The organism is Longibaculum muris (assembly GCF_004343035.1).
GTDB lineage: Bacteria > Bacillota_I > Bacilli_A > Erysipelotrichales > Coprobacillaceae > Longibaculum > Longibaculum muris.
Genome location: NZ_SMCQ01000026.1, coordinates 1 through 42,722 on the forward strand (window position 1 = coordinate 1; position 42,722 = coordinate 42,722).

General features: G+C 29.8%; 39 protein-coding genes, 1 pseudogene and 2 other annotated features. Of the genes and pseudogenes, 4 read left to right on the forward strand and 36 right to left on the reverse strand.

Annotated features, from left to right (window positions below):
* Window positions 1–213 precede the first annotated feature (213 nt).
* From EDD60_RS13490 to EDD60_RS13510, 5 genes are all read right to left on the reverse strand, one after another.
* Complete coding sequence (locus EDD60_RS13490) at window positions 214–1,011, reverse strand: Cof-type HAD-IIB family hydrolase (RefSeq protein WP_066444532.1); 798 nt, start codon at window positions 1,009–1,011, stop codon at window positions 214–216.
* A gap of 12 nt (window positions 1,012–1,023) precedes the next feature.
* Window positions 1,024–1,755 carry an HAD family hydrolase gene (locus EDD60_RS13495; RefSeq protein ID WP_066444529.1) on the reverse strand — a complete coding sequence of 244 codons (732 nt, stop codon included), beginning with the start codon at window positions 1,753–1,755 and terminating at the stop codon, window positions 1,024–1,026.
* Entirely contained in the window at window positions 1,755–2,186 is a 432-nt protein-coding gene (locus EDD60_RS13500; RefSeq protein ID WP_257529307.1) for a VOC family protein, read from the reverse strand. Before EDD60_RS13500 ends, EDD60_RS13495 begins: the two co-directional genes overlap by 1 nt.
* Window positions 2,183–2,752: a GNAT family N-acetyltransferase gene (locus EDD60_RS13505; RefSeq protein ID WP_066444528.1), complete on the reverse strand. Its 570-nt coding sequence runs from the start codon at window positions 2,750–2,752 to the stop codon at window positions 2,183–2,185. The genes EDD60_RS13500 and EDD60_RS13505 overlap by 4 nt, the downstream gene beginning before the upstream one ends.
* A gap of 99 nt (window positions 2,753–2,851) precedes the next feature.
* Window positions 2,852–3,259 carry a hypothetical protein gene (locus EDD60_RS13510; protein ID WP_066444526.1) on the reverse strand — a complete coding sequence of 136 codons (408 nt, stop codon included), beginning with the start codon at window positions 3,257–3,259 and terminating at the stop codon, window positions 2,852–2,854.
* 166 nt (window positions 3,260–3,425) lie between these two features.
* On the opposite strand from EDD60_RS13510, the gene EDD60_RS13515 reads away from it, so the two are divergent.
* A complete protein-coding gene (locus tag EDD60_RS13515) occupies window positions 3,426–3,881 on the forward strand; it encodes a hypothetical protein (RefSeq protein ID WP_066444525.1) in 456 nt (151 codons plus the stop codon).
* A 170-nt stretch (window positions 3,882–4,051) separates the two neighbouring features.
* Here the strand turns inward: EDD60_RS13515 and EDD60_RS16125 are convergent, their stop codons facing one another.
* The 12 genes and pseudogenes from EDD60_RS16125 to EDD60_RS13570 form a co-directional block, all read right to left on the reverse strand.
* Entirely contained in the window at window positions 4,052–4,189 is a 138-nt protein-coding gene (locus EDD60_RS16125; protein ID WP_165973152.1) for a hypothetical protein, read from the reverse strand.
* A gap of 81 nt (window positions 4,190–4,270) precedes the next feature.
* The gene (gene rlmD, locus EDD60_RS13520; protein WP_066444522.1) at window positions 4,271–5,620 is read right to left on the reverse strand and encodes a 23S rRNA (uracil(1939)-C(5))-methyltransferase RlmD; all 1,350 of its coding nucleotides are present in this window, start codon (window positions 5,618–5,620) and stop codon (window positions 4,271–4,273) included.
* A gap of 32 nt (window positions 5,621–5,652) precedes the next feature.
* Complete coding sequence (locus EDD60_RS13525; protein ID WP_066444519.1) at window positions 5,653–6,387, reverse strand: hypothetical protein; 735 nt, start codon at window positions 6,385–6,387, stop codon at window positions 5,653–5,655.
* Window positions 6,388–6,441: 54 nt separating this feature from the next.
* Window positions 6,442–7,875: an Asp-tRNA(Asn)/Glu-tRNA(Gln) amidotransferase subunit GatB gene (gene gatB, locus EDD60_RS13530; RefSeq protein ID WP_066444517.1), complete on the reverse strand. Its 1,434-nt coding sequence runs from the start codon at window positions 7,873–7,875 to the stop codon at window positions 6,442–6,444.
* 3 nt (window positions 7,876–7,878) lie between these two features.
* Window positions 7,879–9,321 carry an Asp-tRNA(Asn)/Glu-tRNA(Gln) amidotransferase subunit GatA gene (gatA, locus tag EDD60_RS13535; protein ID WP_066444515.1) on the reverse strand — a complete coding sequence of 481 codons (1,443 nt, stop codon included), beginning with the start codon at window positions 9,319–9,321 and terminating at the stop codon, window positions 7,879–7,881.
* Window positions 9,322–9,612 (reverse strand): Asp-tRNA(Asn)/Glu-tRNA(Gln) amidotransferase subunit GatC, encoded by a 291-nt coding sequence (gene gatC / locus EDD60_RS13540; protein ID WP_066444510.1) that lies wholly within the window; start codon window positions 9,610–9,612, stop codon window positions 9,322–9,324.
* 11 nt (window positions 9,613–9,623) lie between these two features.
* On the reverse strand, window positions 9,624–10,694 hold the full coding sequence (locus EDD60_RS13545; RefSeq protein WP_066444508.1) for a CamS family sex pheromone protein: 1,071 nt from the start codon (window positions 10,692–10,694) through the stop codon (window positions 9,624–9,626).
* Window positions 10,691–12,679, reverse strand: coding sequence for an NAD-dependent DNA ligase LigA (gene ligA, locus EDD60_RS13550; RefSeq protein WP_066444506.1), 1,989 nt, complete (start codon window positions 12,677–12,679; stop codon window positions 10,691–10,693). The genes EDD60_RS13545 and ligA overlap by 4 nt, the downstream gene beginning before the upstream one ends.
* A gap of 156 nt (window positions 12,680–12,835) precedes the next feature.
* Window positions 12,836–14,983, reverse strand: a complete 2,148-nt coding sequence (locus EDD60_RS13555) for an ATP-dependent helicase (RefSeq protein WP_066444504.1) — start codon at window positions 14,981–14,983, stop codon at window positions 12,836–12,838.
* Window positions 14,984–15,102: 119 nt separating this feature from the next.
* Window positions 15,103–15,369: pseudogene (locus tag EDD60_RS13560) on the reverse strand (phosphoglycerate mutase family protein); the annotation flags it as partial.
* A 69-nt stretch (window positions 15,370–15,438) separates the two neighbouring features.
* Window positions 15,439–17,010 (reverse strand): hypothetical protein, encoded by a 1,572-nt coding sequence (locus tag EDD60_RS13565; RefSeq protein WP_066444502.1) that lies wholly within the window; start codon window positions 17,008–17,010, stop codon window positions 15,439–15,441.
* The gene (locus tag EDD60_RS13570; RefSeq protein ID WP_132226498.1) at window positions 17,007–17,711 is read right to left on the reverse strand and encodes an ABC transporter ATP-binding protein; all 705 of its coding nucleotides are present in this window, start codon (window positions 17,709–17,711) and stop codon (window positions 17,007–17,009) included. The genes EDD60_RS13565 and EDD60_RS13570 overlap by 4 nt, the downstream gene beginning before the upstream one ends.
* 162 nt (window positions 17,712–17,873) lie before the next feature.
* Here EDD60_RS13570 and EDD60_RS13575 point away from each other — a divergent pair, with 162 nt between their 5' ends.
* Window positions 17,874–18,749: an ROK family protein gene (locus tag EDD60_RS13575; protein ID WP_066444492.1), complete on the forward strand. Its 876-nt coding sequence runs from the start codon at window positions 17,874–17,876 to the stop codon at window positions 18,747–18,749.
* A gap of 22 nt (window positions 18,750–18,771) precedes the next feature.
* Here the strand turns inward: EDD60_RS13575 and EDD60_RS13580 are convergent, their stop codons facing one another.
* The 10 genes from EDD60_RS13580 to murC all read right to left on the reverse strand — a co-directional run bounded on the left by EDD60_RS13580 (window position 18,772) and on the right by murC (window position 29,325).
* Entirely contained in the window at window positions 18,772–20,475 is a 1,704-nt protein-coding gene (locus tag EDD60_RS13580) for a Na/Pi cotransporter family protein (protein WP_066444534.1), read from the reverse strand.
* A gap of 78 nt (window positions 20,476–20,553) precedes the next feature.
* Window positions 20,554–21,477 (reverse strand): bifunctional riboflavin kinase/FAD synthetase, encoded by a 924-nt coding sequence (locus EDD60_RS13585; RefSeq protein ID WP_132226499.1) that lies wholly within the window; start codon window positions 21,475–21,477, stop codon window positions 20,554–20,556.
* Complete coding sequence (truB, locus tag EDD60_RS13590) at window positions 21,477–22,313, reverse strand: tRNA pseudouridine(55) synthase TruB (RefSeq protein WP_066444488.1); 837 nt, start codon at window positions 22,311–22,313, stop codon at window positions 21,477–21,479. The genes EDD60_RS13585 and truB overlap by 1 nt, the downstream gene beginning before the upstream one ends.
* A 71-nt stretch (window positions 22,314–22,384) precedes the next feature.
* Window positions 22,385–23,026 carry an FKBP-type peptidyl-prolyl cis-trans isomerase gene (locus tag EDD60_RS13595; protein WP_066444483.1) on the reverse strand — a complete coding sequence of 214 codons (642 nt, stop codon included), beginning with the start codon at window positions 23,024–23,026 and terminating at the stop codon, window positions 22,385–22,387.
* Window positions 23,027–23,035: 9 nt separating this feature from the next.
* Window positions 23,036–24,262 carry a tyrosine--tRNA ligase gene (tyrS, locus tag EDD60_RS13600; RefSeq protein ID WP_066444480.1) on the reverse strand — a complete coding sequence of 409 codons (1,227 nt, stop codon included), beginning with the start codon at window positions 24,260–24,262 and terminating at the stop codon, window positions 23,036–23,038.
* 34 nt (window positions 24,263–24,296) lie between these two features.
* Window positions 24,297–24,492 (reverse strand) — a binding site (T-box leader).
* 47 nt (window positions 24,493–24,539) lie between these two features.
* Window positions 24,540–26,099, reverse strand: coding sequence for a ClC family H(+)/Cl(-) exchange transporter (locus EDD60_RS13605; protein ID WP_066444478.1), 1,560 nt, complete (start codon window positions 26,097–26,099; stop codon window positions 24,540–24,542).
* Window positions 26,100–26,143: 44 nt separating this feature from the next.
* Window positions 26,144–27,151, reverse strand: a complete 1,008-nt coding sequence (locus EDD60_RS13610; RefSeq protein ID WP_066444475.1) for a LacI family DNA-binding transcriptional regulator — start codon at window positions 27,149–27,151, stop codon at window positions 26,144–26,146.
* Window positions 27,152–27,153: 2 nt separating this feature from the next.
* Window positions 27,154–27,636, reverse strand: coding sequence for a YtxH domain-containing protein (locus EDD60_RS13615; RefSeq protein ID WP_066444474.1), 483 nt, complete (start codon window positions 27,634–27,636; stop codon window positions 27,154–27,156).
* An 18-nt stretch (window positions 27,637–27,654) separates the two neighbouring features.
* Window positions 27,655–27,954 carry a DUF948 domain-containing protein gene (locus tag EDD60_RS13620; protein ID WP_066444473.1) on the reverse strand — a complete coding sequence of 100 codons (300 nt, stop codon included), beginning with the start codon at window positions 27,952–27,954 and terminating at the stop codon, window positions 27,655–27,657.
* Between the two features lie 63 nt (window positions 27,955–28,017).
* Complete coding sequence (gene murC / locus EDD60_RS13625) at window positions 28,018–29,325, reverse strand: UDP-N-acetylmuramate--L-alanine ligase (protein ID WP_066444472.1); 1,308 nt, start codon at window positions 29,323–29,325, stop codon at window positions 28,018–28,020.
* 175 nt (window positions 29,326–29,500) lie between these two features.
* On the opposite strand from murC, the gene EDD60_RS16130 reads away from it, so the two are divergent.
* The gene (locus EDD60_RS16130; RefSeq protein WP_165973153.1) at window positions 29,501–29,647 is read left to right on the forward strand and encodes a hypothetical protein; all 147 of its coding nucleotides are present in this window, start codon (window positions 29,501–29,503) and stop codon (window positions 29,645–29,647) included.
* 80 nt (window positions 29,648–29,727) lie between these two features.
* On the opposite strand, the gene EDD60_RS13630 is transcribed toward EDD60_RS16130, so the two are convergent.
* From EDD60_RS13630 to EDD60_RS16760, 7 genes are all read right to left on the reverse strand, one after another.
* A complete protein-coding gene (locus tag EDD60_RS13630) occupies window positions 29,728–30,810 on the reverse strand; it encodes a M24 family metallopeptidase (RefSeq protein ID WP_066444470.1) in 1,083 nt (360 codons plus the stop codon).
* Window positions 30,788–32,554 carry an aspartate--tRNA ligase gene (gene aspS / locus EDD60_RS13635; protein WP_066444467.1) on the reverse strand — a complete coding sequence of 589 codons (1,767 nt, stop codon included), beginning with the start codon at window positions 32,552–32,554 and terminating at the stop codon, window positions 30,788–30,790. The genes EDD60_RS13630 and aspS overlap by 23 nt, the downstream gene beginning before the upstream one ends.
* Window positions 32,547–33,827, reverse strand: coding sequence for a histidine--tRNA ligase (hisS, locus tag EDD60_RS13640; RefSeq protein ID WP_132226500.1), 1,281 nt, complete (start codon window positions 33,825–33,827; stop codon window positions 32,547–32,549). The genes aspS and hisS overlap by 8 nt, the downstream gene beginning before the upstream one ends.
* 36 nt (window positions 33,828–33,863) lie before the next feature.
* Window positions 33,864–34,046, reverse strand: a binding site (T-box leader).
* 98 nt (window positions 34,047–34,144) lie between these two features.
* Window positions 34,145–35,920: an ATP-binding cassette domain-containing protein gene (locus EDD60_RS13645; protein ID WP_132226501.1), complete on the reverse strand. Its 1,776-nt coding sequence runs from the start codon at window positions 35,918–35,920 to the stop codon at window positions 34,145–34,147.
* Window positions 35,913–37,892, reverse strand: coding sequence for an ATP-binding cassette domain-containing protein (locus EDD60_RS13650; protein ID WP_066444460.1), 1,980 nt, complete (start codon window positions 37,890–37,892; stop codon window positions 35,913–35,915). Before EDD60_RS13650 ends, EDD60_RS13645 begins: the two co-directional genes overlap by 8 nt.
* A 753-nt stretch (window positions 37,893–38,645) precedes the next feature.
* Complete coding sequence (locus tag EDD60_RS13655) at window positions 38,646–39,128, reverse strand: nucleoside-diphosphate kinase (protein WP_066444458.1); 483 nt, start codon at window positions 39,126–39,128, stop codon at window positions 38,646–38,648.
* A gap of 111 nt (window positions 39,129–39,239) precedes the next feature.
* Window positions 39,240–39,551, reverse strand: coding sequence for a transposase (locus tag EDD60_RS16760; RefSeq protein WP_066444456.1), 312 nt, complete (start codon window positions 39,549–39,551; stop codon window positions 39,240–39,242).
* A 129-nt stretch (window positions 39,552–39,680) separates the two neighbouring features.
* Between EDD60_RS16760 and EDD60_RS13665 the strand changes: the two genes are divergently transcribed.
* A complete protein-coding gene (locus EDD60_RS13665) occupies window positions 39,681–40,325 on the forward strand; it encodes a DDE-type integrase/transposase/recombinase (RefSeq protein ID WP_066444449.1) in 645 nt (214 codons plus the stop codon).
* Window positions 40,326–40,342: 17 nt separating this feature from the next.
* Here the strand turns inward: EDD60_RS13665 and EDD60_RS13670 are convergent, their stop codons facing one another.
* Together EDD60_RS13670 and EDD60_RS13675 are read right to left on the reverse strand one after the other, a co-directional pair.
* Window positions 40,343–41,599 (reverse strand): GHKL domain-containing protein, encoded by a 1,257-nt coding sequence (locus EDD60_RS13670; protein ID WP_066444448.1) that lies wholly within the window; start codon window positions 41,597–41,599, stop codon window positions 40,343–40,345.
* Complete coding sequence (locus EDD60_RS13675) at window positions 41,583–42,272, reverse strand: LytR/AlgR family response regulator transcription factor (RefSeq protein ID WP_066444445.1); 690 nt, start codon at window positions 42,270–42,272, stop codon at window positions 41,583–41,585. The genes EDD60_RS13670 and EDD60_RS13675 overlap by 17 nt, the downstream gene beginning before the upstream one ends.
* Window positions 42,273–42,722: the final 450 nt, after the last annotated feature.

The window sequence follows — 42,722 nt, forward strand, 5'->3', positions numbered from 1 at the left end:
TACTTATATATACGCTTGCAAAGTCTGATTTTTCTTCTTTTTTCTTAAAAAAAGTTAAAAAACTTTTCATTCACCCATATTATAGCACAAAGCAAACTTTTATCAATTACTTAAAGCAAATAAAAAAAGAGCATTCACTCTTTTTAAATCGTATATGATAATAAATTATTTGAATTAAGTAAATCTTATCAAAAGAACAGATCATTTTATAATTTAAAATAATATTTTTAATATTCTAGCTAAACCATCTTCATCAATCCGTCTACAAATCAAATCAGCAACATCTTTTAATTCTTTAACAGCATTACCCATAGCGACTCCAACATGACAGTATTGAATCATTTCTAAATCATTTATTCCATCTCCAAATGCATATGTATCATCTTTTGTTAAATTATAATACTCTAAAACTTTTTGAATTCCTACTGCTTTAGAAATTGTTGGAGAATACAATTCAAATGCATTTTCGCTACCATGTTCATCATAATTTACAACATATCCAAAATCATTTTTTATATAATCAATAACCTTTTCTCTATTTTCATCAGTTACATTTGCTTCTATTTTTAATGTCCTTTGAATCACATCATATTTATCAAACTCCGTTTTAAATTGACTAGCAAATCCTACTTTATCAAAAAAATCATATAAATCATTATTTTGATTATCAATATAAACATGTTTTGCTGTTTCAATCATATAAGAACAATCTAATTTTTCTAACATTTCCATTGTTTTTACTGCCAGTGTTGCATCCATTCGATCTTCATAAATAGATTGGCCATCAATTTCTACATAAGCTCCATTTGCTAATATATAGCCATCAAATCCAGCCTCTAAAATTTCCTGATTTAACATTGCTCTTGGACGACCACTAGATATAAATAATTTATGCCCTAATCCTTGTAACCTTTTCATTTCATCTTTAACAGTTTGTGGAATATCCACAATCCCTAAACGACTTTCTACCAATGTTCCATCAATATCAAAAAATAATACTTTCCTACTCATAAATCCTCCCATTTATATTTTCTCTATAAGCTTCCCATTTTTATCTAACAATTCTAAATAACTTTTAATTTGATAATCAGCTAACTGATTAATTTGCTCACGCTCAGCATCAGAATATTGATCCTCAATAACAACACATTCAATTCCTGCATTTTTAGCCGCTTCAACACCAATCAACGAATCTTCAAAAACCAAACAATCTTTTCTAGATACTTTTAAATCTTTCATCACACGTAAATAGATTTCAGGATTTGGCTTGATAGCTTTTGCATCTTCTCGTGTATAAACAAGCGTGAAATAATCATCAATATTTGCTTTAGAAATAATACGATGATTATGTTTTCGATAAACATCCATATTTGTACGCTTAGTTGTTGATGCAATAACAAGTTGATAGCCTAATTTTTTTAAACTTTTAATAAAAAGCTCAGCTCCTTCTTTGTAATCTACAACATGATGCAAATAATCCTGAGCTATTTCATAACGCAATGCATGAATGTCTTGAACACTCAAAGTTGATTGATACGTTTTTTTTAAATATGTGCAGTATTCTATATAAGGATTATCTGCCTGATCATTTTTTCTTAATACTTCATCACGTTTTCTTTGTACATTTTTAATTTCACTTTTTCCATCTTCACGTATTCTTTGAATCAAAGCTTCATCAACTTGATTCCAAATTCCGACTGAATCAATTAATGTTCCATCCATATCAAATATAATCACTTTTTTATCTTTCAACATCATTTATTCTCCTCAAAATCTCCAGTAATCTCTAAAATATTCCCATCCGGATCTTTAATATTAAAATACCAATAAGGCATATGAACATTGACATACATAAGTTTTGAGACTTCTCCAATATTTAATGATAAGAGTCTTTCATACTCAGCTTTTAAATTATCTACCTCAAAATTCAAAATCATTATATTATTCTTTTTTTCATCATCTTCAATAAAAAAATCATCAATATATGCTTGATTAAAATATTTATGATTTTCTATAATTTTTTGATCATATTCTTTATTATACAAAGAAACTGTTTGCCCACATTTAAATGTAACCCATCTTTCTTCATTCATATAAATAGGATCTTGTTGTAAAAGTAATTTATAAAAATTTATTGATTTTTCCATATTCTTAACACAAATATATGTTGTTCCTAGCCTTATCATAATTTTTCATTTTCCTTTATGTTTCTCCATTCATCTTCTAATATGACCATTATGATATCATCTGCATACTGTTTTCCATCCATAATAGCATCTTTTCTAACTCCTTCAACCTGAAATCCAGCTTTTTCATAAACTCTTTGTGCTCTATGATTAAAAGAAAAAACATCTAATTCTAAACGATGCAATTTTAACATTTCAAAAGCAAAATCTCTTGTCTTTTTTACCACCCATGTTCCAATTCCTTTTGAACAATTTTGACTATCAAAAATAACAATTCTAAAATTAGCTGATTTTGTTTGCCAATCTATTTCATTAATAACACTTTCTCCTATAAATTTTCCAGCTGGATCAATAATCATAAAATCATATCTATTCTTATCATCAATAATCCGATTATAATATTGAATAATTGTTTCATAGTCAAATTCTTCTAAAGTTCCTGTTAATCGATTAACTTCTTCATCTATTTTACCAAAGCAATCTTGATAATACTTTTTGGCTTGTCCCTTTTCAAAGGATTGAAGTCTATATTTGCCTTTCTCCCAGCTTATTTTTATTTTTTCCATTTTTCTCCCCACTATTAAATATAATTCTATTACTATATTTTACAGGTATCTTAATTAAATAACAATCTCAAAAATATATTTATATAATTTTTCATCCATTTAATAATCGATAGTCATTTGAAAATCAACTGCTAAAATATCATAAACAAAATCATAAGTATAAAAACGATAATGTTTATATAATGAACAATCAATATCTTTTCTAATAGGTAATTTTTCTATCCATCTACTTGCATTCACCATTACAAAACTACTTTGATAATCAGCATTGTTTTCAATCATTTCATAGGTATCTAATTCACAAGAAAAATAAGCCAATACTTGTTGAAAAACCAATTGATAAGAAATCCAATCTTTTTTATTTGTATTATTATAAATCAAATGTCCATTAATATCTCCACTCAAAGTTAACTGACCAAAATCATCTTGAATGAGCGTATTTAAATAAACACAATCTCGTCCTTGTAAAATACCTAATTCTGTTTGTATTGCTGTTAAAGTTTCCATAACTCATTCTCCATTTTTTTAAGATACAACTATTATGCCATCACTCTACTCCAATAGCAAGTTCTAAACATTTTTATAGAAATATGTTTCAAAAAAACAGGATTGAGAATATTAAAAAAGATGTGTATAATAAAATCAATTCTAAAAAATGAGTGGAGGGGAATATATGTTTGATTTAGAAGCAGAAATGATGTCTGTTTTAAGAGAATCAGAAGATCATGAATTATTAGAAACAATTTCTACAGCCAAAGAATTATTTAATGAATGCGTAGAAACTAAGAAAATTATTCCAACTGAAGAATCATACATCACAATATCAAAAATATTTATCGGTGCTATTTTTATTTTTCTTGTCTTATTTTTGCTATTTATCCAATCGAAAATCTATCCTCTTGCTGCATTTTGCTTTGCTATATCACTTTTTTTAATTATAATTGCCATAGTATTTTTTGTTGTCATGAATGTTGAAACCAATTGTTGGTTAGATTTCCTTGATAATGAAACTATTGAAAAAATAAATCAACTTATAGAAAAGCATAATATGAAAATTGTTGATACAGATGAAAAAATGTTTCTTAAAAAGAAACATAAAAAGATTATTGCTTTATCACATAATGTCTAAAAGAAAACCAAAAATCTCATACCTTTATATCATATTTTGACTAACATCTTCATATAAGATATTCCGCTTGATTCTATAAATTTTAATTTTGAAAATAGATATCCTATAAAATTCATATTATTCATTCTGTATTCCATCAATCAAAAAACATGTGCCCTTTTGACATATACCTATAGATTATATATTTTCTTTTTATTCATAAAATTGCTTGACCAATATGTTTTTAATCTCCATTGTGGAGCCATACCATCATCAACCCAATATTCATCCATTGAAATAATTTTATCATAAGCCTCTCGTAAAGCCATTTATTTCTGCTTACAAGAACGTACTCAAATAAAGCTTAAAATGTCTATTACTCAAACAAGCAACACAAATAATGTTGCTTGTTATTGTTTATATAATCTTACAATATTTTCAATGTGATGACTTTGTGGAAACATATCAACTGGTTGACAAATATCTACAATATATCCATGTTCTTGTAAATAAGCAATATCGCGTGCTTGAGTTGCAACATCACATGAAATATAAACGACTTTATCTGGAGCCAAGGTAATTAATTGATCTAAGAAAACTTGTGAACACCCTTTTCGTGGTGGATCAACCATGACTACATCAATATGTTTATTCTTTTTGGCAAATTCCACCATAAATTCACCTGCATCTTGACAAGTAAATTCAACATTTGAAATATCATTTCTTATTGCATTTTCCTTTGCATCTATAATAGCCTGTTCAACAATTTCTACTCCATATACTTTTTGAACATATTGAGCCATTGATAGAGATATTGTGCCAATCCCACAATAAGCATCTATAACCTCATCAGTTGGCTTTAACTCTGCAAAATCAATTGCTTTTTGATACAAATGTTCAACTTGAATAGGATTAACTTGATAAAAAGATTTTACTGAAATACGATAAGTATTTCCTAATAATTGATCTTCAATATAACCAGGACCATCTATTACCTTTACTTCATCTCCTAAAATAACATTATCATGTCTTGAATTTATATTTTGAATAACCGTTGTTAAATGAGGAAATTCTTTTTTTAAGGTTGAAATCAGATAATCAATCTTTTTAATTTTCTTTTGATAAGTAATGAAAACAAGCATTAACTGTTGAGTTGTAAATGCATATTTTACAAGGATATGACGAATATTTCCCTGATGAGTGACTTTATCATAAGGTGTTTCTTGAACCTCCTGTAAAAGAATACGAACACGATTAATCAATTGATTTGATGCTTCATTTTGAATATAACATTTATCCATTGGAACAATATCATTACTATGTTGCTTATAAAACCCTGTTACAATCGTATTACCTTGAGTTCCTATTGGAACTTGAACTTTATTACGATAATACCAAGGTTCTTCCATCATCAAACAAGGTTGAACTCCGACATGACAGTGCCCAATTCTTTCTAATGTATCTTTTACTCTTTTAGTTTTAAAATTTTGTTGACCAGCAAGTGATAAATGTTGTAAATGACATCCTCCACATTGTTTAAAAATAGGGCATAATGGGACTTGTCGATAAGGACTTGCTTCATAAATTTCAATTAATCTCCCTACTGCATAATTTTTTAATACTTTAATAATCTTTACTTTTCCTACTTCATTAACTAACATATTTTTAACAAAGATAGGAAAACTATCAACTTTAACAATTCCTTGACCATCATGTGTATAATCAATACACTTTGCTTCTATATATTCATTCTTTTTCATTCCTACCTCCAAAAAAAACGAGCATTGCTCGTTTATTTATTATTTAAAGTTTCTTTTGCTTTATTTGCACTATCTTTATCTCTTATTGAAGAAAGTGTATAAGAGAAATCATCATTTTGTACATTCTTTGTTCCATAGATTGGAAAATCTTCACTATTTTTAGAAGTTAAATATAAATTCACTTCATATTGATAAATATTATCAATCTTGCCAAAGAGTGTACTATATGTTTTCCCATTTTCTTTAGGTTTACCTACCAAACCATCCAATGTTTGAACTGTTTTTTCAGCAATCTGTTTTGCTTTCTTCGTACTCATACCATCTTTAAAGATAATATCAACTTTTAATTGACGACATTCTGTAGATAGTGATAAATCTTGTATTTCAGAATATTCTTTCTTCATAGTATCAATTGTCGCAGCTTGTAAATCCTTATTAATTGATACAATACCTTCACAACGTTTTCCATAAACAGGACCATCATTTTGTGAAGCAAAGAAAATATATGCGGCAAACGCAATCAATAAAACACCTAAACCAATTAATAAATAATGCCACCATTTCCATACAAACTTTTTCTTTTTCTTACTCATAGGTTGATTATCCTCATCATCAAAACTTTCAAATTCATCAGTATATTCATCTTGATTCATTGATTGAGCAGATTTTGCCATTCTCATACTCTCTAATTCATCAATATGAGAAGGTTGCTGGTATTGATCTTCAATATCATCATCTTCATCATCAAATTGAAATCTTTTAGCCATTTTCTCACCTACTTTCCACTATTGTATCAAAAATCATAAGAAATGTATAGGACATTATTGTACTCTAGCTTTTAATAATTGAATTAAAATTTGATTTGTTACTTTTGGATTCGCTTGTCCACCAGTCTTTTTCATGATTTGTCCAACTAAGAATCCAACTGCACGGTCTTTACCAGCAGCATAATCTTGAATAGATTGTTCATTTGCATCTAATACTTCATTAATAATATTTGTAAGTGTTGTTGGATCAGAAATTTGTTTCATTCCTTTTTCTTCAATAATCACTTCAGGATCTTTTCCTTCACTCATTAAACATTCAAAAACTTTCTTAGCCTGCTTTGATGAAATTGTTCCATCTTGGATGAATGAAATCATTTTTCCCAAATATGCTGGTGTTAATTTTGTTTGTTGAATAGTTAAATTTTCTTTATTTAAATAAGCTTGAACTTCACCTAATAACCAGTTACATACCAATTTATATTCTTGACAAGTTTGAATTGTTTCTTCATAAAAATCTGAAATATCTTTAGATGCAACTAAAATATTTGCATCGGTTTGTGGTAAGCCATGTTTTTCAATGTAAAGTTTAGCACGTTCATCTGCCATCATTGGAAGCTCATCTTTTATTTGCATAACCCATTGATGATCTAAACGAATAGGTAGAATATTAGGTTCTGTGTAATATTTATAATCAACAGCATCCCCTTTAGCACGCATGACAACTGTTTCCTTGCTATCTTCATCAAAACGTCTTGTTTCTTGTTTAACTTCGCCACCTTGAATTAAAACTTTTTCTTGACGCATAGCTTCAAACTCAATAGCTTTTTGTACATTTGAAATAGAGTTTAGATTTTTGATTTCAGTACGAATTCCAAACTCCTCGCTTCCAAAAGGTCGAATTGAAATATTAACATCACAACGCATTGAACCTTCTTCCATCTTAGCATCTGAAACATCAGTATATAAGAAAACCTGTCTTAATTTTTCTAAGTAAGCAGCAGCTTGCGCACCATTTCCAATATTTGGTCTTGTGACAATTTCAATCAATGGAATTCCAGCACGGTTATAATCAATTAATGAATAATCATCAAAGTGAAATTGTTTTGCTGTATCTTCTTCCATATGGAGACGTTCAATTTCAACTCGTGTCACTTCTCCATCCACTTCAATATCTAAGTACCCATTTCTTCCAATTGGTCTTTTATCTTGAGTAATTTGAAACCCTTTAGGTAAATCTGAATAATAATAATTCTTACGATCAAAACATAATAATTCATCAATTTCCATATGTAAAGCATGACAAACACGAATTGCAAATTCAACACCACGTTTATTTAAAACTGGCATTGTTCCTGTCATTCCTAAGTCCACTTCATTGACCATTGTATTCACATCTTCACCAAATGTCACTGGAGCAGCGGAAAACATTTTAGAATGTGTCTTTAATTCACAATGGACTTCTAATCCTATGACTTGTTCAAAATTCATCTTCTACCCCTCCCTCTTATATTGATTTTTAAAGTTAAGTGCATTTTCTAAAGCATAAGCGCAATTTAAGACTGTTTGTTCTTCAAAAATACGGCCAGATAAATTCACAGCAATTGGCATCCCATCAACAAAACCTGATGGTAAAGATAAACTTGGCGTTCCTGCAAAATTAGCAAGCGAAAGATGATTTTCTAAAATCAAATATTCATCGCTTAAACGATCATCATATGCTTCATCTACCTTAGGAGCAATACTTCCCCCATTAGGTGTTAAAATAATATCATAATCCTGATAAATTTTATTTAATTCTTCAACAATTAAACGTCTTACTCTTTGGGCTTTTCTAAACATTCTTTCTTGATTTTCTGTCGCAAGTGCTAAGTTTCCAAGAATAAAACGACGCTTAATATGATCACCAAAACCATGTGTACGAGAATTAATCATAACATCATCTGTGGTTTTTCCTGGTTGACGATTTCCATATTTAATTCCATCTAAACAAGAATGGTTACTTGTTGCTTCTGAATTGGCAATAATTGTATATGTAGGAAGCAATGTACGCATTAATTGTGTTGGCATAGTTACATTTTCAACAATAGCTCCCAAATTTTTTAATGTTTCAACAATACTTTCAAAATTTGCTTTGATTTCTGGATTTCTAATTTCATCACTAACTGATGTCAAAACAGCAATTTTTAATCCTTTAATATCATCAGTTAAGTTTTCTAAATAATGTGGTACTTCCTTAAAGCTTGAAGTCATATCACGATTATCACGACCTGCCATTGCTTCAGTCACAATCGCCATATCTCTGACATTTCTTGTAAAAGCCCCTACTGTATCTAAGCTTGAAGCATAAGGAATCACACCGTAACGTGAAATACGTCCCCATGTTGGTTTAAATCCAACAATACCACAAAATCCTGCAGGTTTACGGATTGAATCTCCTGTATCACTACCTAAAGCAAATGGTACAACTCCACTAGCAACCAAAGCCGCACTTCCACCTGATGAACCTCCCGCAATACGTGAAGTATCCCAAGGATTATAAACCGGACCCGTTAAAGCAGACTTATTTGTTCCACCCATTGCTAATTCATCCATAGAAGCTTTTCCAACTAAACAAACTCCTTGTTTACTTAATAAGTCCACAACATGAGCGTTATAAACAGGTACATAATCTTCCAACATACGACTTGAAGCTGTGGTTTTAATTCCTTTTGTATTATAATTATCTTTTAATACATAAGGGATTCCATTTAATAAGTTTTCAAAATGTGCTTCTTTTAAATCAGCATATGCTTTTTCCTTAGTAATTGTTACAAAAGCATTTAATCTTTTTTGTTGTAATTCTACTTCTTCAAATAATTCATCATAATATGCTTTAGGATCAATAGCCTTAGATGCAAATAATTGATGAAGTTCCTCAATACTATATTGAATCATTTATCCCACCACCTTTGGTACTTTAATTTGATTATCTTGAATATTCTTCGCATTCTTTAAAGCATCTTCACGACTAATCACATAAGTTTCATCATCATCTCTTAAATAAGTTGTTTCTATTTCATAAGGAAAAGCTAAAGGTTCAACATCAGTTGTATCAATTGCTTCCAACGCTTGAACGTGACTCATAAAAACATTATATTCTTCAATTAATGCTGGCATTTCTTCATCACTGACATCAAACATTGTTTTACGCCCTAACTGTTTAAGCATTTTTTCAATATCATTCATCATTCATCCTCCTAATTCATAAAATAACTTTTCACACTATCGCCTTTATCTTTAATAATAATAGCTTCCACATCATCCTGCGAATAAACCAATACCTTGACATTAAAATCATCACTAAACTTACTTTCAATTCCATCAGCAATAATTGAAGTTAAATACATTAACTCTGTTGATGTTTTCACATTCAAATGCGCTTTAATCACCATCGATTGAATTTCATCGTCAATATATCTTGCTTCACCAACAAAACCAGCTGCTTCGGTTGCTGCATTCTTTAAACTCGTTTTGACAGTATCGAAAGCTGAAGCCGTTGCTTTATCATATTTTGTTGCTTGCTCACTCGCAAATAAAACTGTTCTTTGATTAAGTGTACTGATTTCTCCCAATTCTTTTTGACAATAACTTTTCAAAATATATCGCCCACTCGTTGGATCAGTTGTTGTATCAGCAGCCTGATAAACCGTAATCAAAATAGGTAGATTTTTTATTTTTTCAAATTCATCAGCACTACGAATGACTTTGTAAAATTTTTCAATACATTCTTTACCATAACTTTTAATAGCACCATCACTCATTGCACTATCTAAACGTGAATTATCACTTTTTCGTGGTTCAAGAATTAAGGCAAAAGACAAACCTTTTAAAGTATATTTATCACCACTTTTTACATAATAATCTTGTTCTTGAATATTTTGCAGCATCGTTGGGTTTTCTACATTTTCAATAACAGTTCCTTTTTTAGGCTGCAAAGAATATTGAGAAGAACGGCTTACCATTTCTTTTTGCATGGCAAGCTTTAAGTATTGTCCTTCACTCATATAATGATTATTTGTTGAAAAATAAGGTGTTGATAAAATTTGTAAACCTCTACCAATAGAAGCAAAGTCAGTTGAAGAACCATAATCCAAATAAAAATCTTCTCTTAACTCACTATCTTCAAATTTAACAATCTTATAATAAGAATCATCAAAAGAATCCATTGAAGCTGTATGGTTTGCAGTTTGTTCTTGAACTGATTCCTTAGCCTGATGACAACCAACCAACATCATTAAAGCTAACAGAGCACAGACTAATTTTCTCATAGACCAACCTCCTCTTTAAATTCTTCTTCACTCATAACTTGAACACCCAATTGAGTCGCTTTTTCTAACTTGCTTCCGGCATCTTTACCACAAATTAAATAATCTGTTTTTTTAGAAACACTTCCAGTTACATTAGCACCTAATCTTGCTAGATAATCTTTGATTTCTTTTCTAGTCATTAATTCTAATGTTCCTGTCACGCAAACTGTTTTTCCATTAAAGATACTTTCTTGTAATAAAGTTGTTTCTTTTAAGTAATCCATATTTAAACCAATCTCTTTTAAATGATTGATTAATGCCAGTGATGCTTCATCACTTCTAAAACGATTGATTGATTGAACAATTGTATCACCAACATCTTTAATTGATAATAATTTAGCTGTAGAAGCATTCAATAGACCATCCATGCTCTTAAATTCCTTAGCAAGATTATCAGCCATCTTTGCCCCTATTCCTTTAATTCCTAAACCAAATAAAAGTTTTTCCATTGAATTTTCTTTACTCTTTTCAATTGCAGCTATCAAATTATCCATTGATTTTCTACCAAAACCTTCAATATCCATAATTTCTTGTTCATGATTTGCTAAAGAATAAATATCTTCAATACATTTCACAAAACCTAAATTATAGAATTGTTCAATAATCTTTTCACCTAGACCTTCAATATTCATTGCATCTCTTGAAGCAAAATGAATAATTCTTTCTATTTTCTTAGAATCACAATGTTCATTCAAACAATAATAAGCTGCTTCATTATCCTTACGAACCAAATGACTACCACAATATGGACATACTTCAATCATCTGAAATTCTTTTTCACTACCATCACGTCTTTCCTTTAAAGAACGTACAACTTCAGGAATAACATCCCCAGCTTTTCTCACCACAACATAATCACCAACACGGATATCTTTATGTTTAACATTATCCTCATTATGTAAGGTTGCACGTTGAACAGTACTTCCAGCAACACGCACAGGTTCTAAAACAGCATTTGGCGTAATTTGTCCAGTTCGACCAATGGTAAAAATAATATCTTTTAATTTTGTTACAACTTCCTCAGCAGGGAATTTATAAGCAATTGCCCATTTTGGAACTTTTGCTGTATATCCTAAACGTTCTTGATATTCTAAATTATTCACCTTAATAACAATCCCATCAATTTCATAAGGCAACGTTTGTCTTTTTTCTGTCATTTCCAAAATAAATGCCCATACTTCTTGAATATTTTGACAAACTCTTGTCATAGGATTGGTTTTAAATCCAAGTTTTTTAATATAATCTAAAGCTTCTTTATGGGTTGTACAGCCTACTTCAGCAGCTGTAGGAACCATGTATAAGAAGGCATCTAATCCTCTTTTTGCCGCAATTGTTGAGTCCAATTGACGAACACTTCCCGCTGCAGCATTTCGTGGATTCGCAAACAAAGCTTCTCCAGCTTCTTCTCTTTGACGATTCAATTCATTAAATGATTTTTTCGGCATATAGATTTCACCACGAACTTCAAAATCACCATCATAATCAATCGTTAAAGGAATCGATTTAATCGTTTTAACATTATGGGTAATATCTTCCCCAACTGTTCCATCTCCTCTGGTTGCTCCATAATCTAAATGCCCATCGGCATAGACCAAAGAAACTGCCAAACCATCAATTTTCAATTCACAGACATATTCAACATTTGGATAGGTTTCCCGAATACGATCATCAAACTCACGCAATTCATCTTCATTAAAAATATTACCTAATGACAACATCATTCTTTGATGTGTCACTTTTGTAAAGCTATCTAAAACTTGTCCACCAACTCTTTGACTTGGTGAATCAGCAGTAATCCACTCAGGATGAGCCATTTCTATACTTTGTAATTCTTGCATCAAACGATCATATTCTTGATCGGATACAGTTGGATTATCTAAAACATAATATTGATAATTATATTCATTTAATAACTTTTTAATTTCTTCTAATCTTTCAAATGTCATATCAATACACTCCATTTCACTTGCTCATTATATCAAAAATCATCATTGAATAAAACTAAAAAAAGCATAAACCTATACATTTATTTATTGTACCATATTATCAAAAGATAATTCTTAACTTTTCCTTAATAAATCAAAAAAGGAGAATAATCTCCCTTAATTTGATAATCGATGCAAAGCTTTATGATGAGCCATTAATGTTTTAATCCCATAAGGAACAGAAAATGCAATATCCAAAGTTTTTCCATTCACTTTCACAATAACTCCTTTACCAAAAGTATCATGTTCAACCAAGTCACCCTGTTTCCAATCCGTAATTTCATTATCACCAATCATCTCATCAACACTTGGTGTTAAATGCAAATATTCTCGAGATTTAAATTGAGAAGGATTCCCTGCATGTTCAACATGATCACTTCCAATTTCATCAATAAAACGTGATGACATCTTAGGCGAATTCGTTATAAAATTAAATCCCTGACTATCTGTTAAATACAAACGCTTTTTAGCACGTGTAAAAGCAACATATGCCAAACGTCTTTCTTCCTCCATGCCATCATCTCCACCTTCGGAAACACTTCTAAAACTTGGGAAGATATCTTCTGATAATCCCACCACAAAGACATAATTAAATTCCAAACCTTTAGCCATATGAATACTCATTAATGACACATATTCATCATCAAAAATATCATCTTGTGATGTGTATAAAGCAATATCCTGTAAATAACTTTCAAAATTAGCTGAATCTGGATGTGTATTCATATAATTTGTGATAGAATTTTTTAATTCCATTAAGTTTTGAATACGATTTTCATCTTGATCATTTCTTAGCATATCAAAATACCCTAAATCAATTAATAATTTTTCAAAAAGATCAGGTAAAGCTAATGATGAATGTTTAGCATTTTCAATACATGTTACAAATTGACTTAATTGTTTTTTGGCTTTACCAGAAATACCAATTTCATCAGCATATAAACATAAAGCTTCATAATTCGTTATACCATATTCAATAGCTTTATTTTGAATCTTTTCTAAGGTTTTTGCCCCAACCCCTCTGGCTGGAACATTAACAATCCTTTCAAAAGACAAATCATCCTGATTGACCATCAAACGAATATAACTTAAAGCATCTTTCACTTCCTTACGATTAAAAAACTTTAAACCTCCAAATATCTTATAATCAATTTGACGTTGAATAAGTTTTTGTTCAAAAGCACGAGAAAGATAATTAGCACGATATAAAATCGCAAAATCATGGTAGTTCACACCCTCAACAGTATGAATAATATTTTCAATTGTATCACAAACAAAATTAGCCTCTGCTTCTTCATCCACTCCTGAATAATGCATGACTTTTGGACCTTCTTCTAATTCTGTAAATAAATCTTTTTCCATTCGATTTTTATTTTTACGAATTAAATTATTAGAAATATCAAGAATGGTTTTTGTAGAACGATAGTTTTGATCTAGAATAACTGTTTTGGTATGAGGAAAATCTTTTTCAAAATTCATAATAAAATTAATATCTGAACCTCTAAATGAATAGATTGTTTGATCAGGATCTCCAACCACACATAATGTTGATTGACCAGATAAATATTTAATTAATTTATAATCCACTTCACTGACATCTTGAAACTCATCCACATGAATAAATTGAAATTGTCTTTGCCATCTTTCTAAGATTTCAGGATATTTTTCAAATAATTCAACAGTCTTTAATAATAAATCATCAAAATCCAACATAAAATGTTCTTCTTTATATTGTTCATAATCTTGATAAGCAATTGCTTTTTTTTGTTCACCAATAAAATCACCCGCAAATTCAAAAGCACGACTTGGTGTAACGCCACCAATCTTACATGTTGATATATAATTGATGCAACTTTTTAAACTGATTGTTTTAGGATCAATTTGACGTTCTTTAAAGATTTTCTTTAATAATGATTTTTGATCTTCTTCATCCATAATAATAAAATTATTAGGATAATTTAAAGCCCGTATATTTTGTCTTAAAATACGTACACATAAAGAGTGAATCGTACAGAGTAATGCCCCTGAAGCATAGTCTCCCAATAAACGAATGACTCTTTCTTTCATTTCATTAGCCGCTTTATTCGTAAAAGTAATTGCCAATATATGACGTGGTTCAATTCCAATTTCTTCAATCAAATAAGCAATACGATAAGTTAAAACTCTCGTCTTTCCACTTCCTGCTCCAGCAATAATACGTAAATGCGAGTCTAAATAAGTCGCTGCTTCCTTTTGTTTAGGATTTAATAATTCATCTAAATTCATATCGTATCACTCCTTCGTTTGTTTATTATAACACATTTTAAAGATAAGAAAAGTGATGAAATCACTCATCACTTGTCTAAAGATGAAAAATCATGATTAATAATCTCAACCAATGTAAATTCATCATTTTCAAATTCAAATTTTCCAAAATTCCGTTCTTTTAAACCTTTAACTCTTGTATAAGCTATTTTCCCCTGTGTCGCAAGTTCAAGCGTATCACAAGCACGTTCTGATGTTGAAGCATAAGCATGATCAAAAACAATATTATTTTTGATAAAATATTTCCCCACAATACGAGCTTGATTTTCTCCAATCTCAGTTAAGGGTGCATCACACCATCCATGAATTTTACGTCTTACATTAAATAAAGTTTGTCCATGTCGCATTAAATATAAAGTTTTTTTCCTTTGTTATTTCTCTTTCATTTTTACAAGAACAATGTGATGCGCAAGGAGCTATGATCTTATTTTAAAAGTTTGTGGTCCTTTTTTATAAACCAAATAACACGCAATGACACAATAAAGGAAACAAAAAGCCACTACTGAAAAACTAAATAAATAAAATGGTAAACGCATATTCATAAACAGAAAACAAATAAAATAAGTCAAAGACGTTATAAGCTGATACATAGGATTTTTTACTTCAGTATAAGCATTATAAGGTTGTAATAAATAATACAAAACCAAATAATGGGTTGAAAAGAAAATACTCATAGAAATAATTGAAATAAAACTCATTAAAGAATACCCAATTTGATGAATTCCTAAAAGATTTAATAAAATCACATAACCTATTGCAATCACCAAAGCAGGAATTAAATTAATCTTTATCATTTCTCTTAAACGTATTTGAAATAATTTTAAGAGATTTTTTGGTTCATGAAAAAAAGCATAATTAAGCATACAATAATCACAATTAATAAACATCGCATTGGTTATATTTTTCGTTGTATTTAACATATACATAATAAAAACAAAATATGGTAAAGATAAAATTAAAAAATCCTTGATATTTTCTTTTAGACTAGGCACAACTTGTACCCCAATAATAAGTGATATAACAACTACAAGTAATATGTAAGTTTGTCTTTTGGCAAAGCGCCAAATAATTTTATGATGACGTTTCATAAATAATTCATTCATCATTTCAAAACCTTTTTTATGACTTTGAGTGATTTTTGATTGATCAATCATTTGATGATACGATTCTTCTTGAATTTGTGACATACTTGCCTCTAATAATAAAGCGTCCATATCCCCTAACATATCCTTACACATCATTTGATATGCCGGAAACTTAAAAATATAAACAAGTCCTATCATACCTAAAAGTGTCATCATAACAGATAAAATAACAACACTAAAAACTGGTAAATAAATTTGAAAGAAAACACAAGCATAAGCTGCAAAAAAACAAATCGTTAATAAAACAGTCAATGGTTTTGGAATATTATTGCCAGTGTAAACACGATGAGAATGTAAATACGCATATGAACAATACATGCCTACAATGATTTTCATTCCACAAACTAATAAAGTTAAAACCAAGCATAGCCATAATGGAAATGTAAACATAAATGAAATCCAATATAAAACAACCATATTCCCAATAAAATGTCTAATGATTGTATATAGAAACTGAGAAACAACATATTCTCTTGCATTCATACGCATTAAAATAATTCCATAATATTTGTCTTTACTGACTTCAAAAAGATCATTATTGATAAAAGCACCAATAAATGATAAAAAAGCAAAAATAGTTAGAAAAGAAAGTAAATCATTTCTTTCTATTAAAAAGATTGGTAAAACATAAAAGAATATAAAATAAACAATTTTTCCTAGGAAAATATTTATAATTTCCCATAAGGCACTCAGGATATTTGCAAAAGTTTTCAATCCAAGATGTTTATATAAAGATGCTGGTAAAAATTTTTTAATAATCGGAATTTGTTTCAGTCCATAAATAATACTATTCACACGATAAGTATTATGTATACGATAAGCAATTAACCATGTCTTTATCATAGGCTTTCATCCTTTAATAAAGTAATAATCTTTTCTTGAAACTCATCATCACTTAATTCATCTTTTGAAACCATTGATAAGACTCCATGATTTAATAAAACAATCTCATCACATAAATCAACAGCTAATTCCATAATATGGGTAGAAAAAATTAAAATATGTTCGTCTTTTATTTTTCTTAATAACTTTTTCATCTCATCTGCCACAACAACATCTAAAGAAGTTAAAGGTTCATCCAACAATAAGATAAATGGATTATATATAAAGTTAATTAACATTTGCATCTTATTTTTCATCCCATGAGAAAAATCTTTTAAAAGACGATCTCGATCTTCTGGTAAAATTCCCATAAAATCAAAATACTCATCAACAGTTTTTACATTAGGAATATCTTTTTGATTGATATCAATAAAAAATTGTAAAAATTCTCTTGCTGTTAAAAATTCTGGAACAGAAGGTGTTGATAAAACATAACCAATATCACCAGTTGTGACTTTCCTTTGTTCATTTCCATCAAGAATATAAAACTTTCCTTGATCAATAGGAAGATCTTGATTCAAACAATTAAATAAAGTTGTTTTCCCTGCCCCATTTCTTCCTAACAAACCATAGATTTTCCCTTTCTCAAAACGAAAATCAATATCTTCTAAAACATGTTTACCCTCAAAATATTTCTGTAAATGTTCAATGACTAATTCCATCATCATACCCCCTTGTAATAGTTACAAGTATATCATTTTCAATGATAAAAAAATAGATAAAATTAAAAATCAATAACCTATTCATCACAACATTATATGAAACTATAGGATATTTCTTGATTTTATTGTATAATAAAGTCAATTGAGATAGGAGTGAAAAATATGTATTTAGTTATTGATGTAGGAGGAACTTATACCAAATATGGTTATTATAATAAAGAGGGACATTGCTTTGAAAATGGCCAATTTGAAACAATCAAAACAAATCGAATGGCTTTTTATGAAAGCTTAGAAAAATTAGTTCAGCAAAATACCAAAGGAATTGCTTTAAGTATGCCAGGAATCTTAAATGCACAAACTGGAGAAATGCTAGCTGTTACCTTACTTCCTTTTTTAAATCATCATAATATTAAAGAAGAATTACAAGAACGTACCAAACTTCCTGTTTCGATTCAAAATGATGCCAAATGTGCAGCCTTGGGTGAAATGTGGCAAGGAAGTTTACAAAACATGAGTAATGCTTTTATGCTCGTCTTTGGAAGTGGAATTGGTGGAACAATTATAATGAATGGAGAATTGGTTGATAGTCCTCGGCATAAAGCTGGTGAAGTTGGTTGCTTATTAGCACCAGAAACACTTGATTATTCATCGGTATATAATATTTCAAAGAGTGATAGTGGTATAGCCCTGATTCGTGATTTAAGCCAAGCAATTGGTTGTGAGCCTGATGGACAAATTGTTTTTCAAAAACTTTTTGATCATCAAGAAGCAAGACAAATCTTTCAAGCGTTTTGTCGCAGAATTGCTATGTTAATCTATAATTTGGATTATCTTTTTGATTTGGATGCGGTTAGTATTGGTGGAGGAATAAGTGCCCAGGAAATCTTAATTTCTACAATCCAAGAAGAATTTCAAAAGATGCGAGATTTACATCAAGAAGATGATCACCAGCCAATTATTCAAGCTTGTACATTTTTAAATGGCGCAAATTTATTAGGTGCCTTGCATTATTATTTAAAAACAATTGAAAAAAATTAAAAAGGAAGATGCCCATCTTCCTTTATTTAATTTCTAATTGATTTGGATCTAAGAATTGACTTTGGTGTTTCTTATAAGCAACAAAAGTACGATTTGCTATATCGAGTGAAATATCGCCAATTCTTTCCATATGTGATAAAATATCTAAGAAAACTGAAGCAGAGACAGAATTATCACAAATATTATCACACATACGTTCAAAATGATTCTGTTGACATTCTAAAATCAAAGCATTGAGTTGTTTTGTTTTACTATTGAGCTGTCCTAATAAACGAGTCCCTTTGCGAGTCTCATAGATATGCATTGCAGTGATAAGCATATCTTCTACTAAAGCATAGATTTTCTTAAAATCATCAATAGCCCCTTGAGAAAATTGACCATTTTCATCATAAACCATTTTATAAAAATCTATGAGATTATTAACTTGGTCAGAAATTTGTTCTAAGTGTTTAATAATTTGATAATTTTTATAATATTCTTGGGTTTGATCTTTTGATAATGTAGGTTGTTGAGCAATTTTTAATAGATATTGTGATAAATTAGCATCATATTTATTAACCAATGCTTCAACTTCAAGGACTTCATCATAAACTTCTTGTTCTTTTGAAGTGAGATAATGCTGGGATAGTTTTATATTTTCTAAGACATTACGTCCCATTCGCATTGTATTCTTTTTAGCAACAGCTAAAGCTGCAGCTGGGAATTTTTCAATCAATTGATCATCTAACTCATCAATATTTTCAATTTTAACCCCTCTAGAATCTTCACCAGGTATCAAAAGTTGAAGTAATTTCACACATTGACCAACAAAAGGAATAATTAAAATTGTAGAAATAACATTGAAAAGAAAATGTGCCTGAGCAATATACATTTCACCGCTTCCACCAATCAAATGATTGGCAAAGTTAGTCAATTGAACAAAAGGAATCAACAATAACATCCCAAGTAATGCACCTAAAACATTATATACAGCATGAAACCAAGCTGCACGACGTGTTGAAATAGATCCGCCAATCGCCGCTAGTAAAGCTGTCATACATGTTCCAACATTGGCTCCAAAGATAAATGCTGCCCCTGCAGCTGGTGATAATGCTCCAGTAACATAGAGTTTTTGAACAATTCCAATAACTGCGGTTGAAGATTGCATAATCGCTGTAGCCAGTGTTGCCCCTAACAAAGCAAACCAAGGTTGTTTACCTAACATCACCATGATATCCATAAACCATGGTTGTTTAGCAATCATTACCAATTGATCACTCATTAATTCCAAGCCAACAAAAATCAATCCAAAGCCAGCAACGACTTTACCAATATATGACATTTTCTTACGTTTAGCCAAAAACATCATTGCTATTCCAATAAAAACAAAATAATAAGCAAATTGTTCAATATTTAAGCCAATCATAATCGATGTCACACATGTTCCAATATTTGCTCCAATCGTAATTCCAATAGCCTGAACAAGTCCCATTAACCCCGCTCTTACAAGACTAATTGAAATAACTGTCACAGCTGAACTGGAATGCAAAAGTGCCGATATCACTGTTCCTACAAAAATAGACATAAAGAGATTACGGGTATATTTTTCAATATATTCTCGAATTCTTGTTCCAGCAATACTTTTTAAAGCATCACTCATCATATTGATGCCATAAATAAATATTGCTAATCCTCCTAAAACAATTCCTACCATTTGAATTGTTGCTGCATTTAACCAATTTGCCATATCTCTCACCATCTTTCTATCTCTATTTTACCATAGCTTTTCCCTTAAATGATAAAAATTCAAAAACAAAAAAGTATTTTAAACATGATATGTTTGAAAATACTTTTGAATATAAGCTTGATCTAAATTTAATTGTTGAATCAATTCATCTTTATTATGAAATGACTTTTCTTTACGAATGAATAAATAAAACTCAACAACAATCTTTTCTCCATAAATATCTTGATTAAAATCAAAAATATTCACTTCTAAAGATGGTTTATCTAAAGCAGTAAAGGTAGGATTATATCCAATATTACACATTCCTATATAACATTGTCCTTGAATATAAACCTTCACTCCATAGACCCCATTAACCGGTAAGAAATAAGAATGATAATCAATATTAGCAGTTGGAAAACCAATTAAATGCCCTATTCTTCTTCCTTTAATAACTTCACCTTTAATTGTATATTGGCGTCCCAATAATTCATTTAAATCTTCAATTTGACCACGTTCTAAATGATTTCTAATACGTGATGAAGAAATTTTTTCATCTTTATAAATAACTTCATCAATCACACTTACACCTAAATCTGTATGTTTTTTTAAAGTTGTTGGGTCACCTGAATTACAAGCTCCAAAGCGAAAATCATAACCACATACAACATGTTGAATATGACAATTGATTAAATATCTTTCTATGAAAGTTTCAGGTGAAATAGCAGCTACTTCTTTAGTAAACTCAATAACAAATAAATAATCAATCCCTTTATCTTCTAAAATCGCAATACGATCATTCATTGAAGTTAAATACTTTTCTTCAGTAATCTTTCCTAATACATACAAAGGATAATGATCAAAAGTCATTAAGGCTTTTGCATAACCTTTTTCATTTGATACCTTAATCACTTCATCAACCAAGGCCATATGTCCAACATGAAGTCCATCAAAAAAACCAATGGCACTACATACCGGTTGTTCTATATCGACTTTTTGTCCCCTTAAATAAATAACTTTCATTAAAATAATCCTCTCACACTTTTTAGATAACCTTTGCCATCTGGTCCATAGACAGCCAAGACTTTTCCCTCACGATTAACAACAACAACTTGATGGTCAATATCACTTTTGATTGTCTTTCCATGAATCACAATATTTTCATCTTCAACTTCGTATTTTTCAAAATGAGCAAAAGCTTCCTCTAAACTCAAAAGATGAAAATGTCCCTTTTCAACATCTTCTAAACTCACACAATCCTTTAAAAGAAAATGACCTGATTGACTTCTGATTAAATGTGACATATGACCAGGATAACCTAGCTTTCGAGCAATATCAACACAAAGAGAACGAATATATGTTCCTTTTGAACATTTTACCTGAAAACGAATAATATTATCTTTTTGTTCAAGTAATTGGATATCTTTAATCACAATATCACGTGGTTCAATATGAACATCTTCACCATTTCTAGCATATTCATATAATTTTTTTCCATTCACCTTAATGGCTGAATAGATCGGTGGCATTTGTTTTTGAGCGCCTAAAAAAGACAACAATACTTCTTCAACATGATCGACACCTTGAAATTCTTTTGTTTCTAATACTGTACCACTAGCATCATATGTATCCGTAGATTTTCCTAAAGAAAGTGTTGCTATATATTCTTTTTCTTCACTTGTTAAAAATTGCAAAGCCTTTGTTGCTTTACCAATACATAAAACCAAAACCCCTGTTGCATCAGGATCCAAAGTTCCACAATGTCCAACTTTCTTAGTATGTAACAAACGTCTTATACAGTTAACAACATCATGACTTGTCATACCCGCTGGTTTGTTAATTAATAATATTCCATCCATCTTATCACCGTTGTTTAGTATACCATAAATAACCAAGAAAAGAAATAAAGAGTTCTTGTCATAAGAACCCTTTATTTTGCTTCGTGATAAACATGATTTACAGCAACCTCAAAGACAACATTAGCATTTGCTAAACTTACAGTTTTTCCATTAATTGTCGTACTTCCATAATTTGAAGGAAATGTAATATCAATTTCTTTGGTTTGAGTTGCTTTTAATCCCATTAATTGATTTTCAAAACCAGGAACAAATTGACCAGATCCAAGTTCTAATAAGAAACCATTGGCACTTCCTCCATCAAAAGCTTCTCCTTTTAACTTTCCAACATAATCAATTTTTACAATATCACCTTTTTGACTTGCTTCTTTGGTTTCTTTATAAGCTTTATTTAATGTAATATCAAACTCACATTTTTGACCAGCTAAATCTCTAGATTGATAATTCTCAGGAAATGTGACTTCAATTGTTTTTTCACTTCCCACTTTCATATCAACAATTTGTTCTTCAAATCCATCAATAAAAGTCTTTGAACCTAATTCTAAAATATAACCTTCAGCCGTTCCACCTTGAAAAGCTTTTCCTGCTAATTTCCCAACAAAATCAATGTTTACAACATCTCCATTTTCAGCTTTAACTTGAGATGTAGACGTTTTTTCACTTTGACATCCTGTTAATAATCCTAAACACAATAAAGCAACTAAAATTTTCTTCATATCTTACCTCTACTTATGATTAATGACATAATAGTTTTTCTTACCACGTCTAATAACAGTAGCAACTTGACCAAATGCATTTTCTTTCTTCACAACAAATTCCACATCTGTAACTTTTTCACCATTAACTAATACTGATCCACCTGTAACGAATTGACGAGCTTCACGATTTGAAGAAGCTGCACCTACTTTAACTAAGGCAGTTAAGATTTGAGTATCTTCTTCCATTTCAATGCTTGGAACTCCATTGAAGCAAGATTGAACTTGTTCTAATGTTAAATTTTGAATTTTTCCAGAGAACAACATTTGAGAGATTTCTAATGCTTCATTATATGCTTCTTCACCATGAATGAAGGTAATAACTTCTTTTGCTAAAGCTTTATGAGCTTCTCTTAAATGTGGTTGTGTTTTATTCTTTTCTTCTAATTCTTCAATTTCTTCTTTTGATAAGAAAGTTAAGAATTTTAAGTAATCAATGACTTTGTCATCTTCTGAATTGATAAAGAATTGATACATTTCATATGGAGATGTCTTTTTACGATCTAACCAAATCGCATGTCCATTTGTTTTTCCAAATTTTGTACCATCAGATTTTGTAAGTAATGGCATTGTAAATCCATAAGCTTCTTTTCCTGTTTTCTTTCTAATTAATTCAATCCCAGCTGTAATGTTTCCCCATTGATCTTGACCAGCAACTTGCATATGACAATCTTTATTTTCATATAACCAATAAAAGTCCATGGCCTGCATAATCATGTAAGAAAATTCTGTATAAGTAATTCCTAAATCTAATCTTCTTTTAACAATATCTTTATTTAACATGTAATTAACGTTAAAGTATTTTCCATAGTCTCTTAAAAAGTCAATAAAGTTTAAATCTTTTGACCAATCATAGTTATTAACAACTTCAAAACCAAATAAATCTTGAGCTTGTTTCTTTAAACAATCAAAATTATGTTGAACTTGTTCTTTTGTAATCATTGGTCTTTCAGTATCAGGTTTTGGATCACCAATTAAACCAGTTGCTCCACCAACCAATAAAATAGGATTATGCCCTGCATCTTTTAATCTCTTACTAATTAAAAAAGATGAAAAATGTCCAATATGTAAACTATCTCCAGTTGGATCAGTTCCAATATAGAAAGTCATTCCTCCATTATTTAATTTTTCTTCTAAATCTGGTGAACTGACATCTTTAATCAATCCACGCCATACCAATTCATCATAAATTTTCATAATATCCTCCTTATAATATAAAAGAGAATTCCTCCCAAAGGACGAATTCTCGCGGTACCACCTTTATTTATGTTTACACATACTCTCTTATTGATAACGGTGTTGCCACCGTCTAAGCTTTGCACTTAGATGCTCCAGAGTGTATTCATTATATTTTGTGACTTGTTTCCACCATCCACAAGCTCTCTATGACACAGCCTATAACTACTTGTCTCCTTCAACGCTTGAATATATCATATTAAATTTTGAAGATGAAGTCAACAGCAAAATCGAAACATCATGAAAAAGTAAAGATTTCCGCTAATTTTGCTTTCGATTCTTCAATTCTATATTTATCAACAATAATAATCACTTGATCTCCCACATAAAATTGTGTATCACCATGAGGAATAATCTCACGTTTCCCTCGCATAATGGAAACCAATAAACAACGTGGAGGTAATTTTAAAGAAGCAACTGTTTGATTAACAGCAAGACTTCCTAAACTCACAACAAAAGAAATTAATTCTTTGTTTTCAACATAATCAGTTTGCGTTTTATTTTTAGTTAAACGATGTAATAAGCTTTCATAAATCGGTTCACTTCCAATACTATTTGCTACAATATAAGCAATAAAAGAAACCGCTGCAATTGGTAACATCAACTTCAATGTTCCACACATTTCAGCAATTAATACAATTCCAGTAATTGGAGCTCTTACAATTCCGGCAAAGAATCCAGCCATTGCAAAGATAATAAAATTCATAAAATATATTTCAGGAACCCCTAACATAATTGCAAGTTTCCCAAAAATAGCACCAATCAAACTCCCTAAAATAAGTAAAGGGAAGAAAATACCACCCGGTGCTCCCGAACCAAAACTTAATAATGAAAATATGAATTTAACAATCAATAGAATAACCAATGTTGATAAAACAACGTTTTCACTATTCAAATAACTCACTAAAACATGTCCTCCCCCAATGACTTGAGGGATATATAGACCTAAAATTCCAGAAATAAGTAACGGAATAATCACTTTTTGATGAGATTTTAAACAAGGAATTCTATCATAAAGATGTAGGGATGTCATTGTCATCTTATTATAAAAAGCCCCTAACAATCCCGTCGCAACTCCTAAGATCAATAACCATCCATAATCATATAAAGGTAATGCATAATCCATAGTAAAATGTAATGATGGTGATAAACCAAAAACATTACGACTTAAAAAATCACCTGTGATAGAAGCACACATAACAGAAACCAAAGCACTGGTTGAAAAATTCTTATGAACTTCTTCTAAAGCAAACATAATTCCTGCTAGTGGTGCATTAAATGCTGCCGATAAACCAGCTGCTGCTCCACATGTCAATAAAAATCTTTCTTCGGTTTTAATACGTTTAAAAAAACGTGAAACTGCTTTTCCTACCATTGCGCCTAATTGAATACTAGGCCCTTCTCGTCCTAAAGACAATCCCCCAACAATACAAAGCGTTCCTGCGACAATTTTCGCACAAAGAACCTTATACCAACACTGATCAATCTGCCCCTGAACTTCAGCTTCAACTTGAGGAATCCCTGAACCAGAAATATATGGTTCATATTTCAAAAACAAAGAAATAATAAACCCTAAAATTCCTAAACCTATTAACCATAAAATAATATAGAAGATATTTCCTTTCACAAAAGATGCAATTGTAAAATATAAAGATTCAGCATTCGTTAATAATAAACGATAAACAATCGCAATAAAACCAGCTATTCCACCAACTAATAAACCTTCAAAAAACAAACGACTGCTTAGTTTATTTCTTTCTTTTAATATATGTAGTGTTTCAGAATTTCTTTTTTCCATTCTTTTCCCCTCTTTCGCAAAAAAACTTCTAAATCCTTAGAAGTTTATTTTGTCGTTCCTCTTGGCATTAATAAATGCTGCACTGGAACTTCTCTTGCATCAATTTCTTCTTCATTTAAAATCTTCGTTAATAAACGAACAGCTAAAGCACCCATATCATAAACTGGAACATGAATAGATGTTAAAGCAGGACGACAAATTAAAGCATAGCTTGTATCCATCATTCCAATCACTTCCATATCACCAGGAACTTGAATACCATTATCAATAGCCGCATTAACAACAGCTACAGCTTCTTTATCATAACCTGAAAAAACAAGATCATGCTTATGATTTTTAAAATATTCTAAAAATTGTGGATAACTTTTTTCGTAATGTGTAGATGTTGGTAAAATTTGTTTATCTTTATCAAAAGTCATACCATGTTTTTGATAAGCTTCTTCAATACCTAAAATTAAATCTTCTGTTCTAATAAGATTTTGTTTTGGACTGACAAAAACAATATCCTTTTTACCTTTTGATAAATATTCATCAACAATATCATATGCAATCTTCTTTGCATCAATAAAAATTGAACCCATGTATTCACTAGAAACGCGTGAACCAATGACAACAGAAGGAATTTTATATTTATTAACCAATTGAATTTCTTGTTCAATTTCTTCATTATTAAATAAAATAACTCCATCAGCTCTTGATTTCACAACTTTTTCAATAACCGTTTCAATAGGGTTTCCATCACCGATTTCATCAGTTGTATAGATACTCACATTATAATCTAAACGACGGCTTGTATCACCAATACCCCCAATCATATCTTTAACATGTGCAAATAATGATTGAGGAAAAACAATAGCAATTGTTGTTGTTTTACTTGTTGCAAGTCCTCTTGCGATTTGATTAGGTTTGAAATCTAAACGTTGAATAGCTTCCATGACACGTTCACGTGTATTTGGTTTAACGACATTTGAGCCATTAATAACACGGGAAACCGTTGCTAAAGAAACACCTGCTTCTCTAGCAACATCATAAATTGTAACATTCTTACCCATAATTAATCTTTGATTTCTTCAATCATTTCTTCTAATTTATCTTCAACATCATCGATTTCTTCTTCTAATTCATCTAAGTATTCATCATCTAATGAAGCATCTAAAACTTTAGATTTTACTTCATCTATTTTAGAATTCACTTTATCAGTTAAATCAACAACACCTTCTTTAACTTGCATATACTGATCAGTTTCTTTCACTTTAGAAGCAAATTCTTCTAATTTTGCTTCTAAATCAGTTAATTTTGTTCTTGTTGTTTCTTTAAAAGTATCTACATCAAATTCATCAACTGATTTTTTCACTGTCTCAATTGTTTGACCTAACAATGCTTCAACATCTTCTTTAGTCATATTCTTTAATTGATCATATGCTTTTAAAGATTCTCTTTTAATATCCTCTCTTAATTCACTACCTTTTTTAGGAGCCAGTAACAATCCAGCAGCAGCACCAATTCCTAAACCTACTAAAAACTTTCCGAACTTCATTTCTCTCACCTTTCTTTTCTATTTTTTTCTTCTAAAGATAGAAGTTAAAAACCCTAATACTGAAAGTAATCCAGTTTTCATTGCACCTCTTGAAAAGAAACCACTTACTAATTCAACTGGTGCATTTAACATTTCCATTTTATTATTGACATCATCTAAAATATGATTCACTTTTGCTAAAGTTGTTTCAACAATTGTCATTAAAACAGTTGCTTCCTTCACAGCTCCAGACATTCTAATCAATAACAAGCCTAAGCTTAAACAAGCAAACGCAATACTCAATAGCAAAATACAATAACAGACTACTTGTGCGTCCATAAGTTCTCCTTTCCTCGACTTTCTTTCATTATACCATATTTTTCCATGAATGAAAAGCAAGCTCTATTGTGCTTTATAATCAATAACCATATCTTCTAATTTATAAATATCTTTACTACTCATAAAAAGATAAACAATATGATCATATTGAGCTAATAATTTTACAGCTTCTTCATCTTCATGAATGACATGTGCACGAGGAATATATTGTGCAATTTCATAAATATCAATATCAATTCCAGGTTCTTTTTTCGCGTTCTCTGGGAAATGAACCAAGAATGGATGATCAGCCAAATCCATTGCCTCAGCAAACTCTTTAGCAAATCTTAATCCTCTTGAAAAACGATCTGGTTGAAAAATAGCGACAATTTCTCTACCTGGATAACGTGAACGAGTTGCTTCAATTACATAACGAATAGCTGTTGGATGATGAGCATAATCATCAACATAGATATTATTCCCAACTTCCTTCACTGTATAACGACGTTTCACACCATCAAATGTTGCTAAACGTTGTTGAATATAATCAGCGCGCATATTCTCTAAATATCCTAAAGTAATGACTGCTAATGAATTGTATAACATATGCATTCCATAAAATGGTAAAGCAAAATGACCAAACAGCTCATTATGAATATAAACATCAAATGATAACCCATGATCATTATTAATGACATTTCTTGCTTGAACATCATTATGTTCACCTGTTCCAAATTTTAAAACACGGGTTGTATAATTCAAATGTGGTAAATGTGGATCATCACCCCATACAACAACTGTATCTTTTACTTGATTAGCAAATGTCTCAAATGATTTTTCATATTGTTCCATAGATTTAAAATAATCAACATGATCCATTTCTATATTATTAATCACAGCATAAGTTGGATAATAATGCAAGAAATGATCTTGATATTCACAAGTCTCACTAATAAAATACTTACTATCTTCTACCGCATGACCAGTTCCATCACCAATCAATACAGATGTTTTATCATAGTCTTTAAACAAATGATAAGCCATTCCTGTTGTTGTGGTTTTTCCATGTGTCCCGGCAATTCCAATGGAGATATACTTATCCATTAATTTTCCTAAAAAATCATAATACGTATGAGTTACAACATTAGGATTATCTTTTGCTGCTTTGACTTCTTCATTTGTTTCATCAAACGCATTTCCAATAATCACATCATAACCATCTTTAATATTATTCTTATCAAAAGAATAAATTGGAATTCCTCTTTTTCTTAATTCATCTTCAATAAAGATATATTTATCAATATCACTTCCAGCAACATCATATCCTAAATCATATAATATTGTTGCAAGTGATGCCATACCTGAACCTTTAATTCCTATAAAATAATACATCATCGTCACCTCGCCTCTATTCTAGCACAAATTGATGAAAATGTATGCTATCTCTTTATATTTTTTGTGATTTTTTTTGCAAATTTTAACAATTTGTTTTTATTGACTTCAATGGATAATTCCAATAACTCTACACATACTATAAATGTCAATAGAAATGAAAGGGAGATAAACAATGAGTCAAAAAAATTCAAGAAACAACCAAGTTCAAAATCAAAACAAAAGTAAAAACAAAGGGTATAATCAAAACCAACAAGAAAACAGTAGTTTTGATCAAATGAACAACTTCAAATTTGAAGATAATTCAAATGCAAGAGCATAAAACACGGGCAACCGTGTTTTTTCTTATTATGTCCTTTTTTTGAATATATAAACAAAAGGAATGCGCTTTTAGCACATCCCTTAACCGATAACTAACAAATCTTTTGTATATGAATTTAAAATTTCACAACCATCTTCAGTAACCAAAACAAGATCTTCAATTCTCACACCAAAATCACCTTGTAAATAAATACCTGGTTCAATAGAGAAAATCATGCCTGGTTCCACTTCCATATCAAAAGCCGCTGAAACATCACCATATTCATGAACATTTCTGCCTATAAAATGTCCTAAACGATGATTAAAGTTTTCACCATATCCGGCTTCACTAATCACATCTCTAGCTGCTTTATCAATATCACATAATTTAACCCCTGGTTTAATCATCGCTTCTGCAATCTCATTGGCTTTTCTAACCAAATCATAGACTTTTCTTTGTTCATCAGAAACTTCTTTATAGAAAACAGTTCTGGTCATATCACTACAATAACCTTGATATATTCCACCCATATCAATCACAATGCTGTCACCTGGTTTTAAAAGTGAATCATCACCTTCGTGATGTCCATCTGCCCCATTTGCTCCATAAGCAACAATTGGTTCAAATGAGTTACCTGAGCATCCTAAACTTTGAAAAATTCCAGCAACTTGTTTAGAAACTTCAATTTCAGTTAAATTTCCTTTGGCACATAATTGAATCACTTGATCAATAGCTAAATCATTAAGACGACTCGCTTCACGCATCAATTCTTTTTCTTTTTCTTCTTTAATCATGCGGACATGATCAACACAGATAGATCCAAGTTCAAAACAACATTCATCATTAGAAAGTTCCATAACCCGCATTAAAAATCTTGCTTCCCAGTTTTTATCAACACCTACCACATTGGCATCTTTTAATGCATCAGCAACCAATGCTGGTCCATCTTCTGTATCCGCATACCAAACAAGATTCATTTGCAAATCTTGATCTAAATAGAAAAGTTTATTTAAAAACATCGTATGATTGCCATCTAATGATAATAATAAGACAAACATTCTTTCACCAGGATGATTGTTATATCCTGTTAAATAATCAATTGAGCTAGGATCACTGATAATCAAATGATCCATTCCTCGTTCACTCATTTCATCTAAAACTTTATTCACTCTTGCTTGATTCATCTTTAACCACTCCTATTCCTAACTCATCTAATTGTGCATCAGCCACTGGTGTAGGAGCTTTTGACATTGGACAAGTGGCACTTGTATTTTTAGGGAATGCAATAACATCTCTTAAAGAATCACAACCACAAAGTAACATGGCAATTCTATCTAATCCTAAAGCAAATCCACCATGAGGAGGTGTTCCATATTGTAATCCTTCAACAAACCAACCAAATTGAGCATCAATTTGTTCTTGCGTAAATCCTAAAGCTTTAAAAGCTCTTTCTTGTAAGCTTTGTTCATAGATTCTTTGAGAACCTCCACCTAATTCAAAACCATTTAAAACAATGTCATAAGCATCTGCTAAACAGTTTTCAGGATCAGTTTCCATCTTATCAATATCTTCATCTTTAGGTCTTGTGAATGGATGATGTTTTGCATAATATCTTTGTGTTTCATCATCATATTCAAACATTGGGAAATCAACAACCCATAAGAAATCAAATGTTGATGGATCATATAATTTCAATTCTTTTCCTAAATAATTACGAATCGCTGCTAGTGAATCACAAACAACTTCATATTTTGCATCACTTACAAACAACAACAAATCATTTTCATGAGCATTCATAGCTGTTAATAAACGCTGCATTTGTTCATCTGTAAAGAACTTTGCAATTGGTCCTTGAACACCTTGATCAGTGACTTTTAACCAAGCTAATCCTTTCGCTTTATAAGTTTTTGCTAAGTCTTGTAATTGATCAATTTTCTTTCTAGAGAAGTTATTGGCTTCACCTATAACATTGATTCCTTTGACATGACCATGAGCTTCTAATGCACTTTTAAACACTGCAAAATCAACATCTGCAACTTCATCATTTAAGTTCACAAGTTCTAAACCAAAACGTGTATCAGGTTTATCAATACCATATCTTTCCATTGCTTCATGCCAAGTCAAACGACGAAGCGGTAATTCAATATCAATACCTTTGACATCACGCATTAATTTTGCAATCATACCTTCACCAATTTCTAAGATTTGATCAGTTGACATAAAACTCATTTCAACATCTACTTGAGTAAATTCAATTTGACGATCAGCACGTAAATCTTCATCTCTAAAACAACGGGCAATTTGATAATATTTTTCAAAACCAGAAACCATTAACAATTGTTTAAACAATTGAGGAGATTGTGGTAAAGCATAGAATTCACCTTTATGAACACGAGATGGAACTAAGAAATCTCTTGCTCCTTCAGGTGTTGAACGATTTAAATAAGGTGTTTCAATATCAATAAAATCTAAACCATCTAAATATTCTCTAATTGAACGTGTAATTTTATGTCTTGTCATAATGTTTTGTTGCATCACTGGACGTCTTAAATCAAGATAACGATATTGCATTCTTGTTTCTTCTAAGGCATCTGTTTCATCAGCCACAATCATTGGTGTTAATTTTGCTGTATTGACAATTGTAAATTCTTTTGCTTGAACTTCAATTTCACCTGTAGGAATCTTTGGATTCTTAGATGATCTTTCAATAACAGTTCCTTTTACCGATAAAATATATTCATTTTTAACATCTTTTAATCTTTCTTCAAAAGATTCATCAAAAATAATTTGTGTAATCCCATAACGGTCTCTTAAATCAATAAAAACCAAAGCTCCTAAATTTCTTTTCTTAGCAACCCATCCAATTAACTCAACATTATCACCTACATGAGTGATCCTTAACTCTCCATTGTTATGTGTTCTATTCATGATCATGTCCTCCTTCATAATGTTCTTCAATAAACGCAACAATATTTTCTAAAGGAACTTCAACTTGTTCTTTAGAATGATTACATTTCATATTCACAACTTCTTTTTGAACTTCTTCTTCACCAATAATCATTGAAAAATGAGCATGGAAACGATCTGCAGACTTAAATTGACCTTTTAATCCACGATCACAATAATCCATATCGCATGTAAATCCATTAGCACGAAGCATTGTCACAATTTGCATAGCTAAATCTTTAGCTTCAGCACCTAGAGGCATAACGTAAACATCAATACCTTCTTCTTCCTCAAAACGATCACCCATCGCAATCATTAATCTTTCCATTCCAAAAGCAAAACCAACGCCTGGAACATCTGGTCCACCAAGTTCACTGATAAGGGTATTATATCTTCCCCCACCTCCTACAGTAGAACCTGCACCTAACTTCGGATCATCAGAAATAACTTCAAAAACAGTATGCGAATAATAATCTAATCCACGCACAAGATTTGTATCAATCACATATTCAATTTCTAAATCATCAAGTAATTCACAAACTTTATCAAAGTGTGCTTTAGCACTTTCACTTAAATAATCAATTGTGTGTGGGGCATTATTCATAGCTGGATGATCTTTATCCACTTTACAATCTAAAATGCGTAAAGGATTTTTTTCATATCTTTGTTGACAGTCATAACATAAATCATTTAAAACTGGTTTAAAATGTTCTTTCAAAGCTTCACGATAAGCATTTCTTGATTCTTCATCACCTAATGAATTGATATGTAATTTAACATCATTTAATCCTAATGCTTCAACCACAGTAACAGCTAATACCATAGCTTCAACATCAACATATGGTGATTCTAAGCCAATCATTTCTACACCAAATTGGTGGAATTGTCTTTGTCTCCCATTTTGTGGTCTTTCATATCTAAACATTGGTCCCATATAATAAAGTTTTTGTAATTTTTCTGGTAATGCATACATTTTATTTTCTACATAACTTCTTGCAATTCCTGCAGTTCCTTCTGGACGTAATGTGATGGAACGTCCTTTTTTATCTTCAAATGTATACATTTCTTTTGTCACAACATCTGTTGTATCACCAACTGCTCTACTAAACAATTCAGTATGTTCAAAGATTGGTGTTCTCATTTCTTTAACGTTGTAGTTTGCACAGATTGTTCTTAATAGTTGTTCTAATTGTTGCCATTTTCCTGTTGCATCAGGTAAAATATCAACTGTTCCTCTTGGTGCACTATATGCCATTTTCTTTTCCTCCTTTAAAATAATAAAAACGTCCTATCTAAGGACGTTTATTTACGCGGTACCACCTTAGTTCATACATAGTATGCCCTCATGTCTTAACGCGACTCACGGTTATTTTCATAACATCCTCCAAAGTGTCCCATAGCTGCCTCTCATTGTTTTCACCAACCACAATGTCTCTAAAAGATTTCACTATTTAATCTTCTTCATCGGAACTTATAAGAATTATAAAGGATTCTTCCCTAAAAATCAACTCTTATTCATGAATTCTTTTTTTAATGACAAAATAATTTCATATTTCAAATCATCTTTATTTTTCAATCATTTCTAAACAACAATGATACTGAATATCTTTTGACAAAAACAATAAAAATCAACATATCTATAACAAATATAAAAAGCATATTCATTATAATTACTAAACATATCAACAATAAATTTTCCATTGTCATCAAAGTTAAAAAGAAACTCATAATAACACTTAACAATAGTGCACTTCCACCCATGATTGTCAATAAAATCAATTCTTCCAGTGCTTTCATCTTCATCAATTGATAATAATTCACGCCTAAAGTTTCCAATAATGCAATATTTCTTTTATCCTCTATAACACGATATGTATTATAAACAAAAAGTACAGCCAAAATAATAATCCAAGCAACGATTAGATATTGGGAACCAAAAACTTGTGAAAGACGCACTTGACTGTTAATATCAGGTGTTGTTAAAAATTGATAGGATGATTCTATATTTTGAGAAGCCATTTGATAATCCGAGATAGAATTGATAGATACAACAAGCCAAGGTGTTGGCGTATTTGATAACTCTATGCCTTGTTGTTGATAATATCCCTCTATCATATCATATGGAAGATAAATCACCTGTTCATGATCATAATTTGGTTTTAGCACAGCATCAACTTGATCAAATAATTGTCCTTCACTTATCAAATGAGAAAAGACATCATCTTTTAAATAATGATAAATTTCATAAGTTGCATAAATATCAGAGGAAGATAATTCATGTTTTTTCTTTAAAATATCATTATCAGTTATCATTTTTTCATAATAAGGTTTGATTGTTATTGAATTCAATTTTTGATGCGTACTTTGTAAGGACGAAGTCATTATTGCATAAGGATAAATAGATAAATCAGGTAATGCCTGTTTTAATCGTGTTTGTTCAGTCACACTGAATGGTTTCTCATCCTCTTTTAATACAATCCCATAGTGATGAATAGAAAGCAACAAATTCTTTTCATCATTTTCTTTCAATAAAGTCCCATATATCAAAGATAATGCAAAACCCATTAAGACAAGACCTAAAACAATTCCAGCAACCATGTCATAAACTTTGCTTTTTTTCAAACTATATTGATATAAAACTTTTTGATTTATCGAGTAATCTTGAAATGGTTTTGATTCTATTTGATATTCAGATATTTGACATGCAGATAAATTCATATCTTTGATTTCATAAATTTGATCAGCAATCTCAACAAAGGCATCATCATGTGAAGCTACCAAAACCATTTTTCCTTTTTGATAAGCTAAATTTTGAATAATAGAAATAATCTTTTGCTTGTTTTCATTATCAAGATAAGATGTTGGTTCATCAAAAATAAACAGTTTCGCATCTTTAACTATACCACAAACAATTGCTAATCGCTGTCTTTCACCACCTGACATTGATTTTAAAGATGTTTGAAAATCCAGATCCAAATCAACAAAATCAAGGTATTCCCTTATTTCTTCTTCAGATATTTGTCGGTGAATCAAATGAGCATAGAAATAGATATTTTCAATGAGATTAAGATGTTCAAAAAGATAATTTTCTTGAAAAATAAATGAGATTTCATTTTGTCGTAGATAACTTCTTTGTTTTTCATGACATGTGTTGATATCGATTCCATCAAACAGATAATTCATCTTTGCTTGATGTGCTAACAAACCAATATCCATTAATAAAGATGTTTTACCACTACCACTTTCACCTCTTAAAAGAGTCACTTGCTGATAAGGTATACACATACCACCTTTTTCTATAAGTTGTCGTTTACCAAATGATAATTCAATATTCGTTAACTCAATCATATGTCATAACTCTTTTCCAAATTAAATGATAAGAAAAATATCCCATTCCTATTAAAACCAAAAGATAAATAACACTGATTCCTATCCATGATACAAATAAAATGTTCATTGCAAATATTCCACCACTTATCAATGTCAATATACCTAAGGCAAGAATTGATGCCAATAAACATATCATTGAGAATATCCAAAAATCTTCCATATAATATTTTTTCATGATTCTAGATAATCCTTCCCGTCTTAAAAGCTTTAATTCACTCTTTCTTAAATACAATTGATAATAACTTAATAAACAACAAGCCAAAACCATACTCATACATGCAAATAACATAACCAAATTTAAAGAATCCATAGTTGTTGTGGCACCCCAATAATGATAATTATCTTGAAAACGAACACGATAAAGTTCATTTGCTTGTTCAATTGCTACCTTCACATTATCTTTTTGATCTTGCTTGCACATAATCAAATAAGTCATTGGATGTTTATAAATATGATTTTCACTTTTGGCATGACTTTTCAATATTTCTCGAACTTGATCTACAGGCATAAATATTTTTACATAGTTACCCTCTGTACTACTATCAGAATCACTATATACATCACTATTTAAAACACCATTAAATTGGATTGATAAAGGACATTTTTCATCCTTAAATTGATATTCCCTCAATTGACCTTCTACCCCTTCAATGGTCGTGTAGTGTTCAAAATATTCTGTAGGTAAATAGAAATCCAAATCTAATGTTCCACCCTTTGTCACATCTTCATCAATAAGTTCCGCAAAATTTTCATCAATATATGTTCCTTGTATATCTTTCCCATTCAATTGAATATGTTGAGTTGAATCATATGAAAAGATAACAATTTTCGCATAAAAATCAATACCCAAATTTTTACTTTGACGAGGCCAATAATATGAGCATTTCTTTTTCACTCCATCTTTTGAAGTCAATATAAACTCTCTACCTTCACCATGATGAAAATCTTTAATATTATAATAAGGTGTAATTGACTGAACACCAGATATTTGTTGAATCATTTTTAAATCTTCGTTTTCAATAAAATCATAAGTTTCCCAATCCAAATACCTAGCATCTGGTAACTTATAATAAATCAAGCCATTATGAGATAAAGAATTTTGATATTCTGTTGTCTGTAAATTCAACGTTATCCTTTGACTTAATGAATACGATATGAATACAGTACTTAATACTCCAATAACGATAAAAATAATATATAATATCTTATTCTTTATATTCTTATATTTAAAGTAATGAAGCTTATTTATTTTTTGATAAGATTTGTCTTTATTCTTCTGAATAACAGACATTGTCTTTTCAAAATTAATTTGATAATTTTCAATTTTACAAACCTGACTAGCTGCTTCTAAAATCATTTCATCATGAGTAGTACAAACAACCAAAACATCTTTCGATAATTCTTTTAAAACTTCAATTAACTTTTCTTTGTTTTCAGTATCTAGTGAAGCTGTAGGTTCATCCAAAATAAGAATATCTTTTTTCATCATCAAAGCCAAAGCAATAAGAAATCTTTTTCTTTGTCCTGTTGATAAATATGATGGATATTTCTTTATTTCTATATTTTCAAGATAAACTTTATCCAAATATTTTTTTACCAATTCTTTATCAATTGATAAATGATGTAATCTCGCATAGAATTCAAAATGTTGATAAATTGTCATATTTTTTAAATATTGACCATCCTGGTCAATATAAGAAACATGATAAAATAAAAAATCATCTTTATTGTTTTCTGTTATTTCTTCTTCATTATAAAATATTTTTCCTTCTTGCATGGGAGTTTCAAATGTTAATAGATTTAACAGCGTTGTCTTTCCGCTTCCACTTTTCCCATGAATGCAGAAAAGGGAAGTATCTGGAAAATGAAGATCAACATTTTTAAATATTGGTTTATCATAAGATAAACTTACATGTTCTAACCTTAACATACCATCACTTCCCTCTTGTGTTTATAAAAAAGGTGGTAATATCTTTCGAATACTACCACCACTATAAAGAAGAAATATTATCTTCTATGCAATTGATTTATATCAATGTCAATAACAACAATACTTTATCGTTGCCTTGCTTATTATAAACAACTCATTCCATTATAAGCTCATTCCTATTATTCTTCTCTTTTTACATTTCTTACATATCTTAGAAACACTTATAACTTCATTTCATTATCTCTAATAATCTCATGAAGGATTCTATAAAGCAATTTTACTATGTCTTTTTCTACTCATTTATATCAATCAATCTCTTATCACCTTCCGTTTAATTCATATTTATACACGCTAACTTATAAACTTTTCTTAAATAATATGACATATCTATATCCTATATTTTTTACTCATTTTATAAATCTTCATTTTTTAAATATTTTATAAACTATGATTGATATAAATTTTCTTATTCACCCATTAAAACCTAACTTTAAGATATCATGAACTTTTTCTATATTTAAGGCCTTATTTCTAGGCCTAACGTATGTTAGGGGGTAGTAAATCTTTAACCAATCGATAATCTTTTTTAAGATTAAGATTCGTTATGAAACTTGGTCTTAAATATAAAGTTTTTGTTTTTCTATTGTCAAACATCTTTAAGACCTCCTTTCAAGTCCTTTCCTTTTCTACACCTATATCATAGCACAATTCCAACATTTTTGAAAGCCTTTTCATTTTCATATTTTGAAAATGCTATTTTAGATATTTTGCCCATATATTCAACTCTTTTTGTGCTGATTCATGAGAATCAGAAGCATGAATAATATTATTGACCAAACGATATTGCTGGTTTGATAATTCATAACTATCTTGGCTCATTTTTCCTCTAATCGAATCAGGAGCAGCCTCTTTAGGATTGGTTTTTCCTACTAATTGACGTGAATATGAAATGATATCTTCTTTACCTTCATAACTTACTTTCATTGGCATAATGTAATGTGGTCCATCAAAATAAAATGTATTAAATAAGCGCGCAGGAAAATTAAATGTTTTCCCTTTATCATCAATAACTTGATGATAGTGTTCTAATAATGTTTTCATGACATCCATATCTACTTTAATTTCTTTTGCTGATTCAATTTTTAAACCATGATCTTCTATCATTTGTAGAATCTTATCTTTCTTATCATTTTCAAAAGCATCTGGTTTTAACATCATATATGTATATTGTTTCATGATTTCATCCTCTTTTCCACTTCTATTATACCACCATCAAATATAAAATATGTCAAAAAAAGAACCCTATAGAAAATCTGGTTCTTACTCGGTTATGGGTAGAATAACTATCTAAACAGTACAAGAAATTGTACTGTTTTTTTGCTTTATCAAGTCGACTAGTTTGAAATCTGTATTATTCATTAAAAATGGTACATAACATTTCTTAAACAGGTTGACTAATTTGCTTCTTCCATATAAAATACGTTTGAGGAGTTTGAATTTGTTGTTGTTACCTTCAACAAATCCAGAACTATATGGGAAGGATATTGTGTTCTTGATCGGGGCAATATCTTTTTCTATTCCATTTATAAATCCATTAACTTTGGAATCTCTAAATTCATTAATGAATTTATCCAGTCTATCTAGAGAAGATGTCCCCATTGTGGCAATAAGCTTTCTCTTGTCAGGTCTCGCAGTGGCTTTGACGTCTATAAATGTCCAAACAAGAATTGTCCTCACTTCAAGTCAGAACTCAAGAAACTTTTCAAAGAAGACAAGAAGAAATATAAAATGAATCCTTCTCAGTTTTCTCTTCACTATATCACTCGTGTCTTTAATGCATCGCTGGACAAGCTTGAGAAGTTCCAACATAAAATAGAACCATCAAAAATAGATTTATCAAGAATCCGCAATTCCAAGCATATCCTCGGTCTTGTTTTAACATATTACATCAACTATGGTCTTTCACTCAGAAAAACCGCATTGATCCTTTATGAAATCCATGATATCAAAATATCTCATCAGACTATTGCCAACTATGCTCAGGCTGCCAGTCATCTCCTTTTTCCATGGATGGACAACTATAAGCATAATTTCAACTCATATCAATGTGGCGATGAAACCTATGTTAAAGTTCTAAGCAAGAAAGCCTATGTCTTCTTCATGTGTGATGTCAAGAAGAAAATCATCACTTCTTATAGAATCTACATGAAACGTGACACATTCAGTGCCATTGATGCTTTCTACTCAGTCCTTAGAAAATTCAAGAAAATACCAGAGGATCTTGAATTCGTTGTTGATGGGAACCCAATCTATAAGGCAGCACAACAGTATTTCCAATTAAAACGCATCTTTTTTAAGGTAACACAGGTCATTGGACTTACGAATGATGATCCTGTATCAAAGCAACATCGTCCAGCCAAACCAACATATTAAAATATATTGCTATTGTTCTATTTTTTATTATTACATTTCAATATAACTTGTGATATAACAATACTATTTTCCATCTTAATAAAAAAACTACCATCATATTTTTCAGCATAATATTGAATTATTTTTAAACCATAACCATGTCCCACAGTTTTTTGAGTATTTAAACTTAATACCCTATCTGTTGTATTAGTAACTGTAATTAATAATGTCTCATCATTTTTTATTATTTGAATATTTACATTTGGAAATGCTATATCAATGTTTTGACAAGCATTATCAATTAGATTAAACAGTATTGTTGAAAAATGTTTCTCATTGATGTTAATATAATCAACACTTACATCATAAGAAAATCTGATTGAAGGATATTGATTTTTTTTCAAATTAAATATAATATCAATTAATTGAATATTGGTCGTTGGTTCAAAAACTTTTATGTCCGTAATATCTGTATATAAATCATTAATATATTCTTTAACATCATACAAATTATTCATAGTTTTTAATATTTGTAAATGATTTTTTATATCATGTTTTACTTCCATTACTTTTTCATTTTCATTTCTAAAACTATCTATCATTATTTCAACATTATCGTCAAAGATATTTGCAATTGAAAGATTTTCATTATCTAATTGAAGAACTATTGATCTATTTAAAAAGTAAAGCAATGTAATCCATAAAATTACAAATGTAAAAAATATAAAAACAATAAAAGGTATATTTAGTTCTATTAAATGTAACCCAAAAAAAATCAAAAAAACAAAAACCGTAATAACATTTATTACATTATAGACTATACAATTTTCTTTTATTAAAATTTCAGAAGGTATGATTTTTAATCTTTCAAGCATTTTGTATAGAAAATAACTGATTATTAAATATAAAAAAACTGAAAAAACTCTAAAACCATAATTGGTATACGTTCCTAAAATATTAATATTGACCAAAAAAAATATATATGAAAAACAATTTATTGTAATTGAATACACACAAAAAAAGCAACTTGTGTAGAATAATATATAAAAACAAAGTGCATTATTATATATGCAAAGCATTATAAAGTCACAGAGTATTACTAAAATATTTGAAATTAAATAATTATCAAAATCAATAATATAATCTCCCGTAATAAAAAAATTAATTAGAGCATATATACATAAGAAAATCACTGTATATATTTTACTTCTTTCTTGATTTAAGTACGGTTTAATAGTTATAGTTAAACATAAAATATATAAATAACAGAAAAAATACTCAGATAATAATCTCATGTTTTTTCTCCAAAAAATAAACGTTTTTAACTTCTTTTAGACGCCTTGCACTTATTTTTAAAGTATAGTCTAAATCTCTTAAATAAAGATTGTTATTATCAATTCCAATTATTCTATGCTTATTGATTAATATATCACGATCACAAAAAATAAACATATCCTCTAATTTTTTAGATAATTCTTGAATTCCATAACCTGTGATAATGTAATCATTCTTCTCCAGCTTAATACAAATTGTTTTTCTTCTTATATATTGTAAATATATAATATCTTTTATAAATATATCGACAACACCTTTATCACTTTTAACACTCATGGTTTTTTCTTCAAATATTTGTTTTATTATACTTTTAATTGTTTCAAGAAATATTTCTTCAGAATCAGATTTTTCTATAAAAGCATACACATTCTTTCCAAAAGCTTTTTTCATATAAAAATCATAGGATGTCATAAAAACAATATTTTCAGTTAAATTATTTTTTGCAAAATCCAATCCATTTTCATCAATGAGATCAATATCTAATATAATTAAATTAAATAAAACTTTGCTGCATTTTAACGAACTTGTATCCTCAAAAGAATATGTATTAATTTCGAACTCAGATATTTTACTTAATCTTTGGACTATTAACTCTCGATATTCTTTTTGATCATCTACAATTGCGATATTCATATATATTTCCTCCTTGTTTATAATCACTAAAGCAAAGGATAGAAAAAAGAACTAATGAAAAAAAATCAATATAATTGACTTATTATTAATTCTAGTCCAAATCTCAATGCGTTTTTATCTTTAATTTTTATGATTCCTTTTTCTACAAAATTATTAACAATTATTTCACAAATTTTACTCATATTTACCCCTCATTCTACATAAATATTTTAAATATTATATCACAACAAAAATATTATTGTAAATCAATTTTCAGCATACGAAAAAGGGTGTAAGAAAGTAAGTCTATTTTTATTAAGTTTTAAATTAGTATGAAACTTTTTAAACATTGTATTCTTAATTATACTTAACACATATTGATATGATAACCTCCCAGTAGACAGTGTAAATAATTAAACACTGATACGGGAGGTTTTTATATTGGGAAGAAAAAATAAATATTCAAAAGAA

Coding starts and splice junctions, on each gene's coding strand:
- EDD60_RS13490 (WP_066444532.1), bottom strand. CDS start 1,011: ATGAGTAGGAAAGTATTATTTTTTGATATTGATGGAACATTGGTAGAA.
- EDD60_RS13495 (WP_066444529.1), bottom strand. CDS start 1,755: ATGTTGAAAGATAAAAAAGTGATTATATTTGATATGGATGGAACATTA.
- EDD60_RS13500 (WP_257529307.1), bottom strand. CDS start 2,186: ATGATAAGGCTAGGAACAACATATATTTGTGTTAAGAATATGGAAAAA.
- EDD60_RS13505 (WP_066444528.1), bottom strand. CDS start 2,752: ATGGAAAAAATAAAAATAAGCTGGGAGAAAGGCAAATATAGACTTCAA.
- EDD60_RS13510 (WP_066444526.1), bottom strand. CDS start 3,259: ATGGAAACTTTAACAGCAATACAAACAGAATTAGGTATTTTACAAGGA.
- EDD60_RS13515 (WP_066444525.1), top strand. CDS start 3,426: ATGTTTGATTTAGAAGCAGAAATGATGTCTGTTTTAAGAGAATCAGAA.
- EDD60_RS16125 (WP_165973152.1), bottom strand. CDS start 4,189: ATGGCTTTACGAGAGGCTTATGATAAAATTATTTCAATGGATGAATAT.
- rlmD (WP_066444522.1), bottom strand. CDS start 5,620: ATGAAAAAGAATGAATATATAGAAGCAAAGTGTATTGATTATACACAT.
- EDD60_RS13525 (WP_066444519.1), bottom strand. CDS start 6,387: ATGGCTAAAAGATTTCAATTTGATGATGAAGATGATGATATTGAAGAT.
- gatB (WP_066444517.1), bottom strand. CDS start 7,875: ATGAATTTTGAACAAGTCATAGGATTAGAAGTCCATTGTGAATTAAAG.
- gatA (WP_066444515.1), bottom strand. CDS start 9,321: ATGATTCAATATAGTATTGAGGAACTTCATCAATTATTTGCATCTAAG.
- gatC (WP_066444510.1), bottom strand. CDS start 9,612: ATGAATGATATTGAAAAAATGCTTAAACAGTTAGGGCGTAAAACAATG.
- EDD60_RS13545 (WP_066444508.1), bottom strand. CDS start 10,694: ATGAGAAAATTAGTCTGTGCTCTGTTAGCTTTAATGATGTTGGTTGGT.
- ligA (WP_066444506.1), bottom strand. CDS start 12,679: ATGACATTTGAAAGATTAGAAGAAATTAAAAAGTTATTAAATGAATAT.
- EDD60_RS13555 (WP_066444504.1), bottom strand. CDS start 14,983: ATGAATTTAGATGAATTATTAAATCCTAAACAAAAGGAAGCAGCGACT.
- EDD60_RS13565 (WP_066444502.1), bottom strand. CDS start 17,010: ATGATAAAGACATGGTTAATTGCTTATCGTATACATAATACTTATCGT.
- EDD60_RS13570 (WP_132226498.1), bottom strand. CDS start 17,711: ATGGAATTAGTCATTGAACATTTACAGAAATATTTTGAGGGTAAACAT.
- EDD60_RS13575 (WP_066444492.1), top strand. CDS start 17,874: ATGTATTTAGTTATTGATGTAGGAGGAACTTATACCAAATATGGTTAT.
- EDD60_RS13580 (WP_066444534.1), bottom strand. CDS start 20,475: ATGGCAAATTGGTTAAATGCAGCAACAATTCAAATGGTAGGAATTGTT.
- EDD60_RS13585 (WP_132226499.1), bottom strand. CDS start 21,477: ATGAAAGTTATTTATTTAAGGGGACAAAAAGTCGATATAGAACAACCG.
- truB (WP_066444488.1), bottom strand. CDS start 22,313: ATGGATGGAATATTATTAATTAACAAACCAGCGGGTATGACAAGTCAT.
- EDD60_RS13595 (WP_066444483.1), bottom strand. CDS start 23,026: ATGAAGAAAATTTTAGTTGCTTTATTGTGTTTAGGATTATTAACAGGA.
- tyrS (WP_066444480.1), bottom strand. CDS start 24,262: ATGAAAATTTATGATGAATTGGTATGGCGTGGATTGATTAAAGATGTC.
- EDD60_RS13605 (WP_066444478.1), bottom strand. CDS start 26,099: ATGGAAAAAAGAAATTCTGAAACACTACATATATTAAAAGAAAGAAAT.
- EDD60_RS13610 (WP_066444475.1), bottom strand. CDS start 27,151: ATGGGTAAGAATGTTACAATTTATGATGTTGCTAGAGAAGCAGGTGTT.
- EDD60_RS13615 (WP_066444474.1), bottom strand. CDS start 27,636: ATGAAGTTCGGAAAGTTTTTAGTAGGTTTAGGAATTGGTGCTGCTGCT.
- EDD60_RS13620 (WP_066444473.1), bottom strand. CDS start 27,954: ATGGACGCACAAGTAGTCTGTTATTGTATTTTGCTATTGAGTATTGCG.
- murC (WP_066444472.1), bottom strand. CDS start 29,325: ATGTATTATTTTATAGGAATTAAAGGTTCAGGTATGGCATCACTTGCA.
- EDD60_RS16130 (WP_165973153.1), top strand. CDS start 29,501: ATGAGTCAAAAAAATTCAAGAAACAACCAAGTTCAAAATCAAAACAAA.
- EDD60_RS13630 (WP_066444470.1), bottom strand. CDS start 30,810: ATGAATCAAGCAAGAGTGAATAAAGTTTTAGATGAAATGAGTGAACGA.
- aspS (WP_066444467.1), bottom strand. CDS start 32,554: ATGAATAGAACACATAACAATGGAGAGTTAAGGATCACTCATGTAGGT.
- hisS (WP_132226500.1), bottom strand. CDS start 33,827: ATGGCATATAGTGCACCAAGAGGAACAGTTGATATTTTACCTGATGCA.
- EDD60_RS13645 (WP_132226501.1), bottom strand. CDS start 35,920: ATGATTGAGTTAACGAATATTGAATTATCATTTGGTAAACGACAACTT.
- EDD60_RS13650 (WP_066444460.1), bottom strand. CDS start 37,892: ATGTTAAGGTTAGAACATGTAAGTTTATCTTATGATAAACCAATATTT.
- EDD60_RS13655 (WP_066444458.1), bottom strand. CDS start 39,128: ATGAAACAATATACATATATGATGTTAAAACCAGATGCTTTTGAAAAT.
- EDD60_RS16760 (WP_066444456.1), bottom strand. CDS start 39,551: ATGGGGACATCTTCTCTAGATAGACTGGATAAATTCATTAATGAATTT.
- EDD60_RS13665 (WP_066444449.1), top strand. CDS start 39,681: ATGAATCCTTCTCAGTTTTCTCTTCACTATATCACTCGTGTCTTTAAT.
- EDD60_RS13670 (WP_066444448.1), bottom strand. CDS start 41,599: ATGAGATTATTATCTGAGTATTTTTTCTGTTATTTATATATTTTATGT.
- EDD60_RS13675 (WP_066444445.1), bottom strand. CDS start 42,272: ATGAATATCGCAATTGTAGATGATCAAAAAGAATATCGAGAGTTAATA.